A 57,671-nucleotide genomic window follows, 5' to 3' on the forward strand; every position below is an offset into this window, starting at 1 on the left:
AGGCGCTTCCGCTTTTCTATGTGGTTACAATTACCACCGATTATCCTCGTAAATTATGTTATTCTTATTTTATATAATACGACAGAATATAGCGATGGCAAAGGTGGGTTATAAGTGAAAATTGTTTTTGCCTCGACACCAAGTCAAGAAGAAGAAATCAATGAACTGGTGAGGTACATTTATTCTAATATTTTTCCCCTCTATTTTAGTGACGAAGAGATTTGTCAATTTGAGCAATTAGGAATTTTACATCCTACTGAAGATTTTAGTACATTAAAAGATGCTTTTCAGGTAATGACATGTATACAAACATTAATTTCCATTCTTGAATCTTCTCCGCTGGATGAACAATATGCTGCACTATACAATAAAAATGTGGCCACACTTAAAGAATTTGGATTATCCTTCCCTTTGGATTTTGAACAATTTCTCAGTGTGAAGAGCATGAGACCTTCAATGCTAAGTATTTATACAAAAGCAGATAATGAATTAATAATATAGGAATAAACCGAGCCTGATGCAAATCAGGCTTTTTTCGTCTTTATGTTTGAAAAAATAAATGCGTTTCCCTCTATTCTGCAAAAATTGTCGGCTTATTTCGAGTGATTTTTAAAGGAGTATCAAGCTATGACTTAGAAACAATATTAAATAGATGGAAAGAGGAGGGGAACGGATGAACTGGAAAACAGTTGCAAAAAGCTGGATTGAGTTTGAAGGCTTAGACGCTGAATTACAAGCTCAATTAGAAGAGTGGAAGAATGATGATAAACAACTTGAAGAGGCTTTTTATAAGAATTTAGAATTTGGAACTGGTGGAATGCGTGGTGAGATTGGTGCAGGTACAAATCGAATGAATATCTATACGGTTCGGAAAGCATCAGCAGGTTTAGCCAAATACATAGAGGAACAGGGATTAGAAGCGAAACAAAGAGGTGTAGTAATAGCTTATGATTCACGTCACAAGTCTCCTGAATTTGCCTTGGAGGCTGCAAAAACACTGGCAACCAAAGGAATTCAAACCTATATATTTGATGAATTAAGACCAACCCCGGAACTTTCCTTTGCCTTACGGTACCTACATGCCTTTTCTGGTATTGTTATTACTGCCAGCCATAATCCACCAGAATATAATGGGTACAAAGTGTATGGATCAGATGGTGGTCAACTTCCACCAAATCAAGCTGATCAGGTTATTTCAAAGGTCAATGAAATAGAAAACGAATTATTAATTGAAGTCGGCAGTGAAGATCAATTAAGAGCGGCTGGATTAATTAAGATAATCGGTTCAGAAATAGACCAAGTTTATATAGAAAAACTCAAAACGATTTCCGAGAATCCCACCCTCTCACAAGAAGCCGATGTTAAAGTCGTTTTTACCCCATTACATGGGACAGCCAATAAGCCTGTTCGCTCTGCACTCTCTACATTAGGGTATAAAAATGTAACAGTTGTAAAGGAGCAGGAGCTTCCTGACTCCGAATTTTCTACTGTGAAAAGTCCTAATCCGGAAGAACATGCTGCTTTTCAATTAGCTATTCGCGATGGTTTAAAAGTGGGAGCTGACCTACTAATTGCAACCGACCCAGATGCAGACCGTCTTGGTATCGCAGTACGTAATGAAGAAGGAGAGTATGTAGTTCTGACTGGGAATCAAACAGGGGCATTATTGCTTGATTATCTCCTTTCTCAGAAAAAAGAAAAAGGAACATTGCCTCAAAATGGCGTCGTTTTAAAAACGATTGTTACCTCTGAGTTAGGAAGAAAAATTACTTCTGCGTATGGCCTTGAAACGATTGACGTGTTAACAGGGTTTAAGTTTATTGCTGAGAAAATAAAAGAGTATGAAGAAACAGGTGACCATACCTTCTTATTTGGTTATGAAGAGTCTTATGGCTACTTAATCGGTGATTTTGCCCGTGATAAAGACGCCATTCAGGCTGCGCTCTTAGCCACAGAGGTTTGTGCCTTTTATAAAAAACAAGGCATGTCCCTCTATGATGGAATGATGCAGGTGTTTGAAAAATACGGTTTTTATCAGGAAGGCCTTCGCTCGTTAACATTAAAGGGGAAAGAAGGAGCAGAATTGATTCAAAGTCTACTAGCTTCCTTCCGAATGGAGCCATTATCAAATCTAGGTTCCTTAAAGACCGCCTCAACGGAGGATTATTTAACTGGAATTCGGTTAACTAAAAAGAATGAAGAAAAGATTCAGCTGCCTAAATCAAATGTGCTAAAATTTACATTTGAAGACGGTACTTGGATTTGCTTAAGACCATCAGGGACTGAACCAAAGGTTAAATTCTACTTTGGTGTAAACAGTGATTGTTTGGAGGAGAGTAAACTGAAACTTCAAACAGTGGAAAAAGACTTTATGGATGTAGTGGAAAGAAAAATGAAAATGATTCAAGAACGGTAAGAGCAAAAAAAACAACAATGAAACCCATCACGAAAGGAAGAATCAATTATGCTACAAAATCAAATTGCTATTGTAACCGGTGCATCTCGTGGAATTGGCAGGGAAATTGCCGTAAAACTAGCAGAACAAGGGATGAAATTAACCATTGTAGGCAGTTCTTCCCAAATTCTAAAAACAGCAGAAGAATTAAGGGGAATGGGCTTTCCAGAAATTAATCCAGTTCAAGCAGATGTCTCGAAAGAAGAGGATATGGAGAATGTAGTCAACAAAACAATCGAAGTCTATGGAGCGGTTGATCTTCTAGTAAATAACGCAGGGATTGGGTTCTTTAAATTAACAGAGGAAGTTACCCTTGAAGAATGGAAAAAGGTATTTGAGGTAAATGTTCAAGGGGTGTTCTTAGCGACAAAAGCTGTCCTACCACATATGAAGGAAAGAAGAGCCGGAACCATTATTACAATTTCATCTGACGTTGCTCGTTATACGATTCCTAATGGGGCTGCCTATACAGCAACTAAATATGCTGTACAAGGCTTCTCTGGCTCCGTTGCCCAGGAAGTCCGTGAGTATGGAATACGAGTTGGAACCATTAATCCTGGTATGGTTGATACATACTTTGCGGAGTCTACCCAAGGTTTGCCAGAGAAAAAAGACTGGTTAAAAGTAGGAGATATCGCAAATGCAGTTGTTTACATGGCATCTGCTCCAAAGCATATGTTAATTGATGAGATTGTCATCCATCCATTCGCACAGCAATATCCAATAGCATAAAGAATAGAGGCTGGCTCATAGGAGTCAGCCTCTATTCTTTCCGACTTAAGTCCGAGGAGAAACCATACTTTTTTCTAAGGAATTAGCAGAAGAAAAGCGTTATAATAATTGCAAGAGTTGGAATTTTCAGGGGGATTAATATGAGTACGTGTCACCATTCTGATTTACAAATTTTAAAAGAAATTGCCGAGTTATTGAATCAAGGAACTGACATAAACAATGTACTTTCAGAGGTTCTAAAAAAGCTGTTGCATGTAACCGGTTTACAATCCGGATGGATCTTTCTTATTGATGATGCCGGCTCTTTCAGACTTGCTGCGAAAGAAAATCTTCCCCCCGCGTTATCCGACAACCAGTATGCCCCCATGTGCAGTGGCGACTGCTGGTGTATTAACCGCTATAATAAAGGTCGAATAGATAAAGCAACCAATATTATTGAATGTATGCGATTGGAAGATGCAATTGAACACGAGTTAGGGGATACATGGGGATTAACCCATCATGCAACCGTACCACTCAAAGCAGGGAAAGAAAAATTTGGATTATTAAATGTAGGGTCACCGAATAAAACAAGCTTTAACAATGAAGAGCTAGCTCTATTAGAATCAGTTGCCTTGCAGATAGGCTCAGCCTTAAAAAGGATTAATCTAACACAAAAAGAACAAGAAATTGCTTTAACAACAGAAAGAAATAGATTAGCAAGAGACCTGCACGATTCTGTTAATCAACTCCTTTTCTCCTTAAGCCTGACTGCTCGTGGTGGAAAAGAAATGACAAAGGATCAAGAGGTGAAAGAAACTTTTAGTTATATTCAAGATTTAGCGCAAGAGGCATTAAATGAAATGAGAGCGCTTATTTGGCAGCTGCGCCCAAAGGGATTAGAGCAAGGTATTGTTAGTGCACTATCGAGTTACGGTGAAATGCTAGGATTAAATACAAACATAAAAATAAATGGGGTCATTAATCTACCAAGCAGAATTGAAGAGGCTGTTTTTCGAATTAGCCAAGAAGCATTAGCTAATTGCAAAAAACATTCACAACAATCCGATGTTCATTTATTTGTTCATGGAAGTGATAGCAGAATAACCATAGAAATAAAAGACAGTGGATGTGGGTTTATTTATGATGAAGGTTTAGTGCTCCCATCGCTCGGTCTAAAAAGCATGAGAAACAGAGCGGAGTCTTTAGGCGGAACCTTTTATCTGGAAAGTGAGCTAAACAAAGGGACAAAGTTACGGGTCAGTATTCCGTTTTAAGGGGGGATTATTTTGAGTATTCGAATACTAATAGCCGATGATCATCATGTAGTACGTAGAGGCTTGGTTTTCTTTTTAAAGACACAAGAAAATATTGAAATTGTAGGAGAAGCGAAAAATGGGGAAGAAGCTGTTGAGTTAGTAGACCGATTAATGCCAGACCTAGTGTTAATGGATCTAGTCATGCCGGTTATGGACGGGATTGAAGCAACACAGAAAATTAAAGTAAAGCATCCAAGTATGAAGGTAATGATACTAACCAGTTTTTCGGATCAAAACCATGTAATACCTGCTATTGAAGCGGGCGCATCAGGCTATCAATTGAAGGATATAGAACCCGATGAGCTAGTGAGGGCAATAAAGATGTTAATGAATGGTGAGAATCAATTGCATCCAAAAGCAACGACTCATTTATTAACCCATTTAACCTCGAAACAAAATGAGGTCAAGACCCATTTGGATGAGCTGACTAAAAGAGAGTTGGAAGTCCTTAAGGAGATAGCTAGTGGAAAAAGTAATAAAGAAATTGCTTCATCGTTATTTATTACTGAGAAGACGGTAAAAACCCATGTTTCCAATGTTTTAGCGAAGCTTGAGCTAGCGGATCGGACACAGGCTGCTCTTTTTGCCGTACGTAATGGAGTAATCAAAAATGATAAGATAGGATAAAAAATGGGTAAAAAACGGCTCCAAAAATGGAAGCCGTTTTTTTTTGGTGGAATTCTTTGGCCCGGTTGTAAAAATTTCTCTCAACTAAATCTGTATCCACTTGTTTTTTCAGGAAAGACTATACATCGGTATCTCATTTGGATCAGCTTCTATTGTTTCGTTTGCATGGTCGATGTAACGAAGCAAATTATAGAGTTTCGTTTCAATTACAGTGTAGTCACGTTCAAAGTTGTACGCATGAAGAAATTGTTCAATTCTTTTGGACAAAAATTGGTCTTTTGTCCGAACCATCAAAATAAGCAAATTATCCCATTCAGATCGGTGTGTGTAATATAACGCCCGATCATAATCCAGTTTATTCATTTACTTTATCTCCTCCTTATTAGGAGTTGAGATTATTGTATGACATTCTGCAAATAACTTTCACAGAAAATGTTGGACACCCATTGTTTATAAGGTTTTCAACATTTACCTGTATAAATCTTTCGGTAATTGTAAAAATGGAGGTTCTATGGCAAAAATTCTTTGCATTTTTATGGTGATGATATTTTCTTTTGAAACGGTTGGCGAAGCTAAAGTGGTTCATACGAATAAAGCATATAGCTTTGAACGATTAGAACAAGACATCCATCAATTAAGGGAAATCCATAAAGGGGAGCTAGAAGTAAAATCCATTGGAACCACTCATTTTGGAAGAGATATTTGGGCAATCAAGCTTGGTAAAGGGAAAAGGAATATCGTTTTAATTGGTTCCCATCATGGACGGGAATGGATAACAAGTATGCTTTTAATGAAGATGCTGGAGTCCTATGCGAATGCTTATGAGGAAACAAGGAAATACCCTTTAACCTCTGCCTCAATACTTAATGATGTTTCTATTTGGTTTGTCCCTATGTTAAATCCAGATGGTATAGAAATTCAACAAAACCATTTCGAAGGGATACCAGAAGTTCAACGAGACCGTATTAAAAGCATGAATATAGGCTCAAGTGATTTTTCAAGATGGAAAGCAAATGGGGTGGGCGTAGACTTAAACAGGCAATACCCTGCCGGTTGGAAGCAGCTTCCTAAGCAGCCGTCATCTCCACACTATCAATTTTATAAAGGTAAAAAGCCACTTGAGGTAAAAGAAGTAATTGCACTAACCAATTTTATTAAAGAGGTGAACCCCTCAATAGCAGTGGCCTACCATTCAGCGGGAAGAGAGATTTTCTGGAACTATAAAAATGGAAAACATCTCAAGAGGGACAAAAACATTGCAAAAAAAATTACAAAATTAACAGGCTATAAATTAGGAAAGCCACCTAAAAAAGCAATCGGGGGCGGGTTTACTGATTGGTTTATTACAACCTACCATCGTCCAGCCATGACCATAGAAATCAGCTATCTTGTGGGTGAAACGAATCCTCCATTATCCGTTTTTAAGACAGAATGGAAACGAAATCGAATGGTGGGTCTTAAGTTAGCTGCTGAAGCAAGAAAAATCCCTGATTAATTCATAAGAGAAACATGATAGGGAAAAATAAAATAACCAAATTTAACAGGAGGTTAAGGAAATGAAAAAAACGATTGTCACTATATTAATGATGGCATTTTTTCTAGTTAGTTTTACAAATCCTGGCCATGCTCAGAAGCCAGATTATGAAAAATACGGTAGAATTGCGATGGCGGTTGTACAGACAGATTTTCCAGGTGCCCCTATCAGGGAATATGAATATTTAGGTCGAAAGAAAATAGAGGCATCAAAAGTAGAAGACGGCTTCCGCTTTAAAGTACAAGAAAATAATCAGAACTTTTTTGTTATCATAAAAGTAAATCATGATCTTACCAACAATAAACTGATTAACTTAACGGTTGAATCCAAAAAACAATAAGCTCTCTGGCTTATTGTTTTTTGCCTTCTTTTTCATCAATCCCAGCTTTTCTTCATACATTGTGGTAAGAGGAAAAGGGGGAATGGCAATGAATGAGGAAGAGCGTAAATCACTAGAGTATGCGATTAGTGAAATTACCGAAATAGCAACTGGCTTTGGACTAGACTTTTATCCAATGCGTTATGAAATTTGCCCGGCTGAGATTATTTATACATTTGGGGCATATGGTATGCCTACTCGATTCTCTCATTGGAGCTTTGGAAAACAATTTCACAAAATGAAACTTCATTATGACTTAGGCCTTAGTAAAATTTATGAACTTGTCATTAACTCTAATCCATGCTATGCGTTTTTACTGGATTCCAATACGCTAATTCAGAACAAGTTAATTGTGGCTCACGTGTTAGCGCATTGTGATTTCTTTAAAAATAATGTCCGTTTTCAAAATACAAAGCGGGATATGGTTGAGAGTATGGCAGCAACAGCTGAAAGAATCCACCAATACGAAATTCAATATGGAAAAAAAGAGGTAGAAACCTTCCTTGATGCCGTCTTAGCTATTGATGAACATATTGACCCTTCCCTCATGAGACCAAAACTTAGCTGGTCTATTGGAGATGATGAGGAAGAGGATGAAAATCCAATCATCGCCACTCCATATGATGACCTTTGGAAATTGGATGAGAAGGATAAGAAAGAAACAATCCAATCAAGAAAAAAGAAATTCCCTCCTCGTCCAGAAAAGGATTTATTATTGTTCATAGAAACCTATAGCAGGGAGCTAGAAGATTGGCAACGCGACATCTTAACGATGATGCGGGAAGAAATGCTCTACTTTTGGCCACAGCTTGAAACAAAAATCATGAACGAAGGCTGGGCTTCCTATTGGCACCAACGGATTTTAAGGGAAATGGATTTAACAAGTGGAGAAGCTATCGAATTTGCGAAATTAAATGCAGGTGTTGTCCAGCCGTCAAAGACTGGAATTAATCCTTATTATCTTGGAATCAAAATCTTTGAGGACATTGAAGAACGGTATAATAATCCAACAGAAGAAATGAAGCGAAGAGGGGTAAAACCAGGTTCAGGTAGAGAAAAAATGTTTGAGGTCCGAGAAGTAGAGTCCGACATATCCTTCCTCCGCAATTATTTAAATAAGGATCTTGTGATGAGAGAGGATATGTATCTTTTCCAAAAGCAGGGTCGTGATTACAAAATAGTGGATAAAGCATGGGAGCATATCCGTGACCAGCTAGTTAACATGCGGGTAAATGGTGGATTTCCATATCTTACCGTAATTGACGGTGATTATATGAAAAATGGAGAGCTCTATGTAAAACACTGGTATGAGGGGATCGAATTAGACGTAAAATACCTTGAAAAAGTGCTTCCCTATATTCAGCAGCTTTGGGGCAGACCTGTACACATGGAAACGATGATTGAAGAAAGACGAATGCTATTTTCCTATGATGGAAAAGGGGTTCATCGTAAGTATTTATAAAAGATGAAGGGCAGCTAAGTTTTTGCTGCCCTTTAATATTGACTTGATTTTTGTTTAGTTTTGGGAACTAAAGGAATTTGATTATAAATATTGACTATTGTTTGAGGGATTGGGTTTAATAATGAACTAAATTTATATATAAGTGTACTTACAAATAATCCTACAATAATGCTACCAAATACATCATATGGATAATGATGTCCTACATAAATACGAGAAATCCCTGTTAATATTGCTAACAAAAGCATACTTGAGCCAATTTTTCGGTGTCGCATCAAAACCGCAAATGCAAGGGAAAACGCACCTGTTGTATGGTCGCTTGGAAACGAAGCATCTTTTGCATGTTGAATCAGTAAATGAACTTTATGTGTTACAAATGGACGTGGTTCATAATAAATATGACCTATGACAAAATTTATGAATAACCCTAATCCACCAGTTATTGCAGCATACACAACTGAATGCTTATGTTGTTCTTTGCCAAAAAACCAGATTAGAAGTAAAACGATGGCGTAAACAATTAGAGCATAGTGCGTAGTAAAAACCATTAATCCATCCATAAAGGGATGTTTACCAGCAAGTTGATTAATTGCTTGAAATATATTGTAATTCATTTTATCACCCATTTCTTTTATCTCGCTTTATTTACGGTTGATGATTTCAGGTAGGATATTGCTACCCTAACTGGGTATTCTAAAGTATATATAATCTACCTTTTCTTTCTATGAAAAAAATATTAAAAATTCATTAAGATACAAAGTGAAAAAGATCGTACTTAAATAGGAGGACATCGTCAGGGGGGGCGAACTTGTTCAATAAGATAGTAAAAGCTGTACCTAACTTATTCACAATGGGAAATTTATTGTGCGGTGTTTTTTCAATTACGTTGAATATGAGTGGTTTTCTAGAAGTAGCTTCCATTTTTATTTTCTTTTCGGCAGTTTTAGATCTTCTAGATGGAAGGATTGCGAGAAAATTAAAAGTGAACAGTGAATTTGGCGTTGAATTGGATTCCTTAGCTGATATTGTTAGTTTTGGAGTTGCTCCCGCTCTTCTATTTCATTCCATAGCAGCGCCATCCATCTTAACTTCCTTGGCTTTCATCCTTTTTCCCACGATGGGGGCAATAAGATTAGCTAAGTTTAGTGTTAAGCCAACTATTGGGTATTTTAAAGGATTACCTATACCAGCTGCCGGTTTACCACTAGCTGGTATGGGATTGTTTTTATATAGCAACGCGTGGATTACATTAATACTCGCTCTCTTAATGGTAAGTCCAATAAGGGTAAAAAAATTTTAATGTTGGGTTCCTTTGTAAAAAAAGCTAGTCCTTTTGAAAAGGGGACTGCTTTTTTTTATCCATTAACCTTTTTGAAAAAGGAATAGCCAAATAGGTAAGGGCTATTCCTTAAACTGTTACAATTATTACTTAGCTGAAAGTTCACCTTCTGTTACCCATTTATGATTTGTCACTTTTTCTCCACCAGTTGTCGGTGTGTAATCAACCATATAAACTGTTGTTTGTTGGGCTGAATCAACTACAGCAGTCGCACCCTTCATCCCCTTCATATGGTCTGCCTCTACGATAATTTCATCCCCTGGATTATAGGGCTTATTACTAGCGTCTTTAATTTCTTCATGTATAATCCATTTGTGATTTGTCACCTTGTCTCCACCAGTTGTCGGTGTATAAGAAATTGTATAAACAGTAGTATCATAAGCCCCTACAATGGTTGCTTCTGCACCATTCATTCCTTCCATATGGTCTGCGTGAATTATTGCATGACTTCCGACTTTAAAGGTTGGATTTTCGGCTACTTTTAAATCTTTTGGTACTTCACCCGTACTTGAATGATTCATGCCTTCCATACCTTCATGGTTCATATTACTTGAATTCTTTTTTTGCTCTGTTTTTTTCTCACCATGATTGCTATTTGAATGTTCATTCCCGTTAACATTTGAACATGCCGCTAAAAATAAGGCAGTAATCACGGTAAAAAGAAATAAGACAGTACGATTTTGCACAATTATTACCTCCTTAAACTTTGTTACTTAATCATCATACAACCAAAATGTGCAGGATTTATGCAGAACGGATCATAATAAGGTACTCCAAAATTGTTATTCCCTTATTTTTAAAAAATAACACATTAAGAAAGCCCAATAAAATAATCCCCCTTGTGTTATAAGAGGGATTATTTTTTAGCTTATATAGCATTTATGTTTATCTACTTCAAGGTCAACTGAGTCTTTCTTAAAAAAATATACCCTGGGTACTCGTTTTCCGATCAAACACACAACTTCATAATTAATGGTGCCCATCCATTCAGCCAGTAAATCCACGGATTGAAAGGAAGAATGACTAGTCCCAAAAATGGTAACTTCATCACCGGCTGAACAGTTATCTACATCAGATACATCAATCATTGTTTGGTCCATACATACCCGGCCTCTAATAGTAGCATGCTGATTACGAATTAAAACCTTTCCTTTATTTGAAAGAAGACGGGATAATCCGTCAGCATAACCAATAGGAAGAGTGGCAATTGTACCTCTTTTATCCGGACTCCAAGTACATCCATAGCTAATCGGCTGAGAAGCCTCTACATTTTTCATTGAAGCAATTCTAGTTTTCAGACTCATGGCCTGTTTTAGATGAATCCGGTGTTTTTTTAAAGACTTATCTGGATACAAACCATACAGGGCAATGCCAATTCTGACCATATCCATATGCATTTCTGGAAAATTCATGGTTGCAGCACTATTACAACAATGCTTAATTGGAACAGCAATTTGCTTCATGTCTAAATAGGATAGGATTGATTGAAATTTTTGAAACTGCTCATAAGTATAAGAGGGATCCTCACTGTCCGCATTGGCGAAATGAGTAAATACCCCTTCGAAATATACGTATTCAGCAGTCAAAGCTTTTTCGGCAAGAAGTGATGCCTCTTCACCGGAAGTTACACCAATTCTGGACATGCCTGTATCAATCTTTAAATGGACATAAGCAGTTTTACATAAATGAGCAGATTGGAAGATGATTTCATCTAATACATCCTGGTCAAATACGGTTAATGTAATGTTAGCTAAAATAGCTTCTTTAATTGATCGTGGAGGCGTATAACCTAGAATTAGAATGGGTGTTACGATTCCAGCCTCTCTAAGTTGAATAGCTTCATCTAAAATAGCCACTCCTAAATAGTCAGCACCTGCCAAAATGGCAGCTTTCGCGACTTCAACTGCCCCGTGTCCATATCCATCTCCCTTCACGACAGCCATTAGTTTAGATTGATGTTGGACAAATTGTCTGAACTGAACCACATTAGCTTGAATATGGTCAAGCGACACTTCGGCCCAAGTATCACGGTAACTCTCTTGGTGCATCTTCTACCATCTCCCTGTACACAAAAAATCCCCTCAAGAGTTCTCTCGAGGGGATTAATTAGTTATTAGTTAGCAGCTAATTCTTTTTCTAATGCCTTTTCTACTGTTACATAGTCATAGCCTAGATCTTTTGCCACTGCTTCATAAGTGATTTCACCGTTAGCCACGTTCACACCGAGCAATAAAGCAGCATTTTCAGAAATAGCCTTGAATACCCCATTGTTAGCAATTTGTAATGCATATGGCACTGTAACGTTTGTTAGAGCAATGGTAGATGTTCTTGGAACCGCTCCAGGCATATTAGCTACAGAATAGTGTACGACACCATGTTTAACAAATGTTGGGTTATCATGAGTTGTTACATGATCGATTGATTCAACGATTCCACCTTGGTCGATAGCTACGTCGACAATCACGGAACCAGGCTTCATAGCCTTAACCATTTCTTCAGTCACAAGCTTAGGCGCTTTTGCACCTGGAATTAATACTGCACCAATTAAAAGGTCAGCTTCAGCTACAGCCTCAGCGATATTGAATGGATTAGACATTAATGTTTTGATTTGATTTCCGAAAATATCATCAAGCTGACGGAGACGGTCCGCACTTAAATCGATAATAGTTACGTCAGCACCTAGACCAATCGCCATTTTAGCTGCGTTTGTTCCAACGATACCACCACCAACAATGGTTACTTTCCCGCGGTTCACACCAGGGACACCTGCAAGTAAGATACCTTGTCCGCCGTTATTTTTTTGTAAGAACTGTGCGCCGATTTGCGCAGCCATACGTCCTGCTACTTCACTCATTGGTGTAAGAAGTGGAAGAGTTCTGTTTACTGATACAGTTTCATAGGCAATCGCGATCACGCCTGACTGTTTTAATGCTTCTGCTAATGCAGGCTCTGCTGCAAGGTGTAAATAAGTAAATAAAATTAACCCTTGACGGAAGTACTTATATTCACTTGATAAAGGCTCTTTAACCTTCATAATCATTTCAGCTTTTGTCCATACTTGTTCTGCTGTATCAATTATCTCAGCACCAGCTTTAGCATAATCCTCATTAGTGAAACCGCTTCCAATTCCAGCGTCCTTTTCAATTAAAACTGTATGACCAGCATTTAAAAATGAAACAACACCAGCTGGAGTAAGAGCTACACGATTTTCATTATTTTTAATTTCCTTAGGAACCCCAATAAACATAATCTATTTCCTCCCCTTGAAACATTGAATTGATTTGCTATGGCTAAAGTATAAAACGTTTACAAAAGAATTTCTTTGTTAATAAAGGAGAAAGATTTTCATTCTTTTTGGGGATTTTCACAAAATGTTCAAATCCCCTGGTATTTGGCTAGCTTCAAATCGAGAAATAGCATTATTTTTTGATTAGGGTCCTTGAAATTAACTTCACCAATCTCTGTAATACGTTTGAGTCGATAATTTAGCGTGTTGGCATGGACATTTAATTCCTTGGCTGCATCATTAATATTTGAATCCTTATTTAAAAAGACCTCCAACGTTTCAATGAGATTGCTTTTATGTTTTTGGTCATATTCTTGGATTCTTTTTAATGCGTAATTCTCGTACGCTTCATTTTTTCTGTTTTCTAGGATCATTTCAAAAAGCTGATAAATTCCCAGTCGTTGATAACTAAAGATTTCCTTTGTTTCTATGGGGAATTTTTCTTTTATTGATAGTACAACCAAAGCTTCCTTATAGGCTTTTCCTATTTTTTGAAAGTCATCATAAATACTGCTATAGACTGAATGGATATTCTTCATTCCATAGCGGTCGTTCATTTTTAAGAGGAAGTTTTCGGCAAAATGATCGAGTTCTTGTAAGAGATTCTCGATATGAGATGCTTGTACCAATAAGATAAGTTGGTTACAGTCAATGGTATTGAGTAAAATCTTCATTCGCTGAGCTGTCTTTAATAAATAAGAAATTTCATGTTCTTCTTTAGTTGTGATATTTTGTTGAAACTGAAAAACAAAAACAGCAAAAGAGGATGGAGGAGTAATTTGCAATGTTTGAAAGTGCTGGATAATCTCTTCTTTCTCTTTTAAGTGCTCAGTTAATAGTTTCCAAAAGAATTCTTGGGAGCGTTCTTCTTTTTTATTTTTTCTAGTTTGGAGTTGTAATAGTTTATTTTTTACGGCATCTGCGGCCTTTTTTAACAGGGTAAAGTCCTCATCCGTTAATGTTTTATCAATCTCTATGGCCCAAATAAATCCTAATACCTCATCCTGTTTCCAAATCGATATTGCCACTCTATCGCCGAGACCAATGTCGTTCATACTTTTTACACGAAGTGGTTCATCCGTTTTTAATAGGGCAGGAATGGTCCCTTCTTTCCATAATTGGTTGATTACTTTTTCCGGTACCCTTCGACCAATAATTGTTGAAATTCTAGCAGGATCTGTCCGTTCGTCATGTGTACTATAGGCAAGAAGACGGTGATTCGCATCTTCAATGGTGATAGGGCATTTAAGAACTTGACTGATAAGATCGGCAAATTCATCTAAGCTTTCAAAGGTAATTTTAAATGGATCATGGTGTTTCATATTCAATTTGGGTTCCTCCAAGATAACGAGAAATAAAAGTAATTATTTTATCTTTGTTTAATTTTACAAAAAAAACGTAGAAATTTCTCGTATTTCTACAAAAAACTTTGTTCACAAAAATGTTAAGATAATTTCGAGTATTTTTCACAATAGTATTTATTTGCGTAAATACTAATATGTAAGCGCTACCACATTCTGAAAAGGAGGATTAGAGCTAAAAAAATAATGAATTTCCTTAAAAATAATAGTATTATTTATATTTTAAGAAAGTTTATTATTATGAAATGTACCCATTATTAATAGGGAATTGTGAGTTTCAACAAAGTGGAGAATGGGAAATTAGAGGTTTGATCATCAAGGGGAGGTTATGATATGAGTAATAACACTCATGGGAAAGAACTTCATCGTGGATTAGAAGAAAGACATATTACGTTAATGTCTTTAGGGGCAGCTATTGGGGTTGGTTTATTTCTAGGGTCTGCAACAGCAATTAAAATGGCTGGACCTGGGATTCTGCTTGGATATGCATTTAGTGGTTTAATCATGTTTTTTATTATGAGAGCCCTTGGGGAAATGGCTATTCAAAAACCAGTTGCAGGGTCATTTAGTAAGTATGCACGAGATTATTTAGGACCACTTGCAGGGTACATCACAGGCTGGAACTATTGGTTCTTATGGGTAGTTACCTGTATGGCAGAGATTACAGCCGTTGGAATTTATATGGAATACTGGTATCCTGATGTCCCACGCTGGATTTGGGCACTAGCTGCACTTGTCATCATGGCAACAGTTAACTTCCTTGCAGTTAAGGCATATGGAGAGCTTGAATTCTGGTTTGCCCTTATCAAAATTGTTACGATTCTGGCGATGATTGTTGTTGGTGCAGGAATGATTTTCTTCGGGTTAGGTAATGGCGGAATTGCTACAGGTATTCACAATCTATGGCAACATGGCGGTTTATTTCCGAATGGAATAAAGGGTGTTTTACTGTCATTACAAATGGTTATGTTTGCATACCTGGGCATTGAAATGATTGGTGTTACTGCAGGTGAGGTAAAGAATCCAGAAAAATCTCTTTCAAGGGCCATTGATTCTGTGTTCTGGCGTATTCTTATTTTTTACGTAGGGGCTTTGTTTGTTATCATGTCTATCTATCCTTGGGAAGAAATTGGAACAAAGGGAAGTCCGTTTGTACTTACATTTGAGAAAATTGGAATTCCAGGTGCAGCAGGAATTATTAACTTCGTTGTACTGACAGCTGCACTTTCATCTTGTAATAGCGGAATTTTTAGTACCGCAAGAATGTTGTTTAACCTTGCAGAGCATGGAGAAGCACCGAAGAATTTTGGTAAGGTTACGAAAAATGGCGTTCCAGGCATGGCTGTAATAGCTTCTGCTGCTGCCTTGTTAATCGGTGTTGTCTTAAATTATATCGTTCCGGCAAAAGTCTTTACATGGGTTACGAGTATTGCTACATTCGGAGCTATTTGGACGTGGGCAGTCATCCTTTTATCACAAATTCGTTACCGTAAAACCCTAAAGCCAAGTGAAATAAAAACATTAAAATATAAGGTGCCGTTATTCCCTTATACCTCTTATATTGCCTTAGCGTTTTTAGCATTTGTTATTGGTCTGATGGTATATAATCCAGATACTCGAATTGCGTTAGTCATTGGGCCGCTATTTTTAGTATTCTTGGTGGCAGTTTACTATATGAAAGGATTCCATAAGAAAGAATCCCTTCAATCATCAGTTAAAAAACGCGTTAGCTAAAATTTATATGGTGATAAAAAAGAAGCAGTGGATTTTTTTCTAAAGGATTCCGTTTTAAAGTGCTTTTCTTAAAATATGTGCCGAAATGCACAAGGGTAATTGGCATCGTTATTGGTATATAAAAAAGTATAACTCGCCATAGTAATTGGCGAGTTTCTTTATTAGGAATACAATAACCTTATTTATATAAAACCTCACTTAATTGTGATACGGTTCTCTTGGATTTTTGAGAGATACTCACTCCCTCTTAAAAGTAAGATGTTTTGTTCTAATTGAGTCACCAGCAAAAGTAAATAAGCGGAGTTTTTCCGGTTAAATTTAAAATGGAGCTCGTTTCGAGGTAAATAAGCGGAGTTTTTCCGCTTATGCAAAGCAAAACCTACCCTTTTTCACATTTTTCGAGTAAATAGGCGGAATTTCTCCGCCTATTTATCTGCCCGGGGAAAACCCTGATCCCCCAACCTATAAGTGCGAATCCTCTTGATCCTAGATGTGGGAATCAGCAGCTTTTTAGCGACCAGCTATCAAAAAAATTGAAAATTAAAACGGCACTGCAAATGACAGAAGTTTTGGCCCTCATTCTTAATTGCACAATACTTATTGTCCATCATAATAATCATGTAAATGGCTATGTCAAAGTTAATGGAATTTCGTAGAATCCTTGATTAATAAAGAAAAAGACGTATGCCAATTCATACGTCAATTCTTGTGTCTTTTAATAAGAAAGCACCCACAGACAGAATCCTTTAATTTTTTCTCCAATGCTTTTTGAAATGACTTTATCTTTCTGTGTTCCGTTCGACTGCAAACAAGTTTCGCTTGGAGGGCCAGAATGCCCATTTTCCGAGCAGCACCGTAAGCGCAGGAACTAGTAATGGACGAACAATAAATGTGTCTAACAAGACACCGATTGCTGTGATCGTACCAAAGTGGACTAGTACTTGAATTGGCAAGGTAGTTAAAATGGCAAAAGTTCCTGCAAGAATTAGTCCTGCAGAGGTAATTACAGCACCAGATTCAGCCACCCCTTCTTTAATAGCTTGAAGCAAGGGCATTTCCTTGCTCTTTTTCCAAATACTCGAAATCATAAAGATGTTGTAATCTTCCCCTAATGCGACAATAAATACAAAGGAATAAAGAGGAATAAATCCTTGGATTGCGTCTACATCAAATAGATAATGCAAAACGACCCAACCAAGGCCAAGCGCACTGAAGTATGACAACAGAACCGTTCCGATTAAATAAAGCATGCTAGTAATTGAACGAAGATAGACTAATAATAGTAAGGCAATGATACCAATAACGATGGGTATGATAACAAATGCATCATCTGTTGTCGTTTGTCTGGTATCATACTGTTGTGCAGTCTGACCACCGATCCATACCTTCTTAGAAGAATTAGAAATACCTTCGCTTCTCATCACTGATTCAATTTGTTTTCGGAGTTGTGGGATATGATCCATGGCTTCATTTGAATATGGATTAACGTTTAATTCCACATTGTAGCTGACGATATTTGGATCCTGTGCTCCTTGTTTTGGATCAGAGACATGTGCCACGTATGGCAGCTTTTCTATTCTACTTTTTACTGAACTTTCTTTGCCATCCGTTCGCAGAATCACTTGAATTGGCGCAAGTTCTCCCGGATTGAAGTGCTCAGCAATTAAATCAAATCCCTCTCTTGATGGCATATCCTTAGGAAAAGAAGATAAGGTATCATACGTATATTGAATCTTAGTTGAAAATAAAGCGAATACACCTAGAAAGAGAATGGTAGCCGTCATTAGAAGCTTCGGTCTCTTAATAATGAAATCTCCAAGCTTTAATCCAAACCCTTCTTTTTTTATTTTTACAGGGATGGATTTTCCTTTTTTGCGTGCCCGTTCTTCTTGCATCTCTGTTGTACGTGGTATGAGCGGGAAGAAGGAGACTCTGCCAAAAATGCTTAATAGAGCTGGAATTAAGGTTAAGCTGGCAATCATCATTATTAATATTGATACGCTAAAAGGAATAGCAAATCGATGGATGGAACCATATTTGGATAACAATAACACTAACAATGAGAAGACAACGGTTAGACCACTCATGGCAATGGCACCGGACGAACCTTTTAAGGAACGGATCATTGCCACACGTTTATCTTTTTCCACTTCTAGAAAGCTTCTAAATCTAGATATGAGAAATAAGCAGTAGTCTGTGCCAGCTCCAAAAAGGAGGACGGTCATGATAGAAAGTGCTTGTGAATCAAAAACAACCCAGCCTGCCTTACCAATTCCACCAAGTATCGGGCTTATGACACCATAGGCAATACCGACTCCAAGTAAAGGAATAAGAGCTAAAATAGGAGAGCGATAAATGACTAGTAAAAGTACTAGAACAATAGCAACTGTTCCGAGAAGCAGGGAAAGGTCTCCCTGACTAAATAGCTCGGTTGCATCTTGTGCGATACCAGCAGGACCTGTTACGCGCAGAATTAACTTGTTTGCATCCTTGATTTTTGCTTTCGTTGGATCTGTTGAAAATATTGTAGCTGATTTATCTTTTAGTTGGTTTATTCCTTCTGCAATCTTTTCCTTGTCAGCACCCTTATTAAAGCTTATGGGCAAAATGAGTGTTGTTCCATCCTTAGATAACTGCTCCTTTAGTACAGGTAGTGGGAACTGATAAAAAGGAACAATCGTATCTTGGGATGTAACTGGATTTTCTGTTACGTCCTTTGTATATTGCTGAATAAGTGAAAGATCATTGTCCGTTATCCCTGAAGCTCGGTACCAGGTGAGGAGGGCTGGAGTCCCTGAGCTTGATGGGAACTCTTTTTCTGCAATATTATTTGCTTGCTCAGACCAAGTTTCCTCCTCTAAATTTGGGGCCATTTCATTCTTTTGTGAATTGGCTTGAGGAAGAGTAACGTTTAACACAGCGGCAAGAACGAGCCAAGCCAAAAGGACAATCCATCTTCCTTTCTTACCACTGACAGCATTGCCATACCTTTCTATCCATTTTTTCTCCATAGACGTTCACTCCAATCGAAAATTTTCCTTATCAATTGATAAGCTATAGGTAAAGAGAAAAGGCTGTTATATTCAGCCTTCTATTTAACGACTAATCCCTTTTAAAAAAATTTCAACAATGAGACTTGCTTTATGCTTGACTATGGTGGTTTGTTCATTCTTTGGCAAGCTGCCCATATTGGAGGGCTGCAGGATGGATTTAATAATGTTAAGTATTAAAAAGGCCATCTCAGTTGAATTCGAGTCAAGCTCTTCTGGATTCTTTATTTCTCCTTTGGAAACCCCATCGTTAATCATCGTTACAATCGGCATAAGAAATCCTCTTACCCAAAGCTGATGAACTCGTTGCTGTTCGTCCAGGTTCAGCTCATGGTGCATATCATGAAACATTTGTGACATATCCATTTCAAATTGAACCATCATGTAGGTGGTAATTTGAATGAGCCTTTCCTGAAAAGTTGAAAATTGAGTAAGAATTCCATTTAGATCCTTTTCCGTATGATGGAGTACATGCTCAATTACCGCTACATAGAGTGTTTGTTTGTTTTTAAAGTGATGGTATAGGGCGGGTTGAGTAATACCGCATAGGTCTGCAATTTGCCTAGTGGATACAGCACGATACCCATATTCCATAAATAAACGCTCAGCGGTTTTGATTATAATTTGATAGGTTTCTTTAGGATTTATTTCATCAGTATACTTAGAATCTTTACCCATTTTAGACATAGGGTCCTTTCGGAATAATATGCTTATCAGTTGATAAGTAAACTATATAGAAAAAATAGGAAAATGTAAAGTGAGTAAAAAAGAAATTTTTTTCCATACTAACAAGAAAAAAGTGGGGGTACCTCAGTGAAAAAATGGTTTTCGATTTGTATGTCAATGACAGTATTTTTAGGATGCTGCAGCTATACGAAGGCACAAACTGTCCCAGGGACACCAGTCAAGCTACATGAACAAAATACGATGTCTGTATTATGGTTTCAACAATCTGGTGAAGCTAAAGCTTTATATTATCAAGGGTATAACTTAGGAAAATTAAGATTGGATGATTACTTAAGCAAAAAGAAGAAGCATACTAGCTTAAAGCCAGCTATTGTTCTTGATATCGATGAAACGATACTAGACAATAGTCCATACTTGGCTTCGTATGCTGTTTCAGGGAATGGAAACCCTTTTGATTGGAGTAAGTGGTTTAACCGTGCAGAAGCCAAACCCCTTCCCGGAGCACTTGAATTCTTGAAGTATGCAGATTCTAAAGGGATTGAGATCTTTTACGTATCAAACCGTTTCGAAGCACAAAAGAATGCAACGATTAAAAACTTACAAATGGTTGGTGCTCCACAAGCAGATAAAGACCATATCCTTTTACTTCAACTAGGTGAAAAGGGGAAAAAGTCAAGGCGCCAATTTGTAGCCAAAACCCATGATATTATCCTATTATTTGGTGATAATTTAGGCGATTTTAGTGAATTTGAAGGACTATCCGTCAAAGAAAGAATAAAGGAAACGGAGAAATACAAAGATATTTGGGGGAAGAAATTCATCGTTCTACCTAATCCAATGTACGGAGATTGGGAAGAAGCCATTTATAATTATGATTATAGGAAAACAGATGAAGAAAAAATTAAACTTAGGAAAGAGAACCTGGTGACAAGATAGCACCCAAGAGGCTGACTTATTTGGTAAAGAAATCAGCCTCCTTTTTTTGGAAAAGTTTATCACTTAAGACCATATTTTTCGTTGGACGTTCTAATAAAATAATAGTATAGTAGACTCCATGATTATGGGTAATAGGAGGACTACTATGTTTGGAATAACATTACCGCAATCATTCTATCAAATGAATACTATTTTTATCTCAATACTAATTGAAGCATTGCCGTTTGTGACGCTAGGTGTTCTGATCTCTGGTATCATCCAAATTTTTGTTACAGAAGAAATGATAGCGAGGATTATGCCAAAAAATAAAATCCTAGCTGTCATTTTTGCTTGTTTTCTAGGGATCTTATTTCCATCATGCGAATGCGGAATTGTTCCCATTGTTAGTCGTTTAGTATCAAAGGGTGTACCAATTTCTGCTGGGATTGCTTTTATGTTAACTGCACCGATTATTAATCCCGTTGTTTTGTTTGCGACATACATCGCGTTTGGAAGTGATTGGAAAATTGCGATTTATCGTGCTTTAGGTGCCATCGTTGTCTCCATTCTAGTTGGTATATTAATCGCCTATGGCTATAAGGATTCTCCCTTTAAAGAACAATTTCATCACCATCACGTACATCGAGAAAAGAGTTTGTTAAAGAAAATTTGGCAAACACTTGAGCATGCAGTAGAAGAATTTTTCTCAATGGGGAAGTATTTAATTATTGGCTCTTTAATAGCTGCAGCAGTACAAACGTATGTTAAAACAGCTACACTTGTTTCTATAGGTCAAGGACCAGTATCATCCTCTTTCGTGATGATGACATTATCATTCATTCTATCTCTATGTTCAGAAGCGGATGCCTTTATTGCATCGTCGTTCAGAACAACTTTTTCTACTGGATCACTGTTAGCCTTTTTAGTATTTGGACCTATGATCGATATCAAAAATTTAATGATGATGTTGGCAACATTTAAAAAGCGGTTGGTATTTATAATAGTGACCGGCGTGACAGTCATTGTTTTTCTATACTCTTTATTGTTTTAAGGAGTGATTATTATGATAAGAAGCTTAATACTCATTGGATTTACTTATTTTTTATTTCATCTGCATATAACTGGAGATATTAATAAGTATATTAATATGAAATATTCCTATTTATCTGCAACGGCAGGCTATGCCCTGTTGGTTTTAACGATTGTTCAAATATTCATGCAGAACAAGGATCAGTCAAAAGAGCATGAGTGTGGCCATGAACATTGTGGACATAATCATGCGAAGGAAGACAAATGGTACAAAAAGCTAATCATTTATCCGATTTTTGCTTTCCCTATTATCTCTGGTCTATTTTTTCCGATAGCCACACTTGATAGTAATATTGTTAAGGCGAAAGGGTTTCATTTTCCTATTTATGATGAAGGAAAAGGGGATTCGTTCATGCAGCAACAATTCCTACGTCCTGATACGAGTGTCTATTATGGAAAAGATGCGTACGATGTGCTAATGGAAAAAGAAAAAAAGAAGTATATCAATAAAGACACCATTGTTATAAATGATGAAAACTATTTAAAGGCAATGGAAACCATTTATAATTACTCAGGTGACTTCCTAGGGAAGGAAATCGAGTTTAACGGGTTTGTTTTTAATGATAGTGAAACGATAGATAAAAACCAACTGTTTGTTTTCCGCTTTGGAGTCATTCATTGTATTGCAGACTCAGGTGTGTTTGGTATGCTTGTTGACATGCCAAAGGGAACCACTCTAAAAAATGATGAGTGGATCCGAGTAAAAGGAGAAGTCTCAACGATTTATTATCAACCTTTTAAAATGAATATTCCTTATTTAAAGGTTAAAGAATGGTCAAAGACCACGGCTCCAAAAGAACAATATGTTTTTAGAGGATATTAAAAAGACACCGGATTTTCCGGTGTCTTTTTATCTTTATTGAGGAGGAAATTTGAATTAAAGTATGATAACAAAGACAATTAGTTCTTTACATTCTTAAGGATGTTAATTGCAAAGAGGATGATGCCTAGTACCATTAGGGTTCCACCGACCGCAACTGCAGGCCCTGCAGCTTTTACTCCAGAGAGTAAAAGGGCGAGCCCAATCATCATGATGGGCAATGCAATATTATGGAGCCAAAAGTGAACCTTTGCTAGAGTTGTTTCCGCTGCGTTAGGAAAAGCTACATAAATAAGTCCAGCAAGAGTCATGGCCGTCCATCCTAATAGATTAATATGAACGTGGACAGGGGTAAAATCAAACTTTCCGGTCATTGACATAAACATACCTAAACATACCCCAACGACAAAATAACAGACAGATATTTTAATAAACTTTATGCCCATTTTCCTGCCTCCTTTTACCTATAAATAGTCCCTACAGTAGTAAATATGTGACAGAAATGTGAACTAGAACATTGATTTTTAGGGACAAAGGAGATTTTTTAAATAAAAGAAGAGCAACCGTGTTAGGTTGCTCTTCCTTAGAAAAATGCTTTAATTCCAACTAATACCAACCCGATCAGAAATCCACATACAGCCCCGTTTACACGGATCCATTGAAGGTCTTTACCGACGTTTGTTTCCACCATTCTGATGAGTGTTTTGTCATCGAGCTTTTCTAAGTTTTCTTCTACCAATTTGCCAATTTTTTCGTGATTTTTATCTACAAAATTAGAAATTTGCGATTTAATCCATCCCTCAAGCTGACTAACCTTTTCTGGATTTGCCTCCAGTTGTTCCAAACTATTTTTTATAATGGGAAGTAGGTATTCATCGAAAAAGGTAGGTTCTGATATAAAATTATGGGCCTTTTTCTGAAACTGATTTAGAATTTCAGTTATTTGTTCTTGTGGTTCCCATTTATCAATAAGATGTGTTTTGAGGTTATTTAGTTCTCCATACAACTGTTCATCATTTTTTATCGAATGCAGTTTGGTGTGAATATGACTAATTAACGATTGTCTATTTTGATTAAAAGGATCACGGTAGCTATCAACCCCTTTTAAAATAAGGTTTTGAATAATATTACCTAGCTTTTCTTCATTAACCAGACTGCTAAAGGATTTTAAAGCGAACTGCATAAATCCATCTGCTTTAATATTTTCAACGGCATCGACTGCCATTCCGCCAAGCCTATATTTTGTACTGTCCTTTTGAGCCCATTCGTCGATTTCTTTTAGAATATAATCAAGTGTTTTTTCATCATATTTTCTGACCATCACTTGATCTATCAGAAGTGGAAGATAGTCTTTACTATCTAATTTAATTAAATGTTGCTTTATTTCTTTTTCAATCATTGGCGCAATTTTTTTACTATCGACTTTCATAATAAAATGCTGAATAAGAGTAATGAGATTTTCCTTTACCCCTTGAGAAGTAATTTCTTTCTGAAAAAGAGCAAATAATTTTTCAGTAAAAGGAATAGTCTCAATTTTACTTCGTATACTTTCTTTTGTTAACCAATCATTTTCTAGCATGGAGATAATTCCAGCAATAATTCTTTTTCTATTTTTGGGCAGAAGTGCTGTGTGTGGAATGGGAATACCTAATGGGTGCCGAAATAAAGCAGTCACAGCGAACCAGTCAGCTAAACCACCTACAAGCCCCGCTTCAAATCCTCCCTGTAAAATCATACCCCATATTGAATGCTGTAATGGAAGGGTAGCTAAAAAACCTACTCCCATCACAGCAAGAGAAATTGTTGCTAAATGCTGTGATTTGTTTTTCTGTTTTTGCATACTTGTACCCCTTTATAAATAGTTATCTATTGCTATTATCTCAATTTAGCAGAAAAAAAAGCAAAAAAAACTTCCTCTTAAACAAGATTTGTTTAAAAAGGAAGTTTTTTTTTAGGAGAAGATTCGCTCTATTAACCAAAAAGCACCTAATAGAGTAATGATTATTGATCCTATTTGGACTACTTTTCCATGGAGTTTCTTCTTCTGAATAAACATAAGAAGAGGTAATAGCAATAATACAATTAAAAGTTGAACGGCCTCTATCCCTAGGTTGAAGTTAATTAAGGCAACGGCAAGGTGACTTTTTGGTATGGCCATTTCTTTTAGAATACTTGCAAAACCAAGTCCATGAATTAATCCGAACATAAAAGTAATGCTCCAGCGGTGTTTTATTTCTTTTCGGAAAATGTTCTCCAATGCCACGTAACAAATACTAAAGGCAATGACCGCTTCTACAAATCTAGAAGGTAATGTAATCCAACCGAGCACAGCTAAGCTTAGAGTGATACTATGCGCAATGGTAAAGGAGGTAACAATGGCAGCATATTGTTTAAAAGTTTGTTTTCTTAATAATAAGGCTATTAGAAATAATAGATGGTCATAACCAGTTAAGATATGAAGCATTCCAAGTTTGAAAAATGAGAACCAGGAAGAAGTTTCCTTAGTCTCTGCTTGCTTTTTAGTATCTGAAGAGGCAGATTGATCATCCGATTGCTGTTGCTGGGGTTCAGCTAACAGCATGGCCCACTCACGATTTTTTCCATTAAGAATGGCCTCGCTCACTTGCCCTTTGAAATTAACGGCTAAAAAGTTATTATAGCTGTCAAAATTGCGCCCCTCATAAAAAATTCCGTCTAGTAATTTTACGGTTTGACCTACTGAATAAGATGGATATTTAAAATGAAAAGTCAGCATTTGTTTGTCCGCTTTTTGCTCTAACTTTAAACTTTTCAGTTCACCAGCCTGCTGTTTTCCGTTTACCTCCAATACGACACCATCGTCTATCCATTCTTCTACTCTTAGGGTGATCCCTTTAAGTTCTTGTTCACTTAACATCCCATCATTATTTTTATCCCCACCGATTCCTTCAATTACGGATAAAGAATCTATTGAATAAATTAATTCCGTTTGTTTACTTGAGAAATTAATGTTAGTGAAAGCGGCGCTAAGTGCATGGGCATAGGTAGTTTTTGGTGCGAGTATAATAAGGATTAAAAAAGAAAGGATAATATTTTTGTACAGAATTTTTTTCAATGAAGTATCCTCCTAAGTAGTAGGTATGAAGTCCCTCATCTATTATAAAGGTTTCTGAAAACAATTTTCTACGTATTTTATTTTTATAAATATTTTCCAGTTGGTTATTACCAGTAATTTCACATATTTATATATTAAATTCGAGAAATTTATGATAGATTAGAAATGTTCGACAAATTACAACAATAATTTAGGGGGAGTAAAATGAGGAAAACGCCATTAAAGAAATTTAGTAGTTTAGGCCTATCTGCGTTGTTACTCAGTGGAACGTTCCTACCCAATTTAGCACATCCAGCTAAAGCGGCTTCTTTTGGAAACGTTGTCATTAGCGAGGTGTACGGCGGTGGAGGTAACAGCGGGGCTAATTACAAAAATGACTTCATAGAATTGTATAATCCAACTGATTCTGATATTAGTCTTGATGGTTGGGCTGTCCAATATGCTTCAAAAGCAGGAACTTTTAATACCAGCCCTGGTGCAAGTAACTCTACACCTTTGAGTGGTGTTATTAAGGCCCATGGATACTATTTAATCCAGGAGAAGGCAGGAACTGGTGGTACAATAGATCTACCAACAGCAGATCTGACAGGTAGCATCGCCTTGGCTGGTTCCGACGGAAAGGTAGCCCTTACCAAAACTACTGGTTCCATTACTGGAAAAGATGATTCAAATGTTGTTGATTTTGTTGGTTTTGGAGCAGCAAACGAATTTGAGACTGCCGCTTCACCTGCACCATCTGCAGCAAAAAGTATTGAAAGATTAGCAAACGATGGTTCAGATCCGACTGGAGCTGGAGCTGGAAAAGGAAATGGCTGGGATACAAATGATAACTCTAAGGATTTTGTCCTTGCAGAACCTAATCCACAGAACGCAGCTTCAGGTATAGAACCTGAATTAGAAGCACCACCAACACCTCCAGAAGAAGGAGTAACACTTCTTAAGGATGTACGTGCCAATGATAGTGAAGGTCAAGCTTCATTAAAAGGACAAACTGTCACTGTAGCAGGTACTGTAACAGTTGCTAATAATGTTGTAGGATCTAAAACATTTTATATTGAAGATGGTACTGGTGGAATCGATGTTTACGGAAGCACTCAAGAAGTGACAGTAGGCAGTAAGGTTAAAGTCACTGGTACAGTAGATTTTTATAGAGGTTTAACAGAAATTAAACCAACTTTAATTGAAGATTACGGACAAGGAGATGAAATTACACCAAAATCCGTTACCATTGCAGAGTTAAACAATTATACAATGGCTGAACCTAAAGAGGGAATGCTTGTAAATGTAAGAGGGAAAGTAACCGATGTTCCTTCAACACCTGCTGGTGGTGGAATAAATGTAACGTTAGAGGATGGAGGAAAAAGCACGACAGTTCGGGTGATGACAACGACTGGAATTGATGCTGTTAACTCTATTAAAGTAGGAAGTTATTATAATTTTACAGGTATATTAAGCCAGTATGACTCTACTACTCCATTTGATACTGGATATCAGATTTTCCCACGATCAAATGATGATATTGTACAGTACTTTGCTCTTTCATTAGCACATGACCCCATCACAACTGCATATACAAGCAACGATGTAAAGTTTGTTGCAAATGTTGAGGGGGCAGAAAGTGTAACTGTGTACTATCGCTCGAATAGTGAAACAACTTATCAAACACTTGCTATGACAAAAGGCGAAGATAATAAATTTACAGCTGTTTTACCAGCTGCATCAGTACCATCAACTGGATTTGTCTACTACATAGAGGCGACAAACAAATCTGAAACAAAAACAGTTGGAACAGCGGATCAACCCAATGCTGTATCTGTTGTTGATGATACATTTGCACCGGAACTAACAGGCTTCCAACCAGCTGATAAATCAATCATTGAAACAACACTTCCTGTTATCAGTTTCCTTGTTAATGAGCCAAGTGGCCTAGACAAGGAAAAGCTGTCAATTAAATTAGACGGCAATGAAATGGCTGATACTGCTGTTGTCACTGATGATCAAGTTTCTATGACTTTATCTAATCCATTAACAATTGGTGCACATTCAGTTACTGTAGAAGCTTGGGATACTAAAGGAAACCATAGTTCAGCTACTTGGACATTCGATGTAGCAGAACCGTTTACTGGCGGTAACCATTATCGTGGAACAACTCACAATCACACAAATATTTCACACGATGGTACTGGTACTCCTGAAGATGCTTTAAAGGCTGGTAAAGCTCATGGTTATGATTGGTTTGCTTTCTCTGACCATTCACATGACATTGATTCTACGTTAGCAAACACCGATACTGTTGACCATAACGGAATGCCTGAAAGAACAGGTGGGTCTGATTGGCAGCTTACAAAAGATTTAGCAAAAGAGTATACAAACAATGACTATGTTGTATTCCCTGCTTTTGAGATGACCTCTACAACATGGGGACACTCAAACGTATTTGGAACAGACAATTTCATTGATCGTAAAATGAATAACGGTAAGTATCAAGATTTAAATCAATATTACGCATGGGTATTAACCTACGATAATATTGTTGCACAATTTAACCACCCTGATATGTCTGCTAATGCATTTAATAACTTCATGCCATATGACCAAAAGGTAGATAAATTATTTACTATGCTTGAAGTAGGAAATGGTTCAGGGCATTATGGCTATGCTAATGCTGAGAAGAAATTCTTTAGCGCACTTGATTTAGGTTGGCACATCGCTCCAACATATGGGGAAGATAACCATGATGGAACATGGGGCCAAACCATGAATAGAACAGTTATTGTATCAAAGGATTTAAATCAACCTTCACTATTGCATGCAATGCAAAACATGCGTGTGTATATGGAAGAAGACCCTAACTTTGCTCTAGATGTACTAGCAAACGGTCAATATATGGGTTCAGTTGTTACTGGCAATACTCTTAAATTTGATATTAAGGGTTCAGACGCAGTTGCAGAATCCAATGCGATTGCGGAGTATAATTTCCTTCCAGGAGACTACAAGTCTGATGACCGAGTTCAGAAGGTTGAATTAATTTCAAATGGTTCAAAAGTAGTTGATACGTATGAGCCTATGACAAAAGACTTTACTTGGAATCCAGAAGTTACTGTAACTGGAGGACAACAATGGTTTGTGGTTAAAATTACACAAATGGATGGAGAACAAATCTATTCTTCACCAATTTGGACAGAAGAGAAAGACGTAGATGTACGAGTAAGCGGTTTAGAGGTTGCAGGAGATGCGATTGTATCTGGTAACCCAGCTACTCTTGAAGCAGGAATCAGCAATTTAGGTAAAACTGAGCTTTCTAATCTAAATGTTAAGTTCTATTATGATGAAGTAAAAGAAAATAATCTTATTGGCACAAAATCTATCGCAAGCATTTTACCTAAGAGTGTTGGTAAAGCAACTGTAACTTGGAATAGCCCAATTGCTGGAAATCATAAGCTAATTGCGGTTGTAGATACACCACAAGGTGATAGTCCAGAAGATAATACTTTTACAAAAGACATATCTATAAAGCAGGCCTTGGGTCTAACAGTCATGATTGATGCTGCTCACCAAAATGAGAATACATCAACTGACCCTGGTAGCTACAAAAATAACTTCACAAGCTTTACATCACTAGTTCAGCGTGAAGGGTACACTGTAGTCGAAAATAAACAGCCATTAACTGCAGATCTATTAAAAGATGTAAAGGTTTTAGTAATTACACATCCACAAGTAGATTTAACAGCGGATGAAAACAAAGCAGTTTCAGACTTTGTAAAAAATGGCGGCTCATTGTTCTTAACAGATAAGAGTAACTTTAAAAATGATACTAATATTAACAACGACTTACTTCAAGAAATGGGTGCAACCATCCAAGTTAACAATGATGGTATAAATGATGATACTAAGGAAGGAAACTTCTGGTCTGACCCACTTAAATCAAAATTTGCAGTAAGAATTCATTTACACCCAGTGGCTAACTATATTACTGATAGAGCCGACACTCTAGAATATTATAGTGGTTCAAGCTTAGAAAAGGTTGGTCACCAACCATTAACAGATAGCGACACAGTTACAATCTTGGCAAGCGGAAACGAAACCACATACCAAGGAAGTGTTGCTGAAGGAAACTATGTATATGATAATGTATCCGATGATAATGGCGGTTCAGCAATCCCAGCTGTTGCTTCTGAGAAAATTGGAAATGGACGTATTGTTGTTTCTGGTATGAACTTCATGAATGATAAGCAATTAGATGAGTCATATAGCCCTAAGGGTAATGATGAGTTAGCGCTAAACTCAGTTAATTGGCTTGCAGATCGTGGAACAGTAATCTCAAAAATTTCCGATGCAAGACAATTAACAGATGATACAAATGTTGTTGTTGAAGGAACAGTTACAACTGGAGCAGGTGTATTCTTCGATGCCTTTTATCTGCAAGATGAAACTGGCGGTATTATGGCATTCCAAGAGGTTCCAGAAGGTACTTTAAAAGCAGGAGATAAAGTACGTGTTTATGGTCACTTGAAAACTTACGAAAACAATAAAGAGTTAGAGTTTACTACGTTTGCTAAAGACGTAATTAAACTTGGAACTGGTGAACCAGTTGAACCAAAACAAGTAAAAACAGGGGAAGCAACATCTTCAGCTAACCAAGGATTACTTGTTAAGGTTAAAGGTACAGTTGTATCTAAGTTTGACGATAATTCTTATGTAATCAATGACGGTTCTGGTGACGTGTTAGTATTTACTGACGGTTATATTGTAAACCAAAGCGGTCCAGTACCAGTACTAAAAGCTGGAGACACTTTAGAAGCAGTGGGACTATCAGGTTCGTTTGCACAAGGTACACGTATCCGTGTTAGAGATACTAAGGAATTAGTTGGAACTGTCGTAGACGAAAAGGATACAACAGCACCTGAAGCTCCAGTAGTAAATGGAGTAACAGATAAAGATGTAGAAGTTAAGGGCACAACTGAAGCAGGAGCAAAAGTTGTAGCAAAAGTAAATGGCCAGGAAATCGGCACAGCAACAGCGGATGCAGAAGGCAAATTTACAATTACGATTGCAAAACAAGCAGCAGGAACAAAGATTGCTGTAACAGCAACAGATGCTGCAGGTAACGAAAGTACAGCAACAGAAGTAACAGTAAGCAAGACAGAGGTACCAGAAGTTAAAGCTGGATGGATATTTGAAAATAGTCACTGGTATTTCTACAATGAAAATGGTGCTATTTCAAAGAATACTTGGGTTCAAACATCTGGAAAGTGGTACTACCTTGGAACAGATGGAGCAATGTTAACCAATGCATGGGTATTAACAAGCGACAAATGGTATTATGTTGGAGCAAATGGAGTAATGTTAACCAATGCATGGGTATTAACTAACGCCAAATGGTACTATGTCGGAGCAAATGGAGCAATGTTAACCAATGTATGGGTATTAACAAGCGACAAATGGTACTATGTTGGAGCAAATGGAGCAATGTTAACCAATGCTTGGGTACAAACTAACCATAAGTGGTATTTTGTCGATGCTAAAGGTGTCATGAAATCAAATGCATGGGTTCTTTCAAACGGCAAATGGTATTTCATGAATAGTAAAGGCGAGATGCAAACTGGTTGGGTTCTAGTTAATAAGAAGTGGTATTTCCTTTATAACGATGGGCACATGGCTGCTAATACAACAATTGGAAAGTACAAAGTTGGTAAAGATGGAGCTTGGATTCAATAACAAGACCATTTCAACAACAGAAAAACTCCTCTCAAGATAGAGAGGAGTTTTTTTTCTTTGGTTTTATATGAGTGATTAATCCATCTAGGTCTGTGAGATAAAATTGCATTTCGGGTGCTTTCTTTAAATAGTGGTCTTGTAATAACTGATAATAATTCACTCTGTGCTGGGGATCAAATTTTAACATAGGAAACTCCTTATGGTCCTTTACATATTGGTCTACAGCCTTTTGCACCATGTCCATTTCGATGGGTATTTGCTTCTCAGTTTCTTCAAATAAATCATAGGTTTCTTTAGACATATAGAACTTTTTAGATGGGACACCTCCGAGGATCGGAGCAAGTTGGTTAAAGTCAATACTATGATCCTCTTGAACAAGAATGGTCCTGTAGACACCCTTTGGTAAATGATCCGAAAAGGCTCTCACAGCTTTTCGAACCTCATCGATACTAACCTCAATAAGGGGATAGTCTTTATTTTGTTCTGCTTTTGGTTCAGACACTTCATTTTTTTGTGAGGTTTGGAAATACTTATGAACCAATGAATAAACTGTAGCCCCTCCAATACCAATACCTAAAAATATCCCAATTAGAGTAAATACAGGGTATATTTCATAGCGGTTATCTAATAAATCTCCTAGTTTATAACCAGCAAAAACGGAGATAGCAATAGCTATACCAAAAACCATATTCAAGGAAACGGCTTTCATTAGAAAGTTTGTGGATTCATTCCAATGTTTATCTCTATGTGACTGTCCATTTTTAAAAAATGCTTTAATTTCTTTTCTCATTTCATCAGACACCTTATTCTCGTCAAGAAAAGCTTCAAGATATGCTTCCTCTGATTTATTTTCATTCTTTAACAGACATGCTGTTTTTTCAATAGAACCTTTTGTGTAATGAACATAGATCCATTTATCTTCTAATCCAATTTCTAGGTTTTCCGTAATTCTACCTAAATATTTAGTGAACTTGTGTTTCATACATTATGCCCCCTCTTTTATTTGGTTTGAGTGTGGAAAGGGTCGGGCAGAGTGCAAAAAGGCATCTTCTTTTGCCTTTTTTAATATATCTTTGGCCTCTTCTTTGGCGTCATGAATAATTACCTTTGCTGCATCTTCGGAATACGATCGTATTTCTCTGGCCTCTTTTTTTGCCTGTTTAAGAACGTCTTTGCTCGCTTCTAAGTTTTTTTCAGCTTCCTGCTTATACTGTTCCGTTAAAAGTAGCTGTTTTTCGATGTGGTGTTTCCTTTTCTCAAGAATATCCACCATCTTTTTAAAAACCAGTTTTTTTAATATAAAAACAAGAACGGTAAAAATGATAGCTTGATAAATCATGGTCCCTAAAGAAACTGGAAGTCCGAATAATGAAAAGTCGCCCAAAACAATCAACTCCCTTCAAAATATTATGTTAATCGGTGAGCAATATAAACCATTGTTAGAGTGACAAAGATATAAGCCTGTATTGCGCCAATAAAGATACAAAATGCCTGCCAAATCAACATAGGGACGGATGCTAGAGCAGCAACAATAAAACCATGGTTTACTGCATTAGCTAACAGGACAAGAAGGATTTCCCCTGCATAAATATTACCAAACAAACGTAACCCTAAGGTTAAGGTTGTTGCAAGTTGTTCTACAGCATTGATAGGAAAAAAGAACGTAAAAGGTTTGAAAAAGCTAAGAGCAAAATGTTTAAATCCATTCATACGGATATCAATAAAATGTGTATAGGCTATTATCATTATAGCCAGGGTCATGGTTACATGTGCATCTGCAGTAGGAGATTTCCACCATGCCACAGGATGATCTTCAACAGTAACAATTAAAAATGGTACTCCTAAAAGATTTGAAATAAAAAGATACATTAGTAAGACTACACCAGTGGATAAGATGAATAAATTGTCAGAGTTTCCAATTGAGTTATTCATAATATCCTTAACAAACTCTACAATCCATTCCATGAGATTTTGACATTTATTTGGAGTGTGTAAGGAAGAATTTCTTGTCAATAGATAAGCAATGAGGAAAACAATAATAGCAACAATAGTTGTGGTAAGTAGAATGGATAAATCAAACGTTAAATGAAACAAAGATATTTGCGGCCTTGTATGTTCCAAGATGTCCAACCCCCTTTAATAAAAAATGAATGGACTTTAATATGGAACGTGGAGAAAATAGAAAACTTATGTCATGTTTATTATATACAAAATTAGTTATTATTGTAAGATAGTTCACAATTTATTGCTAATTTTCTGAAAAATAAAACAAGTAACGTAAAAACTATAGAAATCTTAAATTACGTAACATCTATTAAAAAAATCTAATAAAAAAGTACATTTTTTTGTAACCTTTATAAACTTTCCTCGTCATATAAGTTGTTGTAAAATTAACAATGCATAAAAAGAGAAATTGGGGGAAATAAAAATGAAGAAAAAGTTATTATTAGTCGTATCAGCTGTTGCAATGGCCATCGGACTTGCTGCTTGTTCAAGCTCTGATGAAACAAAAACAACAGAAAAGAAAGAAGTAACAAAAGAAGCAGAAGCACCGAAAGTTGATGTTAAAAAAGAATTAGTTAAGTTCTATATGGATCTTGGAAAGAGAATCAATGCAAAAGATGGGGATTTAAATGCTTACGTAGCAAAGGCGGCTAAAGCAGCTGCACCAGATGCTAAACCTGAGGATGCACCAACTGCTGAGGAAAAAGCAAAAGCAAGTGAAGCAGCAGCAGCCGTTGCTGCTGATTTAAATAGTGTGCAAGTACCTGATGCGTTGAAAGATCAAAAAGCTGACCTTGAGGCGGCTGTGAAGGATTATGCAGCATCTTACCAAGCAAAAGCGGACGAACTGAAAAAGGATGCACCATCATTAGATGCAGCAGATGCAACTTTTGCACAAGGTGAAGAAAAACTTAAAACCGTATTTGAAAGTGCAAAACTAATGGCACCAAGCTTAGATAAGCAAGTAAATTAATTTACATCAAAAACAAAAGGTATCCACTAATAAAATGTGGATACCTTTTGTTTTTATCTCAGGAATGTTAATTAATTGTAGTTTTATTTTCTTCTTTGAACGTAACTAAAATCTCATCCACCAAGTTATCAGCTGATAGGTATGTTTCGGTATCTTCAAAAAACCACACATCATTTCCCTCTACAAAAAAGGTAATTCCATTGATTTCTTTTACATATCCAGCATTTGCAGGAATCTCAGCAGAAAAAGCAAGGCTGTAACCCTTATGCTTCTCACCAAATCCAGCATACTGAGGAAACATGCGAATACTGAATGGTTTATTGAAATCAAATTCTTTCGTAAACCATGAGGTAGCTTTTTCGTCGATAGAAATAAACATATTTATACACCAACCTTTTCCTAGTTGATTATCAATTTAAGGCCAAAATGAAGGCAAAGAATGATTATTTAATTGCCTTTTCCTTATATTGAAAGAGTATAACTTTTCTATTGTTTTGCCTGTGATAAAATTCACGGTTAACGCTCACCCGTGACCTAATTAAAAAAATGTTCATTTTTTCGATTCGATTTGTTCACATGTGTGAGGAAAATCAATAACTTTCACTAAAAAAAAGGTTTTAATTAAATTACAAATAAAATTCACCTACATGGAGGATTATATGAATAAAGATTGGACGAAGGATTTAGAACATGATGAATATGAGCACGATATAGACCTGATTATAAGTGATGCATTATTAGCAATAGAAGAAACTAAAGCTGGCTGTTTTGTTAATCTAGTAACATCTGTTGTGTTTGGAAATCCGGTGGACTATTTACAACCCTTAATCCAAGAGCTGTATGCAGAACATGTGAAAATAAAATTTATTGACCAGTGTGGGTGTGGAGGATATGTACTGAGGGTTTGGAAATTGAAATAAGGCATGATATAGATGCTCCTTAGACTTAATTTAGACTTATTATTGCTCACTTTTTCATTGTTGCTGTTTTTGTAACATGTTGATAGTGAAAACGATGATAAAATAAAATAAAAGAAAAAGAAAAGTAAAGTAAGAGGAGTGTTTGAGATGGAAAAGGAACTTGAAAAATTAACTGAAAATATAACTGATATTAAAAGTTTAATTCATACATTTAATACAACTTTAGAAAACATTGAAAAGAGATTATCCAGACTAGAAAAGATGGATAGCATTGAACATAGAGTAGAGGTCAATCAAATTGACTTATCTGATATTAAAGATGCTCTCCAGCGTATTGAAGACACGCAGAGCAAAGAAATCCAGCACATTAATCGGCGGCTTGATTCACATTTAGTTAAAATAGCTAAAGCGGAAGAGGATCTCATCATATTAAAAGACAGATAATTTTTAAATATTGATACGAAAAAAAGGCCAGATGAATTTCATCTGACCTTTTTATTTTAGGGGCTTAAAACCGCTTACATCTTTGTGAGTGATTTAAGACCAAGGTAAATAATAGCAAGAGCAAAAACGATAACTACTAGTGCACCAACAATAACAATAAATGATGACAAACTTGATAAGAATCCAACTGTTGCCACTTTCATTAGGGCAAACCCAGCTAAGATACAAGCTAAAAATAACACTGATACATGATTCATTGTTTCATCCCTCCTTTAAGAGCAGGATATGTAATAAAAGGAGGAAGTGGTTGGGTATTTGTCCCAATACTCTAATTTTGGGCCGAAAGTCCTATGGGATCAGCATTGAACTTTATACACCCAAGGCAAAAAAAATAGACCATTAATTCGGTCTATTTTATGACAGTACTTCTGAGTTCGGCACGGCCATTTGCTGAGTGACAGCTTCTCCATCATTGGAGATTTTTGTGACTTCAATATAGCGGATATGATGTTCCTCCATATCCAGGATTTTAAAGATAAAAGCGTCGTGAATAATGGTGTCCCCTTCTTGTGCTTCATAATTTTCAGTTAGGATCCACCCACCAATAGTATCAATATCTTCATCATCAATTTCAATTCCCAATAAATCATTAACCTCGGTAACTAAAACCTTGGAGTCAATGATATAATGGTTTTCTTTTATTTTACGAATTTCTGGAATTTCATCCATATCAAATTCGTCACGAATTTCCCCTACAATTTCTTCGAGAATATCTTCAACCGTTACAAGTCCTGATGTACCGCCATATTCATCCATTAAAATAGCCATATGGACTCGATCCTTTTGCATTTTTACAAGTAGGTCATGGATAGGGATCGTTTCTATTACTCTAATAATTGGTCGAGTATAGTTTTCTAATGTTTGAGTAGAGAGACTTTCATTGCCTATTAAATCAGTCATCACTTCTTTAATATTTACTAATCCGATAATATGGTCTTTATCTCCATCAATAATCGGATATCTTGTAAATTTTTCTTCTCGCAAAACCTGTAGAAATGTTTCTAACGAGTCATCCTTTGATAAAGAGACTATTTCTGTCCGTGGTACCATTATTTCTTTAGCAATTCGATTATCAAACTCAAAAATTTTATTTACATACTTAAACTCTGACTGGTTAATTTCACCACTTTTATAGCTTTCAGATAGGATAATTCGAAGTTCTTCCTCTGTATGAGCAATTTCATTCTCTGATACGGGTTTTAGCCCAAACATACTGGAAACAACCCGTGCAGACCCATTTAGTACCCAAATAAAAGGGTACATGATTTTATAAAAGAGGATTAGTGGACGTGACACAATTAAGGTAATTAATTCAGCCTTTTGTATGGCCAAAGTTTTAGGGGCGAGTTCTCCAACCACTACATGCAAAAAGGTAATGGCTGCAAACGCAATTCCTACTGATAATACTTGCGCTGCACTCTCTGGAATGTTTATTTTATGGAAAAGAGGACTTAGCATATGCTCAATGGTTGATTCCCCAATCCAACCTAAACCTAAGGCTGTTATTGTAATTCCTAACTGACAGGCAGAAAGATATTCATCCAAGTTCGAAATCACCTTTTTTGCAGAAACTGCTTTCGAACTTCCTTCCTCAATTAACTGGTCTATCCTCGAACTTCGTATTTTAACAATTGCAAACTCTGAAGTTACAAAAAAAGCAGTTAAAGCAATTAAAATGGCTATAATAACCAAGTTAAATATGTCCAAATAAGTTCCCTTAACCCGTTGTAAGACGAGTAAGGAGTCACCTCCCAATATAATAAAAAAATTAACTTGTTACTTTTATCAGTGACGTCTTTAGTGCATTTCTGAGCAGGCTTAAATTGTTCATTAATTTTTCTTTTTGATGTTCATCCAATCTCTCTAAAACTGGTATGAGATCGAATAAATCGTTATGAAGCTGTTTCATCTGCTGTGTTACTGCACTAACATGTCTATCCACTTCTGATTCACGAATATTCTTTGCTTTTCTCATTTCTAGCTTTCTTCTAATCTCGTCTAAAGGGTAATGCAGACTCTTGCATTCTTCTATAAATTTTAAATCCTCTAATGAATCATCCGAATAAATGCGGTAATTTGACTTAGAGCGTTCTGCTTTTAATAAGCCAATAGACGTGTAATAGTCGATCGTTCTTTTTGACACATGCGCTATTTCGGCTATTTCACCAATTCGATAGACAGCCCCATCATACCACCTCAACATAATTAAAATTACAATAATTATAAATAATTTAAACTATACAGTCAAACGTTCTGGTTAATTAGTAGTTGTTATCAACATTTTATGGGAAAGCAATGTAAATATGAATAATATAATGTAGGTTTATAATAAAAAAAAGCACAAAAAAACGCCTCCTACAGAACAGAAGACGTTGGTGCATTTCCAACTTCAATATATAATATATGGTGCCCTTCAATTTCTTTTATTTGAAAAACAAATCCTTCCATTTCAATGCTGTCTCCTTCATGTACATCAAATTTTTGCGTTAAGAACCAGCCTCCAATCGTGTCAACCTCTTCTTCTTCAAGGGTGGTACCTAAAAGGTCATTTACCTCACTAATCAGTACTTTTCCATCCAACACGTAGTGGTTTTCTCCCTTTTTTTGAATTAGAGGGAGCTCGTCCAAATCAAATTCATCCCGTATTTCTCCCACGATTTCTTCAAGTATATCCTCAACGGTTACAATACCGGCTGTGCCGCCATACTCATCGGATAATATTGCCATATGGCTTCTATTTTTTTGCAGTTTTACTAATAATTCTTGAATGGGAATCGTTTCTATCACATGAATGACTGGTTTCAAGTATGGAAGGAGAGGTTCCTTACCATTGCATTTTTGTTGGATACAATCGGTTAGTACTTCTTTAATATTTACAACCCCTAAAATATTGTCCTTATCCCCATCAATTAATGGATATCTTGTATATTTTTCTTCCTTTACAATAGTAATAATTTCATCCATATAAGCATCTTTAGAAAGGGTTACCACCTCTGTCCGTGGTACCATAATTTCTTTCGCGATTCGATTATCAAACTCGAAAATTCGGTTCATATAGCGATATTCAGATTGATTAATTTCTCCACTCTCATAGCTTTGGGAAAGGATCATCCTGAGTTCCTCTTCTGAAAGGACCATATCTTGATCAGAAATTGGTTCAATCCCAAAAAGACCAGTAACAAAGCGTGCTGATCTATTGAGGGCCCAAATAAAAGGATACATAAGTCTATAGAACAAAATTAGTGCTGGAGCAAACAGCAAAATGATTTGTTCCGATTTCTGAATAGCAAATGTTTTAGGAGCGAGTTCTCCAACCACCACATTAAAAAATGTGATAACACCAAAGGCAACTATAAACGAAAGAATCTGTTTTATTGAAAAGGGTAATTGAATCCATTCAAATAGCGGACTAAGTAATACTCTTATGGTTGGCTCCCCCAGCCAGCCGAGTATTAGGGAGGTAATAGTAATTCCTACTTGGGTAGCGGATAAATATCCATCCAAATTGGAGAGTATTTTCTTCGCTTTATCTGCTTTTGTATGACCTTCTCCGATTAATTGATCAATTCTTGTTGTGCGTACCTTTACCATTGCAAATTCCGATGCCACAAAAAATGCGGTAAAAGCAACTAGGATAACAATAATCCCTACATTTATCCCAATCATATCTCACCTTACAATAGTAAGGGGTGCCACCTCACTTACGATTACTTTTCTTTCATTATAACCCTAACTTAGTATTTCTACTTGAGGAGAGACAATAAACTTTAATTTACATCCTATGGGATATTAAAATGCGTAAATTTTTTACATTGTGGAATAATAAAGGAAATTTTCTAGTGCCAAGTGGGGGCAAAATGATTATTTTCTTTGCAACTCTAATGACCTTAATTTTAGCTTCTATTTTTACTTTTCAATCGAAGAAAATATCCTTAGTTAATCAATTGAATCTTTTCTTACTTTCTTCCATGCTGCTGATCAATTCAATGACTATCCTTTCGTTAAATATGCATTTAATTGAATACACACATCAAAAAGAAGGATTCTTCGCATTCATTCTCTATCGAGATGGGGTATTTCCACTGCTTTTTTTAATATTCCTTAATGCTTATAAACAAATAAAAAAAAACAAGGTGAAAACACTCCTCGTTTTAGGGATGTTAGCTTCATTCTTTGTCATTGAATTTACAGCCATTAGGGCAAAGCTTTTAGTTTATATACATTGGCATTTGATATTTTCTGTACTTCTTTACTTAAGTTTTTTTGTCATATTGGTTTATGTTCTTAAATTTCTAGAGCATAAAGAAAGTGAGGAGGAATTATGACCATATATGATCATTCATTCAATCAAAATGAATGGTTTGTCATCATTATGAATATTGTTGGTTTCGGAGCGATTTTTTTTATGAAAAAGCGGTTTTCATTTAATATAAGCCTCTTTTTAGTGTTATTCGGTATTTTTGTTGGTTTCTTTTTTGATCATACCATTAGTATCGAACCTTTCAATTTTTACAATGTAAATGATAATTCCTCCTTTCAGTTGATTGATTTTTTCTCCTATACCATGTTTGGCCCATCCTCATATTTTTTTATTTATATTTGGGATCGGTTTAAGATACCATTCAAGTATTGCTTTTTCTACATTCTTTGCTGGTCACTGTTTGGGGTTTCTCTTGAATGGTTCGCCCATGTTCTTGGTGTGTATCATTATAGAAAAGGGTATATGATCTTTTATTCATTTCCGTTTTATCCGATTGTCCAAATTATATTAATTTGTCTTTTTATTAAGGGAAATCAATCCATAAAAAAAATGACTTAACTAGAGATCAAACCATTCCAGTCGCGAGCAAGCATGCCATAACAAATGAGGTCATGATATTTACCGTATAATTGTTCACCGTCTCTTATTGTGCCTTCCTTTACAAATCCAAGCCTTTCGGGAATGGCACGACTTTTTGTGTTATTTACTCCGCAGCGTATTTCTACCCGATTTAAACCCAAATCGAAGAAAGCATAATTTAGTAAGGCTTGAACGGAACGTGTCATGACGCCATGTCCCTCTGCGGATTTTGATAGATAGTACCCAATACTAACCGTTCTGTTGTGCCAATCTATTTGGTGTAAGCCAATGGAACCGACGAGTTCTCCTTTAAAAAGTATTCCAACGTTAAATCCTTGGTTTTCAGCAAATTGGTTGAGCCAGATTGGGATAATGGATTCAAATTGATATGGGGAATTCATGGTGTCCACCCAAGGCAGCCATTCTCGTAAATGGTCTCGATTCCCTTCAACCAGCTGATAAAGTTCTAGTGCGTGGTGGTGTTGAAATAATTGAAGTTCAATTTCATTATCAACTTTAAATGTAAACATGCGCCTAGTCTCCCAAATTTTTTAGTACATCATATGCAAAAGGGTTATTTTGGGGAAGATGTATATAAGGGAGACATAAAAAAATCCCTGCTTTTTGAAAGTGGGATTTGAAAGAAAGTATGATTGTTCCTTTTTAAGGAAGCACTGGTAAGCAGATAGAAAAAGTGGTTTTATCTAGAGAGGAATCGCACGTCAATTCTCCCTTGTGTTTCTCAATAATTTCTTTACAAACAAATAATCCAAGACCAGTACCTAGCTTTTTAGTGGTGAAAAATGGTTCGAAAATGGTTTTTCTTAATTCCGCCGGGATGGCAGGTCCATTATTAGAAATACTTATTTTTATCAACTCATCATCTTCCACCCAGGTACTTATTTCAATTGTAGGTAAGTTCACTTCGTGATGGTTTAGAACATCAATTGCATTAAAAATAATATTAATAAAGACTTGTCTAATTTCATCAGCATACCCATTCAAGGTGAAATCTTTGCTCAAATCTCTTTTAATTTTCACTTTTCCATCCAATATACTTGGATAGAGGAAATTTAACACTTCATCGATCAGTTGATTCAAATTGAAATCAATTTTTTCTTTTCCGATAAGTTCCTTTTTTGAAAGCAAAAGAAACTGAGATATTCGAAAATTAAGTTGGTCTAACTCCCCTGAAATGATATCTAAATATCTCATGTTTGGATAATCTGCCTTAAGTAATTGGATAAATCCTTGAACAGAAGTGAGTGGGTTCCTAAATTCATGAATAAAGCTTGATGTCATTTGACCGAGAAGGGTTAATCTGTCCTGATGAGTTGAATCAATGAACATCGTCTTTTCTTCAATAATCTTGTTTTTAGCTTCTGAATAATGAGACACCGCATAGTATAAAAATTTATCAAAACAAAAATTGATTTTATTAATGGATTCCTGTAAATCTGACCAGGAAATTCCTGTTTTACTCAAATAACTGTATAGAATGGTCCGGCCAAGATTGACATTATAGACAAAATCACCAATATTGATATTAGCTAGTACCCGTTCTTCTGAGACCTCAATTGCAATCTTTTTAATGATTTCTAGAAGCTCATCATTAGTCACCTTATGCATAGAAAGGATCACCTTAAGAAGGGCTTCCCCATTTTCCCTGATTTTCATCTTAAAGGGGTCCTCATGATTGATTACAATGGAATCTTCCCATTCTTGTACCAGCTTCTCTTTGTTTTTTTGAAAAAAAGCAACTAAATCTGTTTGTTCTCCCGTAAACATCCTTTTTTCCCCCTATGGTATTAACAAAACTGATTAACAAGTAAATTCGAGGGTAAAGGCCAAAATCCTCTAAAAATATGAATAAAAAATATTTCCCAATAATTTCTATCCCATTTGGAGATTTCTTTCGTTATTCAATGTGTAAATATATCTTGTAAAAAGAGGTAGACAGTAGTATATTTTTTATGGAAACAATAGAATATTTCCACAAGGGGAGCTGCTTTTTTGCGGCTGAGAGTGAACGGTTGAGTTCTGACCCTATGAACCTGTTAGTTAACGCTAGCGTAGGGATGTGGTTTGCCGATAGCAAAGCAATGCAGACATTCCTAATTTTGTCATGCATTGCTTTTTTTGTGGATTTTTTTATTGGATAGACAAACCAAAGGGGGATTTTTGAAAATGAACAAGAACAGGAGTAACACGCTTTTTATCACAGAAGTAGCGGTGTTTACCGCACTTGCCTATTTATTAGATTATGTTGGGAATATCCTTTCATTTAAAATTTGGCCACAAGGGGGATCTATTTCGATTGCCATGGTCCCGGTGTTTCTTATGGCTTACCGTTGGGGGATTAAAGGTGGCGTCCTTACAGGATTCTTACTAGGTCTGTTACAATTTATTCTTGGATATTCACAAATTTATACACTAATTCAAGGAATTATTGATTACTTTATTGCCTTTACTGCTGTTGGCTTCGCTGGTATTTTTGCAGCACAAATAAAGAATGCACTTAATGATCAGAACAAAGGAAAATGGATGACCTACGTAGTACTGGGAGCCTTCTTAGGAAGTGTTCTTCGTTACCTTTGCCATGTCGTATCTGGGATTGTGTTTTTTGGAGAATATGCGCCAAAAGGGCAGCCCGTAGCTGTTTACTCCCTGCTATATAATGGAACCTATATGCTTCCAAGCTTTATTATCAGTGCCATCATCATTATTCTAGTTATCAGTGCATTACCAAAAAGATTGTTTAAATAAAACATATTAGTAAAAAAAGGAAAGGCCTAGACGCTTTTTCCTTTTTTTTATGAAATTTTTTCGAAACTTTGTCAAATTTAATATGCTTATTACCCTAAAAAAGTGTTAAAATGGCAATATAGAAAGATAATCATTCTCAATTAAGATAGATAGGGTGATATGCATGTTCGGTTCGTTAAAAGCTGGAGATAAAGGAAAAATATTAGATCTTTCTCATGTTGGTCACCTAGTTCAAAGAAGACTGCTAGATTTAGGTATCACTGAAGGTTCGGAAGTGTGCGTAAAGTGCGTTATGCCATTTGGCGGCCCGATTATGATTGAGTCCTGCGGACAGTGTGTTGGCATCCGCCGCAAGGAAGCCGTTCAGATAGAGGTGGAAAGAATCTAATGGAAATTGCTCTTATAGGTAACCCAAATACAGGAAAAACATCTTTGTTTAATAACTTAACAGGCTCCTATGAATATGTTGGGAACTGGAGCGGTGTAACAGTTGAAAAGAAGGTTGGAGTATTTAAGAAAAATATAGGTCATTTAATTGATTTGCCTGGTGTTTACACTCTTAATCCATTGTCAAAAGATGAAGGTGTTGTTACATCCTTCTTTTTAAATGAATCAGTGGATCGCTTACTGAATATATTAGATGCCTCTCAATTGGAGAGAAATCTACACTTAACACTACAATTGCTTGAGTTTGAAAAGCCTGCGCTTATCGGATTAAATATGATAGATGTAGCTAATAAACGAGGCATTCAAATCGATTATTTGAAACTTTCGGAGATTCTCGGTGTTCCAGTAGTGCCTGTTGTGGCAAGAAGTGGGAAAGGGTGCGATCAACTCGTAGATGTTATCTCAACTAAATCCATCCAACCAATGAAAAAGAATCTTACGTATTACGGGAAAGAGATAGAGGAAGCAATTACAGCATTTTCCGGAGAATTAACGGGTAAAACTACTCACTCTATACGCTTCCTGGCTATTCAATATTTAGAAGGTAACGAGTATGTAAAAAACTATGTTAATAGTTTAGCCAATACTCAAAAGCTGCAAGCAATTGTTAATAAATTGGAGTCGGAGTTACAAAAACAAACTGATTTTAAATCATTAACAAACTTTATATATCTAAAAAGAAAAGAAGTTATTGAAAAAATCATTTCTGAAGTGGCTAGAAAAAGTGATACCGTTATACCTTTGTCTGAAAAGATAGATTCTATCGTTACAAATCGATACCTTGGTATGCCGATCTTTTTGCTATTAATGTATTTTATGTTTATGTTAACGTTTGATTGGTTGGGAACTCCATTGTCGGACGCTTTAGATACTTTATTAACTGGACCTGTAACGGCGGGATTCGAGAAAGTGTTAGGAGCCATTCATGCATCGGCATTTATCCATGCATTAATTATTGAAGGCTTAGTAGCAGGTGTCGGTGGCGTACTTGTGTTTGTTCCACAAATTTTTATTCTCTTCTTTTTCATTTCATTACTTGAGGACTCTGGGTATATGGCTCGTGTTGCACTAGTAATGGATCGAATTATGGAATCGGTTGGACTAAACGGAAAAGCATTTATTCCAATGATGATTGGTTTTGGTTGTAATGTACCTGGAATCATGGCAGCACGAACAATTGAAACCCCACGTGAGCGTTTGTTAACGATCTTGCTCACACCGTTAATGTCATGTTCCGCACGATTACCTGTGTATGCGTTATTTGTCGGAGCATTTTTTGCCGCTCATAAAGCATTTGTTGTGTTAAGTCTTTATGTTCTAGGGATTGTTGTTGCTTTAGTTTTGGCCAAAATATTCTCTACTACCTTACTAAAATCTGAAACCTCCTTGTTTGTTATCGAGTTGCCGCCGTATAGGCTGCCGCAATTTCAGTCGCTCTGGAGAAGTACTTGGGATAAAGGGAAAGGGTTTGTAAGAAAGGCTGGAACATTTATCTTTGCAGGTTCTGTATTTATTTGGTTGTTATCCTATGCGGGTCCCAAAGGACTAAATGTAGATATGGATCATAGTTTTTTAGCGGCAATTGGAAACATAATTGCTCCAATCTTTGATCCCATTGGATTTGGAACATGGCAGGCTTCTGCATCGTTAATTACTGGATTTCTAGCAAAAGAAGCGATTATCTCAACGATGAATATCATTTATTTTGTTCCGAATGATGCAGGGTTACAAGCATTACTGGCTAATTATTACACACCGCTTGCTGCTTATAGTTTCATGGTATTCATCCTGTTATATATTCCGTGCTTAGCAACTGTGGCAACTATATATAAAGAAACCAATTCAAAGAAATGGACAGCTTTTTCTATGATTTATGCTTTTGTGATTGCCTATGTCTTGTCATTAATCATTTACCAAGGTGGTATGCTGCTGGGAATTGGTTAATTCTAAAAAGAGGTGAAAGCTATGATAGCCAATATTATTATTGGTGCAGCGATTTTTGGATATGCAACATGGGCTTTAGTAAAGTTCATAAATAAATCCAAAAAAGGAAAATGTGCAGCATGTGAACTTAAAAATTCCTGTTCAAGTCAGTGCGGACTTCCGCCAAACATAAATAAATAATCTATATATAAAACTGCTATCAGTTAAAGGGATAGCAGTTTTTTCATAATATTTGAATGAGAGACGGAAGTTGTGTAAAATTACACTAGATGCTAGTGAAGGAAGGGCTTATATGTGACCAGAGATGAAATTATTATGCAGGTTTCTGAAAAGCTTCGTCTTATTCGGACGGAAGCAGGATATACGCAGGATAAAATGGCAGAAATTATTGGTGTCTCAAAAAAAACACTTGTTCAAATTGAGAAGGGAAGAGTTCTTGCCAACTGGTCCACTGCTGTTTCTATTTGTGCTCTTTTTCGCGAAACGGAGACAGTTCAATTCTTATTTGGAAATGAGCCTCTAGAAGTATTGGAAACTGTCGCACGAGAAGGAATAGACTTTCGTAAAACAAAGACGCTTGGCGGTCGGATTTGGTGGAAAGTAGTAAATAAGAAGAAGGGATATATCCTTCAACAAAATATACTTAGTAAACATTTTCGAATACTAGATGAGAAAAACTATAGGATTTTTAGTAGTTTCGATGAAAAGCTTACAAAACAACGCTTTAAAGAAATAACAAAAAGCTAATAATATGTAGAACGAAGAAAGATGGCACTAGTCCATCTTTTTTATTTGCTGTTTTTGCACTGTTATTCATACTATTATTTACTAATGAACTCTAACTCTTTTGACTTGATAACTATTAATTTCATCCATACTGGCCGAAGTTAATTCCGGTTTTGACAGTAGTACTCTTTGAAATCATCCAAGTTGTCCGAAGTTACCTCGCCTTCTGACAGAGTTTGCGTTTTTTCCGCTTACATTGTCCGAAGTTGCCCTGCCTTCTGACTGAGTTTGCTTTTTTTCCGCTTACATTGTCCGAAGTTACCTCGCCTTCTGACAGAGTTAGTGTTTTTTCTGCTTACATTGTCCGAAGTTGCCTCGCCATCTGACAGAGTTTGTGTTTTTTCTGCTTACATTGTCCGAAGTTGCCCTGCCTTCTGACAGAGTTTGCGTTTTTTTCGCTTACATTGTCCGAAGTTGCCACGCCTTCTGACAGAGTTAGTGTTTTTTTCGCTTACATTGTCCGAAGTTGCCCTGCCTTCTGACAGAGTTTGCGTTTTTTTCGCTTACATTGTCCGAAGTTGCCACGCCTTCTGACAGAGTTAGTGTTTTTTTCGCTTACATTGTTCGAAGTTGCCTCGCCTTCTGACAGAGTTTGTGTTTTTTCTGCTTACATTGTCCGAAGTTGCCCTGCCTTCTGACAATGTATCTGCTTTTTCCGCTTACCCTGTCCGAAGTTGCTTTGAATCAGGACAACAAAGTAGAGAGCAACAAAGTTTACGAAAAGACCCTTTTTTTTTTTAGAAACCGTCATAAAACACTGCAAATCATCGAAAATTATACCTGTCATAATTTACAAAGAAGGAAGTCATCTAATGATATTAAAAGATATTTTTAAGAACTGGAAAAAGTGGCATTTGCTTCAATTTATTGTCTTATTTATTTTGATAATAATCTTAAGCTTTTTTGGACTTATTTCCTATTTTGCAAACAGTGCAGATATTTCGAAATTAAGAAATGAGCTTCCACAACCAACCGTTTTTTTTGATGTTAACGGAAAAGTGGCAAGTAAAGTATCAGCCAATAAAAATGAAGGAGTTCCTATTAAAGATGTCCCCATTGCAATGAAAAATGCCGTCATAGCTATCGAAGATCATAGATTTTACCAACATAATGGTGTTGATTTAATAGGTACGTCAAGGGCACTTTTCCGTGATCTAAAGGCAGGCGGAATGGTTGAAGGGGGTAGTACAATTACCCAACAATTAACAAAAAATACATTGCTTACTTCTGAAAAAACATTAAGTAGGAAAATGCAGGAAGTATTTTTAGCCCTTGCAGTGGAAAGAAAATATTCGAAACAAGAAATCTTGCAAATGTATTTAAATCAAATTTATTTTGGAAACGGTGCATATGGAATAAAGCAAGCGGCAAGTAAATATTTTGCCAAAGATGTTAAAGAACTTACTATAAGCGAATCAGCTTTACTGGCAGGACTAATCAAAGCCCCTTCAGCTTTAAATCCCTATGACCATTTGAAACAGGCAACAGAACGTCGAAAGATCGTCTTATCTCAAATGAAAAAGCAAGGATATATTTCGAGCGGAGAATATGAAAAAGCTCTCCATGAAGAAGTAGTCTTGAACGATAAGGGTGGAGATCCGTTTCGCGGGAAATTCCCTTATTATGTTGATCAAGTGTTAGAGGAAGCGATTAAACAATATGGTTTATCACAGGATGATTTATTAACAGGGGGATATCGAATTTACACGGAGCTTGATCCAAAAGTGCAAGCAGTGATGGAGAAAACGTATGAAAATGATACTTTGTTCCCTAAAGGAAACGATCGTCTAGTTCAAAGTGGTGGTGTCATCGTTGATCCGAAAACTGGAGGAGTCAGAGCTCTTGTTGGCGGCAGGGGAGAGCACACCTTTAGAGGCTATAACCGTGCCACACAGTTAGAAGCACAGCCAGGTTCTTCATTTAAGCCTTTAGCAGTGTATACGCCTGCACTTGAAGAAGGCTGGAAAATAACTGATATGTTAAAGGATGAGCCTATGAAGTTCGGAAGTTATCAGCCGAGCAATTATGACCATCAATATGAAGGCGAAGTACCTATGTATGAGGCAGTAAAAGAGTCAAAAAATGTTTCTGCGGTCTGGCTGCTAAATCAACTGGGGATACAAAAAGGGTTGGAGTCCATCAAAAAATTTGGCATTTCCTTGGATAAAGCGGATCGTAATTTATCACTTGCTCTTGGAGGATTGCATAAGGGTGTTTCCCCTCTTAATATGGCGGAAGCCTTTTCCGTGTTCCCTAACAATGGCGTCCGTATAGAAGCACATGTAATCAAAAAAATTGTTGATGCAGATGGTCAGGTTGTTGCTGAGTGGAAAGAAAAGAAAGTGAAAGTGACAACAAAATCAGTTACGGATAATATGACAACCATGCTCTTAGGTGTAGTTGAACAAGGAACAGGTAAAGCGGCTCAAATACCGGGTAGGGAAACAGCAGGGAAAACAGGGTCCACTCAGGTGCCAATTAAAGGGATCAATGGTTTGAAAGATCAATGGTTCGTCGGCTATACCCCTCAACTTGTTGGAGCGTTTTGGGTAGGTTATGACAAAACTGATGCCAGCCATTATATTACTCCAACAAGCGGTACTGGTTCAGCGGTGTTATTCCGTGAAGTGATGACAGATGCACTTAGCAACCAACCTAATCAAAGCTTTAAAGTTACCCATATTTCTACTTTGATTGAGAAGAAGAAGAAAGAGGAAGAGAGTAAACGGGGAATCCAAGAGAAGTTTAATAATGAAGTCCAAAAATGGGAAGATAAATGGAATAAACAAAAAGAAAAGTGGGATAAAAAGAACAAGCATAAAGGAAAAGGTAAGGGGCATTAATCAGGAATTTAAATGATTCTGAAAAATGGGAATTGACTTTAAAAAGAGTCGATGATAATCTAACAAAGAAGAAAAAAAGGAAATGGAGGGTTACGACATGAGGAAGATCAATTTATATTCAACAACTGAATATGTGAATGTAACCTTACCATCCACCGTTATTTGTTAATTATTTTCTATTTGATGTAATTAAACCAAACACAGGTTGCGTTTACTTCGCTGCGCAACTTGTGTTTTTTTGTCCCATATTTAAGGAGGCATACTGCACCATTGCAGTATGCTTTTTTTTATAATTATTAATCCACAGGAGGAATGAACAATGTTAATCATTTCAGAAGTGAGACTCGCACACAAAAAAAAGGAGACAGAGGGCGGATAGTATAACAAAAGGAGGAAGTTGAATGTTTTCGGTGTTAAGAAAATTGAGCTGGTTCTTTAAAGAGAATTGGAAACGATATGTGGTTGCTGTTACGCTATTGATTTTAGTAGGTCTTCTAGACGTAATACCGCCAAAAATAATTGGTATGGCAATCGATGACATTCATATCGGTGTAATGAATAAAGAAAAAATCGTACGCTATCTTAGTATTCTTCTGGTCATCATGGTATGCTCTTATGCTATTACCTATATATGGATGTATCAGTTGTTTGGGGGAGCCTTTTTAGTTGAGAGAAAGCTAAGGTCCCGATTTATGAACCATTTGTTAAAGATGACACCAGCATTTTATGAAAAAAACCGTACAGGTGATTTAATGGCACGTGCTACGAATGACCTAAAGGCTATTTCAATTACAGCTGGATTTGGAATATTAACCCTTGTTGATTCGAGTGTCTGGATGTTGACTCTGCTTATCACTATGGGAGTTATGATTAGTTGGAAGCTAACTTTAGCTGCCATTATCCCACTACCCATAATGGCACTATTAATGAAGACGTATGGAAAGAGACTGCATTCTCGCTTTATGGAAGCTCAAGATTCTTTTGGTGAACTAAATGACAGTGTCTTGGAATCAATCGCTGGTGTAAGAGTGATTCGGGCATATGTTCAAGAAAAGGCTGATTGTGAGCGATTCCACCTATTAACGGAAGATGTGTATGAAAAAAATATCAGAGTAGCAAAAATTGATTCCTTGTTTGATCCAACTATCAAAGTGCTTGTTGGGATTAGTTATCTAATTGGACTTGGATATGGAGCCTATCTAGTTTTCCACCAAGCGATTACATTAGGGAATCTTGTTTCTTTTAATGTTTACTTAGGAATGCTAATTTGGCCGATGTTTGCAATAGGAGAGTTAATTAATGTCATGCAGCGAGGAAATGCCTCACTGGATCGTGTTAATGAGACGCTCAGTTACAAAGAGGATGTGGAAAATCCAGTTCAAGCGGTTGAAGTATCAATTCCTAGTCGGATTGACTATAAAGAGGTTACCTTCCGTTATCCATCTTCTAAGGAAGATAATCTAATCAATGTAAATGTTCAGATGTTCCAAGGGCAAACATTAGGAATCGTTGGCAAAACAGGTAGCGGGAAGACTACTTTTATTAAACAATTATTACGGCAATACCCATTAGGGACAGGGGAGTTGTCTATATCCGATGTTTCGTTAGAGCAACAAACACTTAACCAGATTCGCCAGTGGATAGGCTATGTGCCTCAGGATCATGTACTTTTTTCAAAAAGCGTGAAAGAAAATATCCTTTTTGGAAGAAGAGAGGCAAGTGAGCAAGATTTAGAAACCGCGATAGATTTAGCAGCCTTTCGTAAAGATTTAGACATGCTTCCTGAGGGTCTAAATACTCTTGTTGGTGAAAAAGGAGTGGCTTTATCTGGTGGTCAAAAACAAAGGATATCCATTGCGAGGGCATTAATTAGAAATCCAGAAATTCTTATCCTTGATGATTCCTTGTCAGCGGTCGATGCAAAAACCGAAAAAAGAATCATCGAGAATATTCGTAAAGTAAGAAAAGAAAAAACGACCATTATTACTACCCATCGAATGTCAGCAGTACAGCATGCCGATCATATTTTAGTCTTGGATGAAGGCAGGATTATCGAAGAAGGAACACATGAACAGCTTTTAGAAAAAGACGGGTGGTATAAGGAGCAATTTTTACGCCAGCAGATTGAAAGTAGAGTAGAGAGTGAGGTGTCAGCATGACAACGGGACGTCGTTTAGTTAATTATGCTTTGGGATATAAGAAAATTATTTATGCTGCTTTGTTCATGCTGACCATCTCGGTTGTAACTGATTTGGCTGGACCGTTTATTGCAAAGAATATCATTGATCAGCATATTTTAGGGATTGAATCCACCTGGTATGAAACAAAAGCAGGCACAAAGGCTGTCAAATATAATGGGAAATATTATATACGAGAAAAATACCACACTAGCAATCATGAAAAAGGGAAACCCATTCGTATTTTGCAGGTGAATTCAACATTTGTATTTGTAGACCAAAAGATTGATTTTGATGGAAAAAGAAGCTTAAAGGGAGAAATGCTTACTATTCAAAAAGGAAGCAATAAGGCTGAATATCAGGTGGCTATCCTGAATGGCTCAGAACTTTTAGCATTTTATCAGCCGGAAATTCCGAGTATTTTTCAATTATTAGCTCTCTATTTTGGTCTTTTAGTACTTTCAGCTATTTTTCAATATGGTGAACGCTATTTCTTGAAAAAATCAGCCAACCGGATTATTCAAAAGATGCGTGAGGATGTTTTTGGGCAGATTCAACGATTACCTATTCAATACTTTGATACCCTTCCAGCTGGTAAAGTGGTGGCACGTATTACAAATGATACAGAAGCCATCAGAGAGCTTTACGTCACGGTTTTAGCTACATTCTTTACAAGTGCCATTTATATTACAGGTATTTATGCGGCCTTGTTCATTCTGAATGTTAAGCTTGCTGCAATTTGTTTATTGTTATTACCTATCTTATATGCCTGGACGATTCTTTACAGAAAATATGCTTCGAAGTATAACCGTGTCATACGATCACGAAATAGTGATATAAATGCGATGATTAATGAATCTATCCAGGGAATGAGTATCATTCAAGCATTTAGTAAAGAAAGGGATACAAAAGAAGATTTTGAAAAGCTTAACCATGAGCATTTTCACTATCAAAATAAATTATTAAGCTTGAATAGCTTAACCTCACATAATTTAGTCGGGATTTTAAGGAATTTAGTATTTGTGGCATTCATCTGGTATTTTGGTGCACAAGCATTGCTCCCAGCCAACGTTATTTCCTTAGGGATGTTATATGCTTTTGTTGATTACATTAACCGTTTGTTCCAGCCAGTTCAAGGGATTGTCAATCAGTTAGCTAACTTAGAACAGGCATTAGTTGCGGGGGAACGGGTATTTAAATTAATGGATGAATCTGGGGAAGATGTTAGCAAGGAGAGGACTGACCGCTTTAAAGGAAATGTAAAGTTCGATCATGTTTCTTTTGGTTATAAAGAAGGTGAATATGTATTAAAAGGCATTGATTTCGAGGCAACCCAAGGAGAAACGATTGCATTAGTAGGTCATACAGGTTCCGGAAAAAGCTCCATTATGAACCTACTATTCCGCTTTTATGATGTTCAGAAAGGGCAGATAACTATAGATGGGAAGGATATTAAAACTATTCCTCGCCAAACGATTAGGAATCATATGGGGATTGTCTTACAGGACCCATATTTGTTTACCGGAACCATTGCTTCAAACGTAAGCCTAAACGATCCTTCCATTTCAAGAGAAACAGTGGAAAAAGCGCTTAGAGATGTTGGGGCGGATAAAGTATTTAGAAATCTAGAACATGGTTTTGATGAACCAGTGATTGAAAAGGGAAGTACTCTCTCAAGTGGACAGCGGCAGTTAATATCTTTTGCACGTGCCTTAGCATTTAATCCCGCTATTCTTATACTCGATGAGGCGACCTCAAGTATTGATACTGAAACGGAAGCACTTATTCAGGAAGCAATGGATGTACTTAAGAAAGGAAGAACCACTTTTATCATCGCCCACCGATTATCCACTATTCGAAATGCTGACCAAATTTTGGTGTTAGACAGAGGGGTTATTGTAGAAAAAGGCAATCATGAGGAGCTCATGGCTAGTAAAGGTAAATATTATCAGATGTATCAACTTCAGCAGGGAAGTCCAGAATTAGCTGGATAACTAGGAAAAGGAGTAACCAAGTTGGTTACTCCACTTTTTAATAGGTTAATCCCACTCTAGCTCCTATAAATTCACTAGAAAACAGCTGTTGAAAGGTGAAATCACCGGTATCATAAATAGAAATAGAAGACGGATCTTCTGGGAGAAAGTCCTTTTCATATCTATATTGACCCACTCTTTCTCCAATAGGTAAGTAAGTTGGACAGACAATGGTCCAATCAAGCCCTGAGTTCTTTAACAATAAGTAGGCTTTCAGGTGTTCTTCTGCATCACGAGTGCTCTTTCGTTTGGACTCAGAAGATTGAAAACGAAAGAGATTTGGTGCAGAGCGGGCTTGGAGAATCCCAGCAGTACCAACTGTAATTATTCGCTTAATTCCATGGTGCTTCATTTGTTTAATAATTAGTGGCATCGATTCTGAAAGAGTTGTACTTTTATCTGTATTCAGTGCACTTATAACCACGGTACTTCCCATCATGGTTAAGGCAAGATCCTTCTCATTTAAAACATTTCCTTCCCTCACAGTAAGGCCATCAGACGATACTTGTAATTTAGATCGGTCTCTAACGAGTACTTTTACAGATAACTTGTTTTCCAGGGCATTCTCCAGAATTACAGATCCAACTCTACCTGTTGCACCTAAAAGGCAAATGTTCACAAAAAATTCACTCCTCATTCACTAAAGTGTAACTTCTATCACTTGTTCATCCGGTTTTCTATGATAACTTAAAAATGTTTAGATATGTAAATTATTATGTAAGGTGGGATGGATATGGGTGAGTATTCAGTTGTACTGTTAATTGGTAGTTTTTTAATTCTTTCTTATTATATCGGATATACGATTTATAAAGCATAGGCTGTGGACAAAATGTCCGCAGTTTTTTTATTATAATAAATTGGTTAAAATTGGGTATACATAATGGGAGAGTAAAAACAGTGGGGTGAAGGTAATGGAGGATTTCCGAATAGAAAAGGATACGCTTGGTGAAGTGCGAGTCCCGGTTGATAAGTTATGGGGGGCTCAAACACAAAGGAGCAAAGAAAACTTTAAAATTGGTATCGAGAGAATGCCCCTTGAACTAATCTACGGGCTCACTTTTATAAAAAAGACAGCGGCAATAGTTAACTATAGGTTAGGTAAACTCAGCGAAGCAAAACAGAAAGCAATAGCTCAAGTATGTGATGAAATCCTTAAAGGTACATATGATGAACATTTTCCATTGGTTGTTTGGCAAACAGGTAGCGGAACTCAATCCAACATGAACGTAAATGAGGTAATAGCTCATCTTGGGAACAAGTGGTTAGAAGTGCACGGAATCCTTGAGAAAATACATCCAAATGATGATGTTAATATGTCGCAAAGTTCTAACGACACTTTCCCTGCTGCCATGCATATTGCGGCTTATATGATGATTACCGAGAAACTTTTACCGAATATAATAGAACTAAAAAATATGTTATTAGAGAAAGAACAGGATTTTGCAAAGATCGTTAAAATTGGAAGAACCCATTTACAAGACGCAACCCCATTGACATTAGGGCAAGAGATAAGTGGATGGAGATTCATGCTTGAGAAAAACGAAAAGATGATTAAGGAAGCGAATCAACATTTACTTGACTTGGCCGTTGGCGGTACGGCGGTAGGTACTGGTATTAATGCTGACTCTCAATTTGGGGATAAGGTGGCTGAGCAACTGACACACCTAACAGGATACTCATTCCGTTCATCAGAAAATAAATTCCATGCACTAACTAGCCATGATGAAATTGTCTTTGTCCATGGAGCCCTTAAAGCGTTAGCTGCCGATTTAATGAAAATTGCTAATGATGTAAGATGGCTGGCAAGTGGGCCGCGAAGTGGTATTGGGGAAATCAGCATTCCAGTCAATGAGCCAGGGAGTTCGATTATGCCGGGAAAAGTAAATCCAACTCAGAGCGAGGCTTTAACGATGATTGCATGCCAGGTATTTGGAAATGATGCAACAATTGGCTTTGCATCAAGCCAAGGGAATTTTGAATTAAATGTGTTTAAGCCAGTAATTATCTTTAATTTAATTCAATCAATCAGGCTTCTGACTGATGGGCTCCGATCTTTTAACAAAAATTGTGTGGTTGGGCTAGAAGCAAACGAGGTGGTCATCAAGGAACATGTAGAACGATCACTCATGCTGGTTACAGCTTTAAATCCGCATATCGGCTATGAAAAGGCAGCAGAAATTGCCAAGCTTGCCTTTATTGAAAATAGCTCATTAAGAGAAGCAGCAATAAAAACGGGATATGTTACATCAGAACAGTTTGAAGAATGGATTAAGCCTGAAAATATGGTTTAAAATAATGTGAAAGCCCTCTCCAGAAAGGAGAGGGCTTAGCCATATTATTAATTTTTCTTGGTTTTACTAAAAATTAGCGTTGGAACCCGCCGCCAAGTTGAGATTCAGCCATTGCAACTAGACGCTTTGTGATTTCTCCACCTACAGATCCGTTAGCACGTGAAGTAGTGTCTGCACCAAGGTTTACACCAAATTCAGATGCGATTTCATACTTCATTTGACTTAATGCTTGCTCTACGCCTGGTACTAAAAGTTGATTAGAGTTGTTGTTACTTGCCATAGTTGAATAACACTCCTCTTAATAATTTTGGGGTCAGTATGGAATTGAACCATAATATTGCCACCTTAGGCCTAACCCATATTATAAATGGTTGTTTGTTTCATCCACCGCTTTGTTTGTGTTGCTTTGTAATGTTTATTATGAATCATTCTGAAGGACTTATTCGAAATATTAATTAGTAATTTATTCCATTACATAGGGCGGTTAATCTAACGCAAACTAAGATTAATCAAAATCAAAAGGGTGAAGCATATGTCAATCTGCCCGGTGTGTAATGGCTTGAGGGATGTCTATCTTCTGTGTACAAAGTGTGGAAATCCAATGATGGAAAGTGGGAGGTTAAGTGATTATTACGATGACTATAGTCCATATATGGAAATTGATTTAATGAAAATGGAAGACGGGTACCCTGATTCCCATTCTGGACAAAAATGCCCGCATCTATACCGGTGTCCAGTCTGTGATAACGATGAGCTTATTTTCATAAAAGAATAAGAGGCTGACCCATGATGAGTCTGCCTCTTGATTTTTAAAAACATTATGGACGGATTCTAAATTCTGTATCTGCATCAAAGAAATGAGCTTTGTTTAAATCAAATGCTAGATCTACTGTATCGCCAGGGTGAACATCTGCACGTGAATCAAGGCGTGCGACAAAATCTTGGTCACTAAGAGAGGAGTAAACCATTAATTCCGCTCCTGTTAATTCCGCTACATCAATTTTTGCTGAGATTTTTGTACCTACAGATGCATCAATGAAAACTGGCTCATCATGAATATCTTCTGGGCGAACCCCAAGAATAATGGACTTTCCTACATAGCCTTGCTCACGAAGGAATTTCATTTTTCCTTCTGGAACAGCGATTGAATTTTTCCCAATCACAAACTTACCGTCTTCTAGCTTACCATTAAAGAAGTTCATAGCAGGAGAACCAATGAAACCTCCTACGAAAACATTTTCAGGTTTTTCATACACTTCTTTTGGTGAACCTACTTGCTGAATGATCCCGTCTTTCATAACGACTAATCTTGTCGCCATTGTCATGGCTTCTGTTTGGTCGTGAGTAACATAAATAGTTGTTGTATCTAAACGGCGGTGTAACTTTGCAATTTCAGCACGCATTTGTACACGAAGCTTTGCATCAAGGTTTGATAATGGTTCGTCCATTAAGAATACTTTTGCATCACGCACAATCGCACGTCCTAGAGCAACACGCTGACGCTGACCACCTGAAAGAGCTTTTGGTTTACGTGTTAAGTAAGCTTCTAATCCTAGAATTTTT

At 36.7% G+C, this 57,671-nt stretch carries 53 protein-coding genes and 1 riboswitch (1 of these 54 running past the window's edge); of the genes, 29 read left to right on the top strand and 24 right to left on the bottom strand.

Going from position 1 to position 57,671, the window contains the following annotated elements:
• The first annotated feature begins 114 nt into the window (after window positions 1-114).
• The 5 genes from ABES03_RS00795 (at window position 115) to ABES03_RS00815 (ending at window position 5,112) form a co-directional block, all read left to right on the top strand.
• Window positions 115-501, top strand: a complete 387-nt coding sequence (locus ABES03_RS00795; protein WP_430114314.1) for a YhcU family protein — start codon at window positions 115-117, stop codon at window positions 499-501.
• 172 nt (window positions 502-673) lie between these two features.
• Window positions 674-2,416: a phospho-sugar mutase gene (locus ABES03_RS00800; protein ID WP_430114316.1), complete on the top strand. Its 1,743-nt coding sequence runs from the start codon at window positions 674-676 to the stop codon at window positions 2,414-2,416.
• 48 nt (window positions 2,417-2,464) lie between these two features.
• The gene (locus tag ABES03_RS00805; protein WP_430114317.1) at window positions 2,465-3,187 is read left to right on the top strand and encodes an SDR family oxidoreductase; all 723 of its coding nucleotides are present in this window, start codon (window positions 2,465-2,467) and stop codon (window positions 3,185-3,187) included.
• Window positions 3,188-3,327: 140 nt separating this feature from the next.
• Window positions 3,328-4,443 (top strand): GAF domain-containing sensor histidine kinase, encoded by a 1,116-nt coding sequence (locus ABES03_RS00810; protein WP_430114319.1) that lies wholly within the window; start codon window positions 3,328-3,330, stop codon window positions 4,441-4,443.
• A 12-nt stretch (window positions 4,444-4,455) separates the two neighbouring features.
• Entirely contained in the window at window positions 4,456-5,112 is a 657-nt protein-coding gene (locus tag ABES03_RS00815) for a response regulator (protein WP_430114321.1), read from the top strand.
• A gap of 108 nt (window positions 5,113-5,220) precedes the next feature.
• Here the strand turns inward: ABES03_RS00815 and ABES03_RS00820 are convergent, their stop codons facing one another.
• On the bottom strand, window positions 5,221-5,475 hold the full coding sequence (locus ABES03_RS00820; RefSeq protein ID WP_307289698.1) for a YhdB family protein: 255 nt from the start codon (window positions 5,473-5,475) through the stop codon (window positions 5,221-5,223).
• Window positions 5,476-5,623: 148 nt separating this feature from the next.
• Between ABES03_RS00820 and ABES03_RS00825 the strand changes: the two genes are divergently transcribed.
• The 3 genes from ABES03_RS00825 (at window position 5,624) to ABES03_RS00835 (ending at window position 8,487) form a co-directional block, all read left to right on the top strand.
• Window positions 5,624-6,607, top strand: a complete 984-nt coding sequence (locus ABES03_RS00825) for a M14 family zinc carboxypeptidase (protein WP_430114324.1) — start codon at window positions 5,624-5,626, stop codon at window positions 6,605-6,607.
• Between the two features lie 61 nt (window positions 6,608-6,668).
• A complete protein-coding gene (locus ABES03_RS00830; RefSeq protein ID WP_430114326.1) occupies window positions 6,669-6,986 on the top strand; it encodes a DUF3889 domain-containing protein in 318 nt (105 codons plus the stop codon).
• Window positions 6,987-7,074: 88 nt separating this feature from the next.
• Window positions 7,075-8,487: a SpoVR family protein gene (locus ABES03_RS00835; protein ID WP_430114328.1), complete on the top strand. Its 1,413-nt coding sequence runs from the start codon at window positions 7,075-7,077 to the stop codon at window positions 8,485-8,487.
• 32 nt (window positions 8,488-8,519) lie between these two features.
• Here ABES03_RS00835 and ABES03_RS00840 read toward each other — a convergent pair whose 3' ends face one another.
• Window positions 8,520-9,101: an undecaprenyl-diphosphatase gene (locus ABES03_RS00840; protein ID WP_430114414.1), complete on the bottom strand. Its 582-nt coding sequence runs from the start codon at window positions 9,099-9,101 to the stop codon at window positions 8,520-8,522.
• Between the two features lie 194 nt (window positions 9,102-9,295).
• Between ABES03_RS00840 and pssA the strand changes: the two genes are divergently transcribed.
• Window positions 9,296-9,787: a CDP-diacylglycerol--serine O-phosphatidyltransferase gene (gene pssA / locus ABES03_RS00845; protein WP_430114329.1), complete on the top strand. Its 492-nt coding sequence runs from the start codon at window positions 9,296-9,298 to the stop codon at window positions 9,785-9,787.
• Window positions 9,788-9,912: 125 nt separating this feature from the next.
• Here the strand turns inward: pssA and ABES03_RS00850 are convergent, their stop codons facing one another.
• From ABES03_RS00850 to ABES03_RS00865, 4 genes are all read right to left on the bottom strand, one after another.
• Window positions 9,913-10,515, bottom strand: a complete 603-nt coding sequence (locus ABES03_RS00850; protein ID WP_430114417.1) for a YdhK family protein — start codon at window positions 10,513-10,515, stop codon at window positions 9,913-9,915.
• 174 nt (window positions 10,516-10,689) lie between these two features.
• Window positions 10,690-11,874, bottom strand: a complete 1,185-nt coding sequence (alr, locus tag ABES03_RS00855) for an alanine racemase (protein ID WP_430114331.1) — start codon at window positions 11,872-11,874, stop codon at window positions 10,690-10,692.
• 65 nt (window positions 11,875-11,939) lie between these two features.
• The gene (ald, locus tag ABES03_RS00860) at window positions 11,940-13,073 is read right to left on the bottom strand and encodes an alanine dehydrogenase (protein WP_430114333.1); all 1,134 of its coding nucleotides are present in this window, start codon (window positions 13,071-13,073) and stop codon (window positions 11,940-11,942) included.
• 128 nt (window positions 13,074-13,201) lie between these two features.
• Entirely contained in the window at window positions 13,202-14,434 is a 1,233-nt protein-coding gene (locus ABES03_RS00865) for a PucR family transcriptional regulator (RefSeq protein WP_430114419.1), read from the bottom strand.
• Window positions 14,435-14,806: 372 nt separating this feature from the next.
• Here ABES03_RS00865 and alaP point away from each other — a divergent pair, with 372 nt between their 5' ends.
• Window positions 14,807-16,207, top strand: coding sequence for an alanine permease AlaP (alaP, locus tag ABES03_RS00870; protein WP_430114335.1), 1,401 nt, complete (start codon window positions 14,807-14,809; stop codon window positions 16,205-16,207).
• Between the two features lie 779 nt (window positions 16,208-16,986).
• Here alaP and ABES03_RS00875 read toward each other — a convergent pair.
• Window positions 16,987-19,218: an MMPL family transporter gene (locus ABES03_RS00875; protein WP_430114337.1), complete on the bottom strand. Its 2,232-nt coding sequence runs from the start codon at window positions 19,216-19,218 to the stop codon at window positions 16,987-16,989.
• Window positions 19,219-19,302: 84 nt separating this feature from the next.
• Window positions 19,303-19,944 carry a TetR/AcrR family transcriptional regulator gene (locus tag ABES03_RS00880; RefSeq protein ID WP_430114339.1) on the bottom strand — a complete coding sequence of 214 codons (642 nt, stop codon included), beginning with the start codon at window positions 19,942-19,944 and terminating at the stop codon, window positions 19,303-19,305.
• Window positions 19,945-20,094: 150 nt separating this feature from the next.
• Here ABES03_RS00880 and ABES03_RS00885 point away from each other — a divergent pair, with 150 nt between their 5' ends.
• From ABES03_RS00885 to ABES03_RS00895, 3 genes are all read left to right on the top strand, one after another.
• The gene (locus tag ABES03_RS00885) at window positions 20,095-20,880 is read left to right on the top strand and encodes a 5'-nucleotidase, lipoprotein e(P4) family (protein ID WP_430114421.1); all 786 of its coding nucleotides are present in this window, start codon (window positions 20,095-20,097) and stop codon (window positions 20,878-20,880) included.
• Between the two features lie 145 nt (window positions 20,881-21,025).
• Window positions 21,026-21,910 carry a permease gene (locus ABES03_RS00890; RefSeq protein WP_430114340.1) on the top strand — a complete coding sequence of 295 codons (885 nt, stop codon included), beginning with the start codon at window positions 21,026-21,028 and terminating at the stop codon, window positions 21,908-21,910.
• A gap of 12 nt (window positions 21,911-21,922) precedes the next feature.
• Window positions 21,923-22,771, top strand: coding sequence for a TIGR03943 family putative permease subunit (locus tag ABES03_RS00895; protein ID WP_430114342.1), 849 nt, complete (start codon window positions 21,923-21,925; stop codon window positions 22,769-22,771).
• A gap of 77 nt (window positions 22,772-22,848) precedes the next feature.
• Here ABES03_RS00895 and ABES03_RS00900 read toward each other — a convergent pair whose 3' ends face one another.
• The 3 genes from ABES03_RS00900 to ABES03_RS00910 form a co-directional block, all read right to left on the bottom strand.
• Window positions 22,849-23,214 (bottom strand): cytochrome-c oxidase, encoded by a 366-nt coding sequence (locus ABES03_RS00900; protein ID WP_413302363.1) that lies wholly within the window; start codon window positions 23,212-23,214, stop codon window positions 22,849-22,851.
• 137 nt (window positions 23,215-23,351) lie between these two features.
• Window positions 23,352-24,608, bottom strand: a complete 1,257-nt coding sequence (locus ABES03_RS00905; protein WP_430114344.1) for a DUF445 domain-containing protein — start codon at window positions 24,606-24,608, stop codon at window positions 23,352-23,354.
• Between the two features lie 111 nt (window positions 24,609-24,719).
• Window positions 24,720-25,862: a HupE/UreJ family protein gene (locus tag ABES03_RS00910; RefSeq protein WP_430114346.1), complete on the bottom strand. Its 1,143-nt coding sequence runs from the start codon at window positions 25,860-25,862 to the stop codon at window positions 24,720-24,722.
• A gap of 204 nt (window positions 25,863-26,066) precedes the next feature.
• Between ABES03_RS00910 and ABES03_RS00915 the strand changes: the two genes are divergently transcribed.
• A complete protein-coding gene (locus ABES03_RS00915) occupies window positions 26,067-31,580 on the top strand; it encodes a DUF4350 domain-containing protein (protein ID WP_430114349.1) in 5,514 nt (1,837 codons plus the stop codon).
• A gap of 31 nt (window positions 31,581-31,611) precedes the next feature.
• Here the strand turns inward: ABES03_RS00915 and ABES03_RS00920 are convergent, their stop codons facing one another.
• Genes ABES03_RS00920 through atpB form a run of 3 tightly spaced genes read right to left on the bottom strand, consistent with a single transcriptional unit; the run spans window position 31,612 to window position 33,701 of the window.
• Entirely contained in the window at window positions 31,612-32,562 is a 951-nt protein-coding gene (locus ABES03_RS00920) for a DUF3939 domain-containing protein (protein WP_430114350.1), read from the bottom strand.
• Window positions 32,563-32,565: 3 nt separating this feature from the next.
• Window positions 32,566-32,964 carry an ATP synthase F0 subunit B gene (locus ABES03_RS00925; RefSeq protein ID WP_430114352.1) on the bottom strand — a complete coding sequence of 133 codons (399 nt, stop codon included), beginning with the start codon at window positions 32,962-32,964 and terminating at the stop codon, window positions 32,566-32,568.
• A gap of 23 nt (window positions 32,965-32,987) precedes the next feature.
• A complete protein-coding gene (atpB, locus tag ABES03_RS00930) occupies window positions 32,988-33,701 on the bottom strand; it encodes a F0F1 ATP synthase subunit A (protein ID WP_430114354.1) in 714 nt (237 codons plus the stop codon).
• A 307-nt stretch (window positions 33,702-34,008) separates the two neighbouring features.
• Between atpB and ABES03_RS00935 the strand changes: the two genes are divergently transcribed.
• Complete coding sequence (locus ABES03_RS00935) at window positions 34,009-34,557, top strand: hypothetical protein (RefSeq protein WP_430114356.1); 549 nt, start codon at window positions 34,009-34,011, stop codon at window positions 34,555-34,557.
• Window positions 34,558-34,624: 67 nt separating this feature from the next.
• On the opposite strand, the gene ABES03_RS00940 is transcribed toward ABES03_RS00935, so the two are convergent.
• Window positions 34,625-34,936, bottom strand: coding sequence for a HesB/YadR/YfhF family protein (locus ABES03_RS00940; RefSeq protein ID WP_430114358.1), 312 nt, complete (start codon window positions 34,934-34,936; stop codon window positions 34,625-34,627).
• Window positions 34,937-35,216: 280 nt separating this feature from the next.
• Between ABES03_RS00940 and ABES03_RS00945 the strand changes: the two genes are divergently transcribed.
• Together ABES03_RS00945 and ABES03_RS00950 are read left to right on the top strand one after the other, a co-directional pair.
• Window positions 35,217-35,477, top strand: coding sequence for a CGCGG family rSAM-modified RiPP protein (locus ABES03_RS00945; RefSeq protein ID WP_430114360.1), 261 nt, complete (start codon window positions 35,217-35,219; stop codon window positions 35,475-35,477).
• Window positions 35,478-35,624: 147 nt separating this feature from the next.
• Window positions 35,625-35,921, top strand: a complete 297-nt coding sequence (locus tag ABES03_RS00950; RefSeq protein ID WP_430114363.1) for a hypothetical protein — start codon at window positions 35,625-35,627, stop codon at window positions 35,919-35,921.
• Between the two features lie 74 nt (window positions 35,922-35,995).
• Here ABES03_RS00950 and ABES03_RS00955 read toward each other — a convergent pair whose 3' ends face one another.
• The 4 genes from ABES03_RS00955 to ABES03_RS00970 form a co-directional block, all read right to left on the bottom strand.
• Complete coding sequence (locus tag ABES03_RS00955; RefSeq protein WP_413302342.1) at window positions 35,996-36,178, bottom strand: hypothetical protein; 183 nt, start codon at window positions 36,176-36,178, stop codon at window positions 35,996-35,998.
• 157 nt (window positions 36,179-36,335) lie between these two features.
• Entirely contained in the window at window positions 36,336-37,688 is a 1,353-nt protein-coding gene (locus tag ABES03_RS00960; protein WP_430114365.1) for a hemolysin family protein, read from the bottom strand.
• Window positions 37,689-37,749: 61 nt separating this feature from the next.
• The gene (locus ABES03_RS00965) at window positions 37,750-38,184 is read right to left on the bottom strand and encodes a MerR family transcriptional regulator (protein ID WP_430114367.1); all 435 of its coding nucleotides are present in this window, start codon (window positions 38,182-38,184) and stop codon (window positions 37,750-37,752) included.
• A 152-nt stretch (window positions 38,185-38,336) separates the two neighbouring features.
• Entirely contained in the window at window positions 38,337-39,647 is a 1,311-nt protein-coding gene (locus tag ABES03_RS00970) for a hemolysin family protein (protein ID WP_430114369.1), read from the bottom strand.
• A 191-nt stretch (window positions 39,648-39,838) separates the two neighbouring features.
• On the opposite strand from ABES03_RS00970, the gene ABES03_RS00975 reads away from it, so the two are divergent.
• Both ABES03_RS00975 and ABES03_RS00980 read left to right on the top strand, forming a co-directional pair.
• Window positions 39,839-40,306: a hypothetical protein gene (locus ABES03_RS00975; RefSeq protein WP_430114371.1), complete on the top strand. Its 468-nt coding sequence runs from the start codon at window positions 39,839-39,841 to the stop codon at window positions 40,304-40,306.
• Entirely contained in the window at window positions 40,303-40,800 is a 498-nt protein-coding gene (locus tag ABES03_RS00980; RefSeq protein WP_430114373.1) for a hypothetical protein, read from the top strand. Before ABES03_RS00975 ends, ABES03_RS00980 begins: the two co-directional genes overlap by 4 nt.
• On the opposite strand, the gene ABES03_RS00985 is transcribed toward ABES03_RS00980, so the two are convergent.
• Window positions 40,797-41,351 (bottom strand): GNAT family N-acetyltransferase, encoded by a 555-nt coding sequence (locus ABES03_RS00985; protein WP_430114375.1) that lies wholly within the window; start codon window positions 41,349-41,351, stop codon window positions 40,797-40,799. The genes ABES03_RS00980 and ABES03_RS00985 overlap by 4 nt on opposite strands.
• Window positions 41,352-41,484: 133 nt before the next feature.
• Window positions 41,485-42,609 (bottom strand): histidine kinase N-terminal domain-containing protein, encoded by a 1,125-nt coding sequence (locus ABES03_RS00990; protein ID WP_430114377.1) that lies wholly within the window; start codon window positions 42,607-42,609, stop codon window positions 41,485-41,487.
• Window positions 42,610-42,809: 200 nt separating this feature from the next.
• Window positions 42,810-42,917, top strand: a riboswitch (TPP riboswitch).
• A 91-nt stretch (window positions 42,918-43,008) separates the two neighbouring features.
• On the opposite strand from ABES03_RS00990, the gene thiT reads away from it, so the two are divergent.
• The 8 genes from thiT (at window position 43,009) to ABES03_RS01030 (ending at window position 53,778) form a co-directional block, all read left to right on the top strand.
• Window positions 43,009-43,587, top strand: a complete 579-nt coding sequence (thiT, locus tag ABES03_RS00995; RefSeq protein WP_430114380.1) for an energy-coupled thiamine transporter ThiT — start codon at window positions 43,009-43,011, stop codon at window positions 43,585-43,587.
• Between the two features lie 163 nt (window positions 43,588-43,750).
• Window positions 43,751-43,975 carry a FeoA family protein gene (locus ABES03_RS01000; RefSeq protein WP_307289639.1) on the top strand — a complete coding sequence of 75 codons (225 nt, stop codon included), beginning with the start codon at window positions 43,751-43,753 and terminating at the stop codon, window positions 43,973-43,975.
• Window positions 43,975-45,978 carry a ferrous iron transport protein B gene (feoB, locus tag ABES03_RS01005; protein WP_430114383.1) on the top strand — a complete coding sequence of 668 codons (2,004 nt, stop codon included), beginning with the start codon at window positions 43,975-43,977 and terminating at the stop codon, window positions 45,976-45,978. The genes ABES03_RS01000 and feoB overlap by 1 nt, the downstream gene beginning before the upstream one ends.
• A 21-nt stretch (window positions 45,979-45,999) precedes the next feature.
• Window positions 46,000-46,158 (top strand): FeoB-associated Cys-rich membrane protein, encoded by a 159-nt coding sequence (locus ABES03_RS01010; protein WP_308080658.1) that lies wholly within the window; start codon window positions 46,000-46,002, stop codon window positions 46,156-46,158.
• Window positions 46,159-46,272: 114 nt separating this feature from the next.
• Entirely contained in the window at window positions 46,273-46,725 is a 453-nt protein-coding gene (locus ABES03_RS01015; protein WP_430114385.1) for a helix-turn-helix transcriptional regulator, read from the top strand.
• Between the two features lie 851 nt (window positions 46,726-47,576).
• On the top strand, window positions 47,577-49,607 hold the full coding sequence (locus tag ABES03_RS01020) for a transglycosylase domain-containing protein (protein WP_430114387.1): 2,031 nt from the start codon (window positions 47,577-47,579) through the stop codon (window positions 49,605-49,607).
• Between the two features lie 401 nt (window positions 49,608-50,008).
• Window positions 50,009-51,766, top strand: a complete 1,758-nt coding sequence (locus tag ABES03_RS01025; protein WP_430114389.1) for an ABC transporter ATP-binding protein — start codon at window positions 50,009-50,011, stop codon at window positions 51,764-51,766.
• Window positions 51,763-53,778 (top strand): ABC transporter ATP-binding protein, encoded by a 2,016-nt coding sequence (locus ABES03_RS01030; protein WP_430114391.1) that lies wholly within the window; start codon window positions 51,763-51,765, stop codon window positions 53,776-53,778. The genes ABES03_RS01025 and ABES03_RS01030 overlap by 4 nt, the downstream gene beginning before the upstream one ends.
• A gap of 37 nt (window positions 53,779-53,815) precedes the next feature.
• On the opposite strand, the gene ABES03_RS01035 is transcribed toward ABES03_RS01030, so the two are convergent.
• The gene (locus ABES03_RS01035; RefSeq protein ID WP_430114393.1) at window positions 53,816-54,436 is read right to left on the bottom strand and encodes an NAD(P)-dependent oxidoreductase; all 621 of its coding nucleotides are present in this window, start codon (window positions 54,434-54,436) and stop codon (window positions 53,816-53,818) included.
• A 292-nt stretch (window positions 54,437-54,728) separates the two neighbouring features.
• On the opposite strand from ABES03_RS01035, the gene fumC reads away from it, so the two are divergent.
• Window positions 54,729-56,108, top strand: a complete 1,380-nt coding sequence (gene fumC, locus ABES03_RS01040; protein WP_430114395.1) for a class II fumarate hydratase — start codon at window positions 54,729-54,731, stop codon at window positions 56,106-56,108.
• 73 nt (window positions 56,109-56,181) lie between these two features.
• Here the strand turns inward: fumC and ABES03_RS01045 are convergent, their stop codons facing one another.
• Entirely contained in the window at window positions 56,182-56,388 is a 207-nt protein-coding gene (locus ABES03_RS01045) for an alpha/beta-type small acid-soluble spore protein (protein ID WP_308080650.1), read from the bottom strand.
• 321 nt (window positions 56,389-56,709) lie between these two features.
• Here ABES03_RS01045 and ABES03_RS01050 point away from each other — a divergent pair, with 321 nt between their 5' ends.
• Complete coding sequence (locus ABES03_RS01050) at window positions 56,710-56,883, top strand: hypothetical protein (RefSeq protein WP_309866058.1); 174 nt, start codon at window positions 56,710-56,712, stop codon at window positions 56,881-56,883.
• 43 nt (window positions 56,884-56,926) lie between these two features.
• Here the strand turns inward: ABES03_RS01050 and ABES03_RS01055 are convergent, their stop codons facing one another.
• Window positions 56,927-57,671: the 3' portion of an ABC transporter ATP-binding protein gene (locus tag ABES03_RS01055; protein ID WP_430114397.1), read on the bottom strand. The gene runs 356 nt beyond the window's last position; only the last 745 of its 1,101 coding nucleotides appear in the window; its start codon lies beyond the right edge, outside the window; its stop codon occupies window positions 56,927-56,929.

It is taken from the genome of Neobacillus rhizosphaerae (assembly GCF_050477885.1).
Lineage (GTDB): Bacteria > Bacillota > Bacilli > Bacillales > Cytobacillaceae > Neobacillus > Neobacillus rhizosphaerae_A.

Bases quoted from the DNA above. Each gene is read 5' to 3' on its own strand.
- ABES03_RS00800 (WP_430114316.1), top strand. From the start codon at position 674: ATGAACTGGAAAACAGTTGCAAAAAGCTGGATTGAGTTTGAAGGCTTA.
- ABES03_RS00805 (WP_430114317.1), top strand. From the start codon at position 2,465: ATGCTACAAAATCAAATTGCTATTGTAACCGGTGCATCTCGTGGAATT.
- ABES03_RS00810 (WP_430114319.1), top strand. From the start codon at position 3,328: ATGAGTACGTGTCACCATTCTGATTTACAAATTTTAAAAGAAATTGCC.
- ABES03_RS00820 (WP_307289698.1), bottom strand. From the start codon at position 5,475: ATGAATAAACTGGATTATGATCGGGCGTTATATTACACACACCGATCT.
- ABES03_RS00825 (WP_430114324.1), top strand. From the start codon at position 5,624: ATGGCAAAAATTCTTTGCATTTTTATGGTGATGATATTTTCTTTTGAA.
- ABES03_RS00830 (WP_430114326.1), top strand. From the start codon at position 6,669: ATGAAAAAAACGATTGTCACTATATTAATGATGGCATTTTTTCTAGTT.
- ABES03_RS00835 (WP_430114328.1), top strand. From the start codon at position 7,075: ATGAATGAGGAAGAGCGTAAATCACTAGAGTATGCGATTAGTGAAATT.
- ABES03_RS00840 (WP_430114414.1), bottom strand. From the start codon at position 9,101: ATGAATTACAATATATTTCAAGCAATTAATCAACTTGCTGGTAAACAT.
- alr (WP_430114331.1), bottom strand. From the start codon at position 11,874: ATGCACCAAGAGAGTTACCGTGATACTTGGGCCGAAGTGTCGCTTGAC.
- ald (WP_430114333.1), bottom strand. From the start codon at position 13,073: ATGTTTATTGGGGTTCCTAAGGAAATTAAAAATAATGAAAATCGTGTA.
- ABES03_RS00865 (WP_430114419.1), bottom strand. From the start codon at position 14,434: ATGAAACACCATGATCCATTTAAAATTACCTTTGAAAGCTTAGATGAA.
- alaP (WP_430114335.1), top strand. From the start codon at position 14,807: ATGAGTAATAACACTCATGGGAAAGAACTTCATCGTGGATTAGAAGAA.
- ABES03_RS00875 (WP_430114337.1), bottom strand. From the start codon at position 19,218: ATGGAGAAAAAATGGATAGAAAGGTATGGCAATGCTGTCAGTGGTAAG.
- ABES03_RS00880 (WP_430114339.1), bottom strand. From the start codon at position 19,944: ATGTCTAAAATGGGTAAAGATTCTAAGTATACTGATGAAATAAATCCT.
- ABES03_RS00885 (WP_430114421.1), top strand. From the start codon at position 20,095: ATGTCAATGACAGTATTTTTAGGATGCTGCAGCTATACGAAGGCACAA.
- ABES03_RS00890 (WP_430114340.1), top strand. From the start codon at position 21,026: ATGTTTGGAATAACATTACCGCAATCATTCTATCAAATGAATACTATT.
- ABES03_RS00895 (WP_430114342.1), top strand. From the start codon at position 21,923: ATGATAAGAAGCTTAATACTCATTGGATTTACTTATTTTTTATTTCAT.
- ABES03_RS00900 (WP_413302363.1), bottom strand. From the start codon at position 23,214: ATGGGCATAAAGTTTATTAAAATATCTGTCTGTTATTTTGTCGTTGGG.
- ABES03_RS00905 (WP_430114344.1), bottom strand. From the start codon at position 24,608: ATGCAAAAACAGAAAAACAAATCACAGCATTTAGCAACAATTTCTCTT.
- ABES03_RS00915 (WP_430114349.1), top strand. From the start codon at position 26,067: ATGAGGAAAACGCCATTAAAGAAATTTAGTAGTTTAGGCCTATCTGCG.
- ABES03_RS00920 (WP_430114350.1), bottom strand. From the start codon at position 32,562: ATGAAACACAAGTTCACTAAATATTTAGGTAGAATTACGGAAAACCTA.
- ABES03_RS00935 (WP_430114356.1), top strand. From the start codon at position 34,009: ATGAAGAAAAAGTTATTATTAGTCGTATCAGCTGTTGCAATGGCCATC.
- ABES03_RS00940 (WP_430114358.1), bottom strand. From the start codon at position 34,936: ATGTTTATTTCTATCGACGAAAAAGCTACCTCATGGTTTACGAAAGAA.
- ABES03_RS00945 (WP_430114360.1), top strand. From the start codon at position 35,217: ATGAATAAAGATTGGACGAAGGATTTAGAACATGATGAATATGAGCAC.
- ABES03_RS00950 (WP_430114363.1), top strand. From the start codon at position 35,625: ATGGAAAAGGAACTTGAAAAATTAACTGAAAATATAACTGATATTAAA.
- ABES03_RS00955 (WP_413302342.1), bottom strand. From the start codon at position 36,178: ATGAATCATGTATCAGTGTTATTTTTAGCTTGTATCTTAGCTGGGTTT.
- ABES03_RS00965 (WP_430114367.1), bottom strand. From the start codon at position 38,184: ATGTTGAGGTGGTATGATGGGGCTGTCTATCGAATTGGTGAAATAGCC.
- ABES03_RS00970 (WP_430114369.1), bottom strand. From the start codon at position 39,647: ATGATTGGGATAAATGTAGGGATTATTGTTATCCTAGTTGCTTTTACC.
- ABES03_RS00975 (WP_430114371.1), top strand. From the start codon at position 39,839: ATGATTATTTTCTTTGCAACTCTAATGACCTTAATTTTAGCTTCTATT.
- ABES03_RS00980 (WP_430114373.1), top strand. From the start codon at position 40,303: ATGACCATATATGATCATTCATTCAATCAAAATGAATGGTTTGTCATC.
- ABES03_RS00985 (WP_430114375.1), bottom strand. From the start codon at position 41,351: ATGTTTACATTTAAAGTTGATAATGAAATTGAACTTCAATTATTTCAA.
- ABES03_RS00990 (WP_430114377.1), bottom strand. From the start codon at position 42,609: ATGTTTACGGGAGAACAAACAGATTTAGTTGCTTTTTTTCAAAAAAAC.
- thiT (WP_430114380.1), top strand. From the start codon at position 43,009: ATGAACAAGAACAGGAGTAACACGCTTTTTATCACAGAAGTAGCGGTG.
- ABES03_RS01000 (WP_307289639.1), top strand. From the start codon at position 43,751: ATGTTCGGTTCGTTAAAAGCTGGAGATAAAGGAAAAATATTAGATCTT.
- feoB (WP_430114383.1), top strand. From the start codon at position 43,975: ATGGAAATTGCTCTTATAGGTAACCCAAATACAGGAAAAACATCTTTG.
- ABES03_RS01010 (WP_308080658.1), top strand. From the start codon at position 46,000: ATGATAGCCAATATTATTATTGGTGCAGCGATTTTTGGATATGCAACA.
- ABES03_RS01020 (WP_430114387.1), top strand. From the start codon at position 47,577: ATGATATTAAAAGATATTTTTAAGAACTGGAAAAAGTGGCATTTGCTT.
- ABES03_RS01025 (WP_430114389.1), top strand. From the start codon at position 50,009: ATGTTTTCGGTGTTAAGAAAATTGAGCTGGTTCTTTAAAGAGAATTGG.
- ABES03_RS01030 (WP_430114391.1), top strand. From the start codon at position 51,763: ATGACAACGGGACGTCGTTTAGTTAATTATGCTTTGGGATATAAGAAA.
- fumC (WP_430114395.1), top strand. From the start codon at position 54,729: ATGGAGGATTTCCGAATAGAAAAGGATACGCTTGGTGAAGTGCGAGTC.
- ABES03_RS01045 (WP_308080650.1), bottom strand. From the start codon at position 56,388: ATGGCAAGTAACAACAACTCTAATCAACTTTTAGTACCAGGCGTAGAG.
- ABES03_RS01050 (WP_309866058.1), top strand. From the start codon at position 56,710: ATGATGGAAAGTGGGAGGTTAAGTGATTATTACGATGACTATAGTCCA.